Genomic DNA, 54,357 nt, shown 5'->3' on the forward strand with positions numbered 1-54,357 from the left:
GAAGTCTACGTTCTGTCGAAGGAAGAAGGCGGTCGTCACACTCCGTTCTTCAAAGGCTACCGTCCTCAGTTCTACTTCCGTACCACTGACGTGACCGGTAACTGCGAACTGCCGGAAGGCGTTGAAATGGTAATGCCAGGTGACAACATTCAGATGACTGTTACCCTGATCAAGACCATCGCAATGGAAGACGGTCTGCGCTTCGCTATCCGTGAAGGCGGTCGTACCGTCGGCGCCGGCGTCGTAGCCAAAATCATCGAGTAATCACTCGACCGATTGAAAAAACCCCCGCTCAGCGGGGGTTTTTTTTATTGGGTTGACACTAAATGGGGGCGTCTATAGAATCACGCCTCCTTTTAGCGGGCGTAGTGCGTCCGTTGGGAACAGCCTGGAGTCTGAAATCCAATGCAAAATCAGCAAATCCGTATCAGGTTGAAGGCTTTCGACCATCGCCTGATCGACCAATCCACCCAGGAAATCGTGGAAACCGCGAAACGTACTGGTGCACAAGTGCGTGGTCCAATTCCACTGCCTACCCGCAAAGAGCGTTTCACCGTTCTGGTTTCCCCGCACGTCAACAAAGACGCGCGTGACCAGTACGAGATCCGCACTCATAAGCGTGTTCTGGACATCGTCCAGCCAACGGATAAAACCGTTGACGCGCTGATGAAGCTTGATCTGGCGGCAGGTGTGGAAGTACAGATCAGCCTCGGCTAAGACTTCGGTCTAGTCGTGTAACGCTCTGAAATGGGCGGCCATAGCGGGTGAAAGCCCCGTACACTCATGAGGTTTACAACATGACTATTGGTGTAATCGGTCGCAAGTGCGGTATGACCCGCATTTTCACCGAAGAAGGTGTCTCCATTCCGGTCACGGTCATTGAGATCGAGCCGAATCGCGTCACCCAGTTCAAAACTGAAGAAACCGATGGCTACCGTGCAGTGCAAGTCACTGTCGGCGAGCGTCGTGCTTCGCGTGTGACTGCCGCTCAGGCAGGTCACTTCGCCAAGGCCAACGTTGCCGCTGGTCGCGGTGTCTGGGAGTTCCGTCTTGAAGAAGGCGATTTCCAGGCTGGCGATCTGATCAAAGCTGAACTCTTCACTGCAGGCCAGCTGGTAGACGTTACTGGTCAGTCCAAAGGTAAAGGCTTCGCCGGTACCATCAAGCGCTGGAACTTCCGTGGCCAGGACAACACCCACGGTAACTCCGTGTCGCACCGTGTCCCAGGTTCCATCGGCCAGTGCCAGACTCCTGGTCGTGTGTTCAAGGGCAAGAAAATGTCCGGTCACATGGGCGCCGAGCGCGTGACTGTTCAGTCCCTGGAAGTTGTTCGCGTAGACGCTGAACGCAACCTGCTGCTGGTCAAGGGTGCCGTTCCAGGCGCTACTGGCGGCGACGTGGTTGTACGTCCAGCTGTCAAGGCTCGCGGTTAAGGGGAAACTGACATGCAACTCAATGTAAATGACGCTCAGGCGATCGAAGTTTCCGAACTGACTTTCGGTGGCGAATTCAACGAGACGCTGGTACACCAAGCAGTCGTGGCCTACATGGCCGGCGGCCGTCAGGGCACCAAGCAGCAGAAGACCCGTTCCGACGTGGCTGGTGGCGGTAAGCGCCCATGGCGTCAGAAGGGTACTGGCCGTGCTCGTGCTGGTACCACTCGTGGTCCGATCTGGCGTGGCGGTGGTGTAACCTTCGCAGCTCGCCCTCAAGATCACTCGCAGAAGCTCAACAAGAAGATGTACCGCGCAGCCCTGCGCTCCATCCTCGCTGAGCTGGTGCGTAGCGACCGTCTGGTCGTGGTTCAGGACTTCGCTGTTGAAGCGCCGAAAACCAAAGATCTGCTGAACAAGCTGAACGGCATGGGTCTGAACGACGTACTGATCGTTTCCGACGCTGTTGATCAGAACCTGTACCTGGCTGCTCGCAACCTGCCGCACGTCGATGTACGTGACGTACAAGGTTCCGACCCGGTCAGTCTGATCGCATACGAGAAAGTGTTGATCACTGTCTCGGCCGTGAAGAAATTCGAGGAGCTGCTGGGATGAACCAGGAACGCGTATTCAAAGTCCTCCTTGGCCCGCACGTTTCCGAGAAGGCTACCGTTCTGGCTGAGAAAAAAGGCCAGTTCGTATTCAAGGTTGCTACCGATGCAACCAAGCTGGAAATCAAGAAAGCTGTCGAAGGCCTGTTCAACGTAAAAGTTGAAAACGTGTCGACTGTTAACGTTCTGGGTAAAACCAAGCGTACCGCACGTGGTCTGGGCAAGCGTAATGACTGGAAGAAGGCGATCGTCTCCCTTCAGCCAGGCCAAGATCTCGATTTCAGCAGCAGTGCTGAGTAAGGAAGGGGTGCATCATGGCAATCGTTAAATGCAAACCGACTTCCCCTGGCCGCCGTTTCGTGGTCAAGGTGGTCAACAAGGAGCTGCACAAAGGCGCTCCTCACGCACCGCTGATCGAGAAAAAATCGAAGTCTGGTGGTCGTAACAACAATGGCCGCATTACCACTCGTCACGTTGGTGGTGGTCACAAGCAGCATTACCGTCTGGTCGACTTCCGTCGCAACGACAAAGATGGCATTCCAGCCACTGTCGAGCGTATCGAATACGATCCGAACCGTACTGCTCACATCGCCCTGCTGTGCTACGCAGACGGTGAGCGTCGCTACATCATTGCCCCTAAAGGCGTGAGCGCTGGCGACCAGCTGATCGCAGGTGCCCTGGCCCCAATCAAGGCCGGTAACTCCCTGCAGCTGCGCAACATTCCAGTAGGTAGCACCATTCACGGCATCGAATTGAAGCCGGGTAAAGGTGCTCAGATCGCTCGTTCCGCTGGTGCTTCGGCTCAGCTGATCGCTCGCGAAGGTGTCTACGTGACCCTGCGTCTGCGCTCTGGTGAAATGCGTAAAGTCCTGGCTGAGTGCCGTGCGACCCTGGGCGAAGTCTCGAACTCCGAGCACAGCCTGCGTTCGCTGGGTAAAGCTGGTGCCAAACGCTGGCGCGGCGTTCGCCCAACCGTTCGTGGTGTTGCCATGAACCCGGTTGACCACCCACACGGTGGTGGTGAAGGTCGTACCTCCGGTGGTCGTCATCCGGTATCGCCATGGGGCTTCCCAACCAAGGGTGCTAAAACCCGTGGTAATAAGCGTACCGACAACATGATCGTCCGTCGTCGCAAGTAACTAGAGGGATACGACAGTGCCACGTTCTCTGAAAAAAGGTCCTTTTATCGATCTTCACCTGCTGAAGAAGGTCGAAGTGGCGGTGGAGAAGAACGATCGCAAGCCAGTTAAAACCTGGTCGCGCCGTTCGATGATCCTGCCACAAATGGTCGGTCTGACCATCGCGGTACACAACGGTCGTCAACATGTCCCAGTTCTGGTGAACGAAGACATGGTCGGCCACAAACTGGGCGAGTTCGCCGGTACCCGCACCTACCGCGGGCACGTGGCTGACAAGAAAGCCAAGCGTTAAGGGGTAAGGAAATGGAAGTAGCCGCTAAGTTGTCGGGCGCTCGCATCTCCGCCCAGAAAGCCCGCTTGGTCGCCGACCAGATCCGCGGGAAGAAGGTGGGCGAAGCGCTCAACCTGTTGGCCTTCAGCAGCAAAAAAGCCGCTGAAATCATGAAGAAAGTCCTCGAGTCGGCCGTTGCCAACGCCGAACACAACGAAGGCGCAGACGTTGATGACCTGAAGGTCTCCACCGTCTTCGTCAACGAAGGGCGTTCGCTGAAGCGCATCATGCCACGTGCCAAAGGCCGTGCTGATCGCATCGTCAAGCGGTCTTGCCATATCACTGTCAAGGTTGCGGACAAGTAACGGAGTCGATCAGATGGGTCAGAAAGTACATCCCACTGGCATTCGCCTGGGAATCGTCAAGGAGCACACCTCCGTCTGGTACGCAGACGGTGCTACTTACGCAGATTACCTGTTGAAGGATCTGAAAACGCGTGAGTACCTCCAAGACAAACTAAAAAGCGCGTCCGTAAGCCGTATCGATATTCATCGTCCGGCTCAAACTGCACGCATCACCATCCACACCGCTCGTCCCGGTATCGTTATCGGTAAGAAAGGTGAAGATGTCGAGAAGCTGCGTCAGGACCTGACCAAGCAGATGGGTGTGCCTGTGCACATCAACATCGAAGAGATCCGCAAGCCGGAACTCGACGCTATGCTGGTTGCGCAGAGCGTAGCTCAGCAGCTGGAACGCCGCGTAATGTTCCGTCGCGCCATGAAGCGCGCCGTACAGAACGCCATGCGTATTGGTGCCAAGGGCATCAAGATCCAGGTGAGCGGTCGTCTCGGCGGTGCTGAGATTGCTCGTACCGAGTGGTATCGCGAAGGTCGTGTGCCTCTGCACACCCTGCGTGCCGATATCGACTACAACACCTACGAAGCTCACACCACCTACGGTGTGATCGGTGTGAAGGTTTGGATCTTCAAAGGCGAAGTTATTGGTGGTCGCCAAGAAGAACTGAAACCACAAGCACCAGCGCCTCGTAAAAAAGCTGCTAAGTAAGGGGTACGCCAAATGTTGCAACCAAAGCGTACAAAATTCCGCAAGCAGATGACTGGCCACAACCGTGGTCTGGCACTGCGCGGTAGCAAAGTCAGCTTCGGCGAATTCGCCCTGAAAGCTGTTGCTCGCGGTCGCCTCACCGCTCGCCAGATCGAGTCCGCACGTCGTGCGCTGACCCGTCACGTCAAGCGTGGCGGTAAGATCTGGATCCGTGTGTTCCCGGACAAGCCGATCTCCAAGAAGCCTCTCGAGGTTCGTATGGGTAAAGGTAAGGGCTCCGTGGAATACTGGGTTGCCCAGATTCAGCCAGGCAAAGTCCTGTATGAAATCGAAGGTGTTTCTGAAGAGCTGGCGCGCGAAGCTTTCGCCCTGGCTGCTGCAAAGCTGCCTCTCGCCACCTCCTTTGTTAAGCGGACGGTGATGTGATGAAAGCGAATGAACTTCGTGAAAAATCTGCACAGCAACTGAATGAGCAACTGCTCGGCTTGCTGCGCGACCAGTTCAATCTGCGTATGCAGAAAGCAACTGGCCAGTTGGGGCAGTCGCACCTGCTCTCGCAAGTTAAGCGTGACATCGCTCGCGTGAAAACTGTGCTCAACCAGCAGGCAGGTAAGTGATCATGGCTGAAGCTGAAAAAACCGTCCGTACGCTGACTGGCCGTGTCGTCAGCGACAAAATGGACAAGACCATCACCGTTCTGATCGAGCGTCGCGTAAAGCACCCGATCTACGGTAAATACGTTAAGCGTTCGACTAAGCTGCACGCGCACGACGAATCCAACCAGTGCAAGATCGGCGACAAGGTTTCCATCCGTGAAACCCGTCCGCTGGCCAAGACCAAGTCCTGGGCACTGGTTGAAGTCCTCGAACGCGCTGTTGAAGTCTAAGGGCTAGGGGTCGGAGAAATTTTATGATTCAGACTCAATCCATGCTCGATGTGGCCGATAACAGCGGCGCTCGTCGCGTCATGTGCATCAAGGTGCTCGGCGGTTCGCACCGCCGTTACGCCGGCATCGGTGACATCATCAAAGTAACCGTCAAGGAAGCAATTCCGCGCGGCAAGGTCAAGAAAGGCCAGGTGATGACCGCTGTTGTCGTCCGTACCCGTCACGGTGTACGTCGCGCTGACGGTTCCATCATTCGTTTCGACGGCAACGCTGCTGTTCTGCTGAACAACAAGCAAGAGCCGATCGGCACTCGCATCTTCGGGCCAGTGACCCGTGAACTTCGTACCGAGAAGTTCATGAAGATCGTCTCGCTCGCCCCTGAAGTGCTGTAAGGAGATCCGACATGCAAAAGATTCGTCGTGACGACGAGATCATCGTGATCGCCGGCAAAGACAAAGGTAAGCGCGGTAAGGTGCTGAAGGTTCTGGCTGATGACCGTCTGGTCGTTGGTGGTGTGAACCTGGTCAAGCGTCATACCAAGCCTAACCCGATGGCGGGCGTTCAGGGCGGTATCGTCGAGAAAGAAGCGCCTCTGCACGCTTCCAACGTTGCCATCTTCAACGGCGAAACCAACAAGGCTGACCGCGTTGGTTTCAAAGTAGAAGACGGTAAGAAAATTCGTGTCTTCAAGTCGACCCAAAAAGCGGTTGATGCTTGAACACTGCTAGGTAGAAGACCATGGCACGACTGAAAGAGATTTACCGGAACGAAATCGCTCCTAAGCTTAAGGAAGAACTTAAGCTGTCGAACGTGATGGAAGTTCCTCGCGTTACCAAGATCACCCTGAACATGGGTCTGGGCGAAGCGATCGGCGACAAGAAAGTCATCGAGCACGCAGTAGCTGACCTGGAAAAGATCACCGGTCAAAAGCCGGTCGTGACTTTCGCTCGCAAATCCATCGCTGGCTTCAAAGTCCGCGAAGGCTGGCCGATCGGCGTCAAGGTGACCCTGCGTAGCGACAAGATGTACGAATTCCTGGACCGCCTGCTGGCGATCTCCCTGCCTCGGGTTCGCGACTTCCGCGGCCTGAATGCCAAGTCCTTCGATGGCCGTGGCAACTACAGCATGGGCGTGAAAGAGCAGATCATCTTCCCGGAAATCGACTACGACAAGATCGATGCTCTGCGCGGTTTGGACATCACCCTGACCACCACTGCTCGTTCGGACGACGAAGGCCGCGCTCTGCTGCGTGCTTTCAAGTTCCCGTTCCGCAACTGATTGGAGTAGGAAAATGGCCAAGAAGAGCATGAAGAACCGCGAGCTGAAGCGTCAGCTCACGGTAGCCAAGTTCGCTAAGAAGCGTGCTGAGCTGAAAGCGACCATCGTCAACCAGAACGCCTCTCCAGAAGAGCGTTTCGCTGCCGTTGTCGCTCTGCAGAAGCAGCCACGTGACGCTAGCGCCTCGCGCCTGCGCAACCGTTGCCGCCTGACCGGTCGTCCTCACGGTGTATACCGTAAGTTCGGCCTGGGCCGTAACATGCTGCGTCAAGCTGCAATGCGCGGTGACGTACCAGGTCTGGTCAAGGCCTCCTGGTAATCGCTGCAGGCTGGATCCCGGCGGAAGGGGAGCAATCTTCCGACCGCCGGTGACCTCGCCAACAAACAAGCCCCTATATGGGGCTTGTTTCGTTTCTACCTTGTGTCTAGAATGACCGGCTCACCTGAGCCTGGGTTTTTTGCCCTGTCCGCTCAGGTGGTTGTGATAGCCGCAAGGCTAATAATTCTTGTATCAGGAGCATCTAGCCCATGAGTATGCAGGACCCGTTAGCGGACATGCTAACTCGCATCCGTAATGCCCAGATGGCTGAAAAGTCCGTCGTAAGCATGCCTTCCTCCACCCTGAAGGTCGCGGTTGCCAAAGTTCTGAAAGACGAAGGTTACATCGCTGGCTACCAGGTTACTGGTGAGGCCAAGCCTTCCCTGTCGATCGAACTGAAGTACTTCGAAGGCCGTCCGGTCATCGAGGAACTGAAGCGCTCCAGCCGTCCAGGCCTGCGCCAGTACAAGTCCGTCGCAGAACTGCCGAAAGTACGTGGCGGCCTGGGCGTGTCTATCGTCTCCACCAACAAAGGTGTGATGACTGATCGCGCTGCGCGCGCTGCCGGTGTCGGCGGCGAAGTTCTGTGCACAGTGTTCTAAGGGGAGATAGGCATGTCTCGCGTCGCTAAGAACCCCGTTAAGCTGCCAGCAGGCGTCGAAGTCAAATTCGCCGGCCAGCAGCTTTCGGTGAAGGGTGCCAAAGGCACTCTCGAACTGAACGTTCACTCGTCTGTTGAAGTTACCGAAGAATCTGGCGAGCTGCGTTTCGTCGCTCGCAACGGTGACCAGCAAGCTCGCGCCATGGCCGGTACTACCCGTGCTCTGGTGAACAACATGGTCCAGGGCGTAAGCCAAGGCTTCGAGCGCAAGCTCCAGCTGGTCGGTGTTGGTTACAAGGCACAGGCCAAGGGCACCGTCCTGAACCTGGCCCTGGGCTTCTCGCACCCAGTGGACTACGAACTGCCAGCCGGCATCACCGCTGAAACCCCAAGCCAGACCGACATCCTGATCAAGGGTATCGACAAGCAGCTGGTGGGTCAGGTGGCCGCTGAAATCCGCGACTTCCGTCCGCCAGAGCCTTACAAGGGCAAGGGTGTGCGTTACGCGGACGAAGTAGTCCGTCGTAAAGAAGCCAAGAAGAAGTAGGGCCTAGCAAATGACCGACAAAAAAGTTATCCGACTGCGTCGCGCTCGCAAAGCACGCCTCAAGATGCACGAACTCGAAGTCGTGCGCCTGTGCGTGTTCCGCTCCTCGCAGCACATCTATGCCCAGGTCATTTCGGCCGACGGCAGCAAGGTTCTGGCAAGCGCCTCGACCTTGGACAAAGAACTGCGTGATGGCGCCACTGGCAACATCGACGCGGCCACTAAGGTTGGCAAGCTGGTAGCTGAGCGTGCGAAAGCCGCCGGTGTATCTCAAGTTGCCTTTGACCGTTCCGGCTTCAAGTACCATGGCCGCGTCAAAGCGCTGGCTGATGCTGCTCGTGAAGGCGGGCTGGAGTTCTAAGTTATGGCAAATAACGATCAAAAGCGCGACGAAGGCTACATCGAGAAGCTGGTTCAAGTTAACCGCGTTGCCAAAACCGTAAAAGGCGGCCGTATCTTCACCTTCACCGCGCTGACCGTGGTAGGTGATGGTAAAGGTCGTGTTGGCTTCGGCCGTGGCAAGTCGCGCGAAGTACCTGCCGCGATCCAGAAGGCCATGGAAGCTGCTCGCCGCAACATGATCCAGGTTGACCTGAAGGGCACCACCCTGCAGTACGCCACCAAGGCCGCCCACGGCGCCTCGAAGGTTTACATGCAGCCTGCCTCGGAAGGTACCGGTATCATCGCCGGTGGCGCAATGCGTGCTGTCCTGGAAGTTGCTGGTGTTCAGAACGTTCTGGCCAAGTGCTACGGTTCGACCAACCCTGTGAACGTGGTTTACGCCACCTTCAAGGGTCTGAAAGCCATGCAATCTCCTGAATCCATTGCTGCCAAGCGCGGCAAGAGCGTCGAGGAGATCTTCTGATCATGGCAACCGTAAAAGTAACGCTGATCAAGAGCGTCTCGGGCCGTCTGCCTAACCACAAGCTGTGCGTTAAAGGCCTGGGTCTGCGTCGCATCGGTCACACTGTAGAAGTCCAGGATACTCCCGAGAACCGCGGGATGATCAACAAGGCTTACTACATGCTGAAGGTCGAGGGTTAATCGATGAAACTCAATGATCTGAGTCCAGCGCCGGGTTCCCGTCGCGAGAAGCATCGTCCAGGTCGTGGTATCGGTAGCGGTCTGGGCAAGACCGGCGGCCGTGGCCACAAAGGTCAGACTTCCCGTTCGGGTGGTTCGATCGCTCCTGGCTTCGAAGGCGGTCAACAGCCGCTGCACCGTCGTCTGCCGAAGTTCGGCTTCGTTTCCCTGAAAGCCATGGACCGCGCCGAAGTGCGTCTGTCCGAGCTGGCCAAGGTGGAAGGCGACGTGATCTCCGTGCAATCCCTGAAGGATGCCAACGTGATCGGCCAGAACGTACAGCGCGTGAAAATCATGCTGTCTGGCGAAGTCACTCGCGCAGTCACCATCAAGGGTATCGCAGCCACCAAGGGTGCGCGTGCGGCTATCGAAGCAGCTGGCGGCAAGTTCGAGGAATAAATGGCTAAGCAAGGTGCTCTCTCTTCGCTCGGTAAGGGCGGGATGTCGGAACTCTGGGCTCGTCTGCGCTTTCTGTTCATGGCGATCATCGTCTATAGGATAGGTGCGCATATCCCGGTTCCTGGCATCAATCCAGACCGTCTGGCGGATCTGTTTCGGCAGAATGAGGGGACCATTCTTAGCTTGTTCAACATGTTTTCCGGTGGCGCGCTCGAGCGCATGAGCATCTTTGCACTGGGGATCATGCCGTACATCTCGGCATCGATCATCATGCAGCTGATGACGGCGGTCAGCCCGCAACTGGAGCAGTTGAAGAAGGAAGGTGAAGCTGGCCGTCGCAAGATCAGCCAGTACACCCGCTACGGCACCGTTATCCTGGCACTGGTTCAAGCCATTGGCATGTCCATTGGCCTGGCCAACCAGGGCGTGGCGTTTTCTGCAGGGCTGGGCTTCCATGTCGTCGCCGTCTCCACCTTCGTGGCGGGCGCGATGTTCATGATGTGGCTGGGCGAGCAGATCACCGAGCGCGGTGTGGGCAACGGTATCTCGATGTTGATCTTCGCAGGTATCGTTGCCGGTCTTCCGAGAGCAATCGGGCAGTCTTTCGAGTCTGCGCGCACAGGCGATATCAACATTTTCGCCCTGGTCGCTATCGGTTTGCTGGCAGTAGCGATTATCGGTTTCGTGGTGTTCATTGAGCGTGGTCAGCGTCGTATCGCCGTTCACTACGCCAAGCGTCAGCAGGGCCGCAAGGTCTTCGCTGCGCAGACCAGCCACCTGCCGCTTAAAGTGAACATGGCGGGGGTTATCCCGGCCATTTTCGCGAGCAGCATTCTGCTGTTCCCGGCTTCGCTGGGTGCCTGGTTCGGTCAGTCCGAAGGTATGGGCTGGCTGCAGGACATCTCGCAGTCGATCGCTCCTGGTCAGCCGTTGAACATTCTGCTGTTTAGTGCAGGGATCATTTTCTTCTGCTTCTTCTACACAGCGTTGATGTTCAACCCGAAAGACGTAGCGGAAAACCTGAAGAAGTCCGGTGCCTTTATTCCGGGTATCCGTCCTGGTGAGCAGTCGGCGCGCTACATTGATGGCGTTCTGACCCGTCTGACCATGTTCGGTGCTCTTTACATGATGGCCGTCTGCCTTCTGCCCCAGTTCCTGGTGGTGGCAGCAAATGTGCCGTTCTACCTTGGCGGGACCTCGTTGCTGATTGTGGTAGTGGTTGTGATGGACTTCATGTCCCAAGTACAATCGCACCTCGTTTCGCACCAGTACGAATCCCTGATGAAGAAAGCCAACCTGAAAGGCTACGGTGGCAGCGGTCTGCTGCGCTGATACGCCCCTAAGGTTCGAGGAGTCGGTAATGAAAGTTCGTGCATCGGTGAAAAAGCTGTGCCGTAACTGCAAGATCATCCGTCGCGAAGGCGTCGTACGAGTGATCTGCAGCGCGGAACCGCGTCACAAACAGCGCCAAGGCTGAGTGTGATCTGCGCTTCAAACCCAGCAGCTAGTGTGCTGCTGGGTTGATTATTCGTTTCTACAGCGATATTATCTCGCGCCCTATTTCTTGGCTTCCGGGGCGTAGGTAGCTGTCAATTGGAGTCCCACTGAATGGCCCGTATTGCAGGCGTCAACATTCCAGATAACAAGCATGCTGTTATCTCGCTGACCTACATCTATGGTGTCGGTCGCACTACTGCACAGAAGATCTGTGCAGACGCTGGTGTAAACCCAGCCGCTAAGATCAAGGATCTGAGCGACGAGCAAATCGAAACCCTGCGTGGCGAAGTCGCGAAGTTCACCACCGAAGGTGACCTGCGTCGTGACATCAACATGAAGATCAAGCGCTTGATGGACCTGGGTTGCTACCGCGGCCTGCGTCATCGTAAAGGTCTGCCGGTTCGCGGTCAGCGCACCAAGACCAACGCACGCACCCGTAAGGGCCCGCGTAAGCCGATCCGCAAGTAATCGCCCAGGAATATAGACATGGCAAAACCTGCTGCTCGTCCTCGTAAGAAAGTCAAAAAGACAGTGGTTGATGGCATCGCCCACATCCATGCCTCTTTCAACAACACCATCGTGACCATCACCGACCGTCAGGGCAACGCTTTGTCCTGGGCGACCTCCGGTGGTTCGGGTTTCCGTGGTTCGCGCAAATCCACCCCGTTCGCAGCTCAGATCGCTGCTGAGCGTGCTGGTCAAGCTGCGCTGGAATACGGTCTGAAGAACCTCGACGTTAACGTCAAGGGTCCAGGTCCAGGTCGTGAGTCCGCCGTTCGTGCACTGAACAGCTGCGGCTACAAGATCGCCAGCATCACCGACGTGACGCCAATCCCGCATAACGGGTGCCGTCCGCCGAAGAAGCGTCGCGTGTAATCAGGAGACAGATAAATGGCACGTTACATTGGTCCAAAATGCAAACTGTCTCGTCGTGAAGGCACTGACCTGTTCCTGAAGAGCGGCGTTCGCGCTCTGGAATCGAAGTGCAACATCGAAGCAGCCCCAGGTATCCACGGTCAGCGCCGTGGCCGTCAGTCCGACTACGGTACCCAGCTGCGCGAGAAGCAAAAAGTTCGTCGTATCTACGGTGTTCTGGAGCGTCAGTTCCGCGGTTACTACCAGGCTGCAGCCTCGAAAAAAGGCGCAACCGGTGAGAACCTGCTGCAACTGCTCGAGTGCCGTCTGGATAACGTCGTCTACCGTATGGGCTTCGGCTCGACTCGTTCCGAGTCCCGTCAGCTGGTTTCGCACAAAGCGATCAGCGTCAACGGTAAGACTGTAAACATTCCATCCTACCAAGTTCGTCCGGGTGACGTGGTCGCGGTTCGTGAGAAGTCGCTGAACCAGCTGCGCATTGTTCAAGCCCTTGAACTGTGCGCCCAGCGTGGCCGCGTTGAGTGGGTTGACGTGGATGCTGCTAAAAAGTCGGGCGTTTTCAAGAACGTTCCTGCTCGCAGCGACCTGTCTGCCGACATCAACGAGAACCTGATTGTCGAGCTCTACTCCAAGTAAGGGCTAGAAAATAGGTGCATCCATGCAGATTTCGGTAAATGAGTTCCTGACTCCCCGCCACATTGATGTGCAGGTAGTCAGTCCGACCCGCGCCAAGATTACGCTCGAGCCTCTCGAGCGTGGTTTCGGCCATACCCTGGGCAACGCGCTGCGCCGCATCCTGTTGTCCTCCATGCCTGGCTGTGCAGTAGTCGAGGCCGAGATCGACGGCGTACTCCATGAGTACTCCGCGATCGAAGGTGTTCAGGAAGACGTCATTGAAATCCTGTTGAACCTGAAAGGCCTGGCTATCAAACTGCACGGTCGTGACGAAGTTACGCTGACCTTGTCGAAAAAGGGTTCGGGGGTGGTTACCGCTGCCGATATTCAGCTGGATCACGATGTCGAGATCGTCAACCCCGATCACGTAATCGCGAACCTGGCGTCGAACGGCGCCCTGAACATGAAGCTCACCGTAGCTCGTGGTCGTGGTTACGAGCCGGCCGACTCCCGTCAAACCGACGAAGACGAAAGCCGTAGCATTGGCCGTCTGCAGTTGGACGCTTCGTTCAGCCCGGTGCGTCGTATCGCCTATGTGGTCGAAAACGCCCGTGTTGAACAGCGTACCAACCTGGACAAGCTGGTCATTGATCTGGAAACCAACGGCACCCTGGATCCTGAAGAGGCTATCCGCCGCGCTGCGACCATCCTGCAACAGCAGCTGGCCGCGTTCGTCGACCTCAAAGGTGACAGCGAGCCTGTCGTAGTCGAGCAGGAAGACGAGATCGATCCGATCCTGCTGCGTCCGGTTGACGACCTGGAACTGACTGTACGTTCGGCCAACTGCCTGAAGGCGGAGAACATCTACTACATCGGCGACCTGATTCAGCGTACCGAAGTAGAGCTGTTGAAGACTCCTAACCTGGGCAAGAAGTCCCTGACTGAAATCAAGGACGTCCTGGCCTCTCGTGGTCTGTCTCTCGGCATGCGCCTCGACAACTGGCCGCCTGCAAGTCTTAAGAAAGACGACAAGGCGACCGCCTGATCGTCGTAATCACCGAACGTAGTGTTTGGTAAGGAATGAATCATGCGTCATCGTAAAAGTGGACGTCACCTGAGCCGTACCAGCTCTCACCGCAAGGCTATGTTCCAGAACATGGCAGTGTCGCTGATCGAGCACGAGCTGATCAAAACCACCCTGCCGAAAGCCAAGGAACTGCGTCGCGTTGCCGAGCCGCTGATCACCCTGGCCAAGGAAGACAGCGTAGCTAACCGCCGTCTGGCCTTCGATCGTACCCGTTCGAAGTCCGCTGTTGGCAAGCTGTTCAACGACCTGGGCAAGCGTTACGCCACTCGTCAGGGCGGCTACCTGCGCATCCTGAAGTGCGGTTTCCGCGCTGGCGACAACGCCCCTATGGCGTACGTCGAGCTGGTTGATCGTCCGGTCGGCGGTGCTGTAGAAGCTGCTGAGTAAGACGTTCTGTCTGCTACAAAGAACCGGGCCTAGTGCCCGGTTTTTTGTATCTAGGTGTATTGTTTATTTCTATTGATACAAGTCATGTAATGCATTTGTTCTTGTAACCTTGCTCGTCAATACTCTCTCCAGAGCCGATTAGCCGGCGCTTGAAGACCGATAAGGAGAGCCCATGAGCAAGATTCTCACCACCGCCAGCGGTGCACCCGTAGCCGATAACCAGAATTCCCGTTCCGCCGGCCCGCGCGGCCCGCTGCTGCTCGACGACTTCCACCTGATCGAAAAGCTCGCCCATTTCAACCGTGAGAACATTCCTGAGCGCCGCGTACACGCAAAAGGCTCGGGCGCTTACGGCACCTTTACCGTTACCCGCGATATCACCGGTTACACCAGTGCCAAGTTGTTTGAACAGGTTGGCAAGCAGACCGAAACCTTCCTGCGCTTCTCCACCGTTGGTGGCGAGCGTGGCTCCGCTGATACCGAGCGCGATCCTCGTGGTTTTGCCGTCAAGTTCTACACCGAGGAAGGCAACTGGGACATCGTCGGCAACAACACGCCGGTGTTCTTCATCCGCGACCCGCTGAAGTTCCCAGACTTTATCCATACGCAGAAGCGTCATCCGCAATCGAACCTGAAGAACGCCCAGATGATGTGGGACTTCTGGTCGCACTCTCCCGAGGCGCTGCACCAGGTGACCATTCTGTTCTCCGATCGCGGCATCCCGGACGGTTACCGCCACATGCACGGCTTCGGTAGCCATACCTACAGCCTGATCAACGCCGAAGGTGAGCGCACTTGGGTCAAATGGCACTTCAAGACCCAGCAAGGCATCAAGAACCTCGCACCGGCAGAAGCAGCGCGCCTGGCAGGTACTGACCCGGATTACGCCCAGCGTGACCTGTTCGAAGCCATCGAGCGAGGCGATTACCCACGCTGGACCGTATGCATTCAGGTGATGAGCGAGGCCGAGGCTACCAGCCGCGACGAGAACCCGTTTGATGTGACCAAGACCTGGTCGCAGAAGGACTACCCGCTGATCGAAGTGGGCGTGCTGGAACTCAACCGTAACCCGCTCAACTACTTTGCAGAAGTAGAGCAGGCTGCGTTTGGCCCGAGCAACATGGTGCCGGGTGTCGGCCTGTCGCCGGACAGGATGCTGCAAGGGCGGGTATTCGCCTACGCCGACGCGCACCGCTATCGTGTCGGCACCAACCACCAGCAGCTGCCAGTCAACGCGCCACGTTGCCCGGTCAACAGCTATCAGCGTGATGGTTCCATGGCTACCGGCAGTTACGGTAGCGCGCCGAACTATGAGCCCAACAGCTACAGCGATGCACCGAAGCAGTCGCCACGCCATGCCGAGCCTGCACTGGCCCTGCAGGGTTGCGCAGACCGCTACGACCATCGCGAGGACACCGACTACTACAGCCACGCCGGCGCGCTGTTCCGGCTGATGAATGATGAGCAGAAGGCTCTGCTGATAAGCAATATTGCCGGCACCATGGCAGGCGTAAGCGAAGATGTGATTCAGCGTCAGCTGCAATACTTCTTCAAGGCCGATCCGGCTTATGGCGAAGGGGTTGCCAAGGCTTTGGGCATCAATCTCGCCTAAGTCGAAGTGATAAGAAGAACCGCCCTCATTTGGGCGGTTTTTCAATGAATATCACTACTGTTTAACCGTTTTTTTGCTTCTAATTGCGCGGTTCTCAGTGACCGCAGGCAAAAGCTGGTTCACACTATGTGGCATAGACGTTTTCACATGGAGAAGCAGGGCGATGCAAGGTCACCCGGACGTAATCAACTACCTCGTTACGCTGCTGAAGGGCGAACTGGCGGCGCGCGACCAGTACTTCATTCACTCGCGTATGTACGAAGACTGGGGCCTGTCCAAGCTCTACGAGCGCATCAACCATGAAATGGAAGAAGAGACGCAGCATGCCGATGCTCTGATGCGTCGCATCCTCATGCTCGAAGGCACCCCTGACATGCGCGCGGACGACCTGGAAGTGGGCAGCACCGTGCCGGAAATGATCGAGGCCGACCTCAAGCTCGAGTACAAGGTACGCGGCGCGCTGTGCAAAGGCATCGAGTTGTGCGAGCTGCACAAGGACTACATCAGCCGCGACATCTTGCGCGCTCAGTTGGCTGATACTGAAGAAGATCACACGTACTGGCTGGAGAAGCAGCAGGGGCTGATCAAGGCCATTGGCCTGGAAAACTACCTGCAATCGCAGATGTAAAAGCCTGGGGCTGCTTTGCAGCCCTGTCGCGACACAAGGCCGCTCCTACAGGCGATCGCGCTAGCCCAAGGTTGACGCAATCGCCTGTAGGAGCGGCCTTGTGTCGCGATAGGGGCGCAAAGCGCCCCCAGAGTCTCACGCCCGATCCCGCTCCAGCAGCGGTTTCAGGTAATGCCCGGTATAGGATTGCTTCATCTCGCTCAGTTCTTCCGGCGTACCGCAGGCAATGATCTGCCCACCTTTCGAGCCACCCTCCGGCCCCAGATCCACCAGCCAGTCCGCGGTCTTGATCACATCCAGGTTGTGCTCGATCACCACCACCGTGTTGCCGTGATCGCGTAGGCGATGCAGTACGTCCAGCAACTGCTGGATATCGGCAAAGTGCAAGCCCGTGGTCGGTTCGTCGAGGATGTACAAGGTCTTGCCGGTGTCACGTTTGGACAGTTCACGCGACAGTTTCACCCGCTGTGCCTCACCGCCCGACAGGGTGGTCGCCGACTGCCCCAGCTTGATGTAGGACAGCCCCACATCCATCAACGTCTGCAGCTTGCGCGCCAGCGCCGGCACGGCGTCGAAGAACTCGCGGGCATCCTCGATGGTCATCTCCAGCACCTCGTGGATGTTCTTGCCCTTGTACTTGATCTCCAGGGTTTCGCGGTTGTAACGCTTGCTCTTGCACACATCGCACGGCACGTAGATGTCCGGCAGGAAGTGCATCTCCACCTTGATCAGGCCATCGCCCTGGCAGGCTTCGCAACGGCCACCCTTGACGTTGAATGAGAAACGCCCCGGACCATAGCCGCGCGAACGCGATTCCGGCACACCGGAGAACAGTTCACGGATCGGCGTGAAGATGCCGGTGTAGGTCGCCGGGTTCGAGCGAGGGGTACGGCCGATCGGGCTCTGGTCGATATCCACCACCTTGTCCAGGTGCTGCAGGCCATCCATGCTGGCATGCGGCGCCGCTTCCAGGCTGCTTGCACCATTCAGGGCGGTGGCGGCCAGTGGGAACAGGGTGTTGTTGATAAGCGTCGACTTGCCCGAGCCGGATACCCCGGTCACGCAGGTCAACAGGCCGATCGGGACTTCCAGATCGACGTTTTGCAGGTTGTTGCCACGCGCGCCCTTGAGCTTGAGTTGCAGCTTCTTGTTGCGCGGCGTGCGCTTGGCCGGCACGACGATCTTCTTGCGCCCGGACAGGTACTTGCCGGTCAGCGAGTCGGGGTGGTCCATGACCTCCTGCGGCGACCCCTCGGCGACGATCTGCCCGCCATGCACGCCAGCCCCAGGGCCGATGTCCACCACGTAGTCGGCCAGGCGGATGGCGTCCTCGTCGTGTTCTACCACGATCACCGTATTGCCCAGGTCGCGCAGGTGGTTGAGGGTGGCCAGCAGGCGGTCGTTGTCGCGCTGATGAAGGCCGATGGACGGTTCATCGAGGATGTACATCACCCCTACCAGGCCGGCGCCGATCTGGCTGGCCAGGCGGATACGTTGCGCTTCGCCACCGGACAGGGTATCGGCGCTGCGGTCGAGGGTGAGATAGTCGAGACCGACGTTGACCAGAAACTGCAGGCGCTCGCAGATTTCCTTGAGGATCTTCGCCGCAATTTCGCCACGGCGACCGGTCAGGGTCAGCTTGCCGAAGTAGTTGCTGGCTTCACCGATCGGCAGGTTGGTCACTGCCGGCAGCGTTTTTTCGCCCACCCACACATGCCTTGCCTCACGGCGCAGGCGGGTGCCGCGGCAATCCGGGCAGGGCTGGGTGCCGAGGAACTTGGCCAGTTCTTCGCGCACGGTGGCTGACTCGGTCTCGCGGTAACGACGCTCCAGGTTCGGCACGATGCCTTCGAACGGGTGCGAGCGCTTGACGATGTCGCCGCGGTCGTTGAGGTACTTGAAGTCGACGCTCTGCTTGCCGCTGCCCTGCAGGATCACCTTCTGGTGCTCGGCCGACAGTTGGCCGAATGGTTCCTCGAGGCTGAAGCCGTAATGCGCGGCCAGTGAACCGAGCATCTGGAAGTAGTACACGTTGCGCCGGTCCCAGCCGCGGATCGCGCCTTCGGCCAGGGTGAGCTCGGTATTGACCAGGCGTTTGGTGTCGAAGAACTGCTTCACTCCCAGGCCATCGCAGGTCGGGCAGGCGCCGGCGGGGTTGTTGAAGGAGAACAGCTTCGGCTCCAGCTCGCTGATGGCATGACCACAGACCGGGCAGGCAAAACGCGCGGAGAAGATCGTCTCTTCGCCTTGCTCGTCATCCATCGGTGCCACCAGGGCGATGCCGTCGGCCAGCTTGAGCGCGGTCTCGAACGACTCGGCCAGGCGCTGTTGCAAGTCGGCGCGGACCTTGAAACGGTCCACCACCACATCGATGCTGTGCTTCTTCTGCTTGTCCAGCTTGGGCAGTTCGTCGAGCTCGTAGAGCTTGCCGTTGACCCGGGCGCGCACGAAGCCCTGGGCGCGCAGCTCGTCGAACACCGCCAGGTGCTCGCCCTTGCGCTCGCGCACCACCGGTGCCAGCAGCATCAGCTTGCTGCCTTCCGGGCGCTCCAGCACCAGGTCGACCATCTGGCTGATCGTTTGCGCCTCCAGCGGGATATCGTGGTCGGGGCAGCGTGGGGTGCCGACGCGGGCGTACAGCAGGCGCAGGTAGTCGTAGATTTCGGTGATGGTGCCGACCGTGGAGCGGGGGTTGTGCGAGGTCGACTTCTGCTCGATGGAAATGGCTGGCGACAGGCCTTCGATGGTATCGACGTCGGGCTTTTCCATCATCGACAGGAACTGCCGGGCGTAGGCCGAAAGCGATTCCACATAGCGACGCTGGCCTTCGGCGTACAGGGTGTCGAACGCCAGGGACGACTTGCCGGAACCGGACAGGCCGGTGATCACGATCAGCTTGTCCCGGGGCAGGGTCAGGTCGATGTTCTTCAGGTTGTGGGTGCGTGCCCCACGAATCAGGATCTTGTCCACTGCGGCCTCGCTTGGCGGGCATAAACAAAGAATTATACGGCCCCCTGCCAGTACGCGGCAAAGCGTCGCGTAGATGCCGTCAAGCTGTCGGACTGATAGAATCGCCGCCGGTTCACACGAGGTTAATCCATGCACGACACCCACAACGAGCGCATGAGTGGCGGCGAAACCCGCGCCGCTGGCGGCCTGGCCCTGGTCTTTGCCTTTCGTATGCTGGGCATGTTCATGGTCTTGCCGGTGCTGGCCACCTACGGCATGGACCTGGCCGGTGCCACGCCGGCGCTGATCGGCCTGGCCATTGGCGCCTATGGCCTGACCCAGGCCGTATTGCAGATCCCGTTCGGGATGATTTCCGACCGCATCGGTCGCCGGCCGGTGATTTACCTGGGGCTAGTCATCTTTGCCCTGGGCAGCGTACTGGCGGCCCAGGCCGACTCCATCTGGGGGGTGATTGCCGGGCGCATCCTGCAGGGCGCCGGGGCGATTTCCGCTGCGGTCATGGCGCTGCTGTCCGACCTCACTCGCGAGCAGCACCGGACCAAAGCCATGGCCATGATCGGCATGAGCATCGGCCTGTCGTTTGCTGTCGCCATGGTCGTCGGCCCATTGTTGACCGGCGCCTTCGGGTTGTCAGGATTGTTCCTCGCCACGGCAGGACTTGCCCTGGTCGGCATCCTGCTGATCGCCTTTGTCGTGCCCAATGCCCACAGCATTCTGCAGCACCGTGAGTCGGGTGTGGCGCGCCAGGCCATCGGCCCGACCCTGCGCCATCCGGACCTTCTGCGCCTGGATGTGGGTATTTTTATCCTCCACGCCATCCTCATGGCCAGCTTCGTCGCATTGCCACTGGCCTTCGTCGAGCGCGGCGGCCTGCCGAAGGAACAGCACTGGTGGGTGTACCTGACCGCGTTGTTCATCTCATTTTTTGCAATGGTCCCGTTCATCATCTATGGCGAAAAAAAGCGCAAGATGAAACGCGTGCTGGCCGGGGCGGTCAGTGTGTTGCTGCTGGTGGAGGTGTTCTTCTGGCAGTGGGCTGACGGTTTGCGCGGACTGGTGATCGGCACCGTGGTATTCTTTACTGCATTCAACCTGCTGGAGGCATCGCTGCCTTCGCTGGTGAGCAAGGTGTCGCCTGCAGGTGGCAAGGGGACGGCAATGGGGGTCTACTCCACCAGCCAGTTCCTCGGCGCTGCCCTGGGAGGAATCCTCGGTGGCTGGTTGTTCCAGCACGGCGGGCTGAACATGGTGTTCCTCGGTTGTGCGGTACTGTGTGCCATCTGGTTGGTCGTCGCCTTGCGCATGAACGAGCCGCCCTATGTGACCAGCCTGCGCATGCCGCTGACGCCAGAGGCGGTCCGGGAAGCCGGCCTGACCGAGCGCCTGATGGCCGTACCGGGTGTGACCGACGCCGTCGTGGTGGCGGAAGAAGCTGCCATCTATATCAAACTGGATACGAAAATTTTGGACCGTACGACCCTCGAGCGCCTGGTGAACCCGGCCTCTTCGGCGTGCGAAGCCTAGGAGAACGTTATGGCCCGTGGGGTTAACAAAGTCATTCTGGTCGGCACTTGTGGCCAGGATCCCGAAGTCCGCTACCTGCCCAACGGTAACGCCGTGACCAACCTGAGCCTGGCCACCAGCGAGCAGTGGACCGACAAGCAGTCCGGCCAGAAGGTCGAGCGTACCGAGTGGCACCGTGTGTCGCTGTTCGGCAAGGTTGCCGAAATTGCCGGCGAATACCTGCGCAAGGGTTCGCAGTGCTACATCGAAGGCAAGCTGCAGACCCGCGAGTGGGAAAAAGACGGTATCAAGCGCTACACCACCGAAATCATCGTCGACATCAATGGCACCATGCAGCTGCTCGGCGGTCGTCCGCAGGGCCAGCAGCAGGGCGGTGACCCGTACAACCAGGGTGGCGGCAACTACGGTGGCGGCCAGCAGCAACAGTACAACCAGGCTCCGCCACGCCAGCAGGCCCAGCGCCCGCAGCAGGCTCCTCAGCGCCCGGCACCGCAGCAGCCAGCCCCGCAGCCGGCGGCTGACTTCGACAGCTTCGATGACGATATTCCGTTCTGATCAGAGCGGTTGAGCGTCTAGCAGGACCAGAAACCCAGGGCAGCTGCCCTGGGTTTTTTTGTGGGTAAACAGGAGTACTGCTAAGCGGGCTTGCCTGTAAAACGCGTTTGGAAGAAGTTTCCAATTTTATTTGGTTATAGGAAACGCTAACTTCGGATGTCAGATGTTTCTGTAGTTCTAGTGAAGTGCACTTTTGCCTGCCCTGATCGCTTAGTATCAACTTTTCAGGGAGTGGATCATGCAAATCGCCGAGAAGGAATGCCTATCAGGCCAAGTAGATCTTAGGTCAGATGCGCAAAATTATAATGTCTCTGGTTTTTCCGAGATGTATGCAGCTCATCTTGAGGGGCCTGCTGGGGACCCTGTGTTTTACGGCAGGCTACTAATAGTCATTGGTTTCGCAATTTCGGCGCTGGGCGTTGGCATCAAGCTATTTGGACCTGAGGTTATCTATTATGACCTTTTTTCAGGCCCCACCCTAATCCAATACATACAAGCGTATCCCGTTCTCGTTACAGTGGTCGGCGGGTCGATGATGGCGTGGGGAGGGAAGCAGAGGAATGACGGAATTATTTACCAGGAGGAATTTCTTCTGTCTCGTTACAGGTTTGTAACGGAAGAGGGGCGAGATGTTAGCGATCAGGTGTTCGTTCGGCATCTGGGGGGAGATAACTTCAGTGTATCTCTCAATTTGCAGTCGGGCGAGTAAGTTCGAACTTGCTAGGTATCCAATTCATTATTGATTCAAGAGTGTTTCTTACTTAAAGGGCTGTCCTCAGTATCAGCCACCCAAAGGAGTCTAAGCATGGACGTCGTCATGGGTTTGCTAGCCGCTGTGCTTTGGGGGGGCACGGATTTCCTGGTGGGGGTAAACGCCCGAGCTGTTGGAATTCGCCGAGCTGTCTTTTTTGGACAGGTATTAGGTCTGCTACTGATGGGCGTGATCGTCTCCATTTCGGCAAATCAGTTGGAGAAGGTGCTGGTGGCGCCTGCTAGTGCTTTGCTAATCGGTGGCGTTGCAGCGCTTTGTACAGTATTGGGGGCGCTGTCACTTTCCAAGGCTTTTGCTAATGGTAAAACCGCAGTCGTGGCCCCGCTGGTCACCTCGTATGGAATCTTTACGACGTTACTGGCCTGGCTGGGTGGTGATGAATTGTCGCCTTGGCAGATTGTAGGCTTGCTGACCTGTTTCTTTGGTGTGCTGTTGGCCAGTGGTAGCGATAGCAAAGCGGATGAGCGGGGGTACTCGAGGAGCCGTTTACCGGTGGTTTTTGCTTTATTGGCGGCGGTGCTCTACGGCGTCAGTTTCTGGCTTCAGGGGAAATATGCTTTGCCATCGCTCGGCCCTGTGAATATGTTGGCGCTAGGCTACGCAGTGGGAGTGCTCTTCCTGATGCCCGAAGCGATCAGGCTGATTAGAGGTTGGTCGGCAATCAGCCCAAGAACCTGTGCGACATTGTGCGGTGCCAGCCTGTTTAACCTAGGTGGCTTTTCTGCCTTTTCCTGGGGGGCGCTCAATGGTTCGATTTCCATTGTCACGGTGATCAGCACCCTGTCGGGCGGAATCGCTGCGATACTAGGCTTCTTCTTCTATCGGGAGCGGTTGTCGTGTTTTCAGGTGGTGGGCGTAAGCCTGGTTTTGGCGGGTGCCGTTCTGCTGCACCTGTTTGGCTGACCCCGATAAGCTCAGGTGCTGCATTCATCCGAGCCATGGCCTGAATGTACGGGGGGCGCTGTTTTGCAGTAAATCTAAAAGCTGGCACACACGCTGTGGGAGCGGGCAAGCCCGCGAAGCAGGCGACGCGATGGATGGCACCGGCTACGCCGGTGTTCGCGGGCATGCCCGCTCCCACAGGTTGCGTGAGTTTCTGCTATAGCGATGGCGCAATCCTGTGAGGGCGGGTCCAATCAGCCAGCGTTTCAGTAGAACAACCGCGGCTCCGGCGAATCCAGCAAGCTGGCCAACTTGGTCAAGGCAAAACCCAGTTCCTCGCGCTTGGGCGCCATCAAGGCGATGCGCACGCCGCAGGTGGCGTGGCTGCGTTCTGGCAGGAACTGGCTGCCACTGACTACCGTGACGCCGTTGTTGCGTGCCAGGTTGGCGAACTCGTCGCTGGTCCACGGCTCCGGCAACTCCAGCCAGATGTGGAAGCTGTTCGGCTGGCTGCGGATCTTGTACTTGCCAAGAATCTCCCGGGCCATTTGCTGGCGCGCGGCTGCTTCTTCCTGCTGAACCCGCACCAGTTGGTCGGCCATGCCGCTGTTGATCAGGTTGCTGGCCAGTTGCGCCATCAGTGGTGACGGCATCCAGACACTGCTGCGGACCATCGACGACAGGCGCGAGAGGGTTTGCGGTGGGGCGTACAGATAGCCGATGCGCAGCGCCGGCAGCACACTTTTGGACAGGCTGGTGAGGTATACCGAGCGCTCGGGCGCATAAGCGGCCAGTGGCTGGTAATCCGGTGCGGGCTCGAGAAAGCCGTAGATATCGTCATCGACGATGAACAAGTCGAACTCTCGGGCGATCTCGGCGATAGCCTGGCGCCGTGCGTGGGGCATGATTGAATTGGTAGGGTTCTGGTGGGTGGTGACGCACACCAGCAGGGAAGGGCGGTGTTCCACACAGGCCGCACGCAATGCCTCGGGAATCAGGCCGTGCTCGTCCATGGCGACGCCGCGCAGGCGGCGGCCCATGCTGTGCGCCAGGGAGATGATGCCTGGGTAGCAGAACGACTCGCACAGCACCACATCGTCACTTTTCGACAGGCTGCTGATGGCCACCAGCAGGCCGTGCTGGGCACCCGAAGTGAGCACCACCTGCTGCCAGCGCGCCTCGGGCAGCCAGCGCTGGATCCAGGCGGCACCTGCCTGCTTGTGGGTCGCGTGACCGCCCTCGGTGACGTAATCGAGTACCTGCCCCAAGTCTGGCGAGGCGGCCAACTCGTTTATGGCCCCGCGCAGCCAGTCGGTCATGTGGGCATCGTTGGGCTTGATGATCGACAGGTCGATCTGGGCGCTTTCACGCTGCGCGGTTGCAGGCTTCGGCGGTGCGGCCGGCACAGGGGCAGACCCTTGCAACTGCCGTTGCTGCAGCACGAACGTGCCGCGGCCGACTTCACCCACCACCAGGCCGCGCTTGGCGGCTTCGTCATAGGCGCGGCCGATGGTGCCGGGGGTCACGTTCAGGGACTCGGCCAGGTCCTTGAGTGTCGGCAAGCGTTCGCCAGCCACCAGCCGGCCACTGCCAATGTCCTGCTCCAAGGCGTCGGCGATCATCAGGTAGACCGGCTGCGCCAGGTCGCTGTAGTGAGGAACCCACATAGAAATGGCACCAGAATCTGCGAGAACGCGGAAGCCTAGCACGAAAGGTCTGATGGAAGTAATTGTGTTTTTTACGGGTAAATTGCCACGATTGAGTCGTTTTTTGTTTGTCTTGTTCGGTATCAGCTATTCGTCTGCGAAGCGACTGTATCTTCTTAAGAATACGTGTTGCTTGCGAAGGCAAGCAGAAATCTTTTGAAATCAATGAGTTGGTTGATTCGATGCAATCAGGTATTTTTGCACCGCTGGAAATGGATTGAATCGACTCAAGTTTTGTAATTACAATGATTGCGTCGATGCAATGTGCGAATGCCCCAGTGGCTTCCAGCGCTGCCATCGCATAGCTGTGAACGGCTTCAAAAAATACAACGTCTGCCGCCTCTGCCCGGCTTAGCACGACACCGACGGCCTCAAGCCAGCTCAACGGAATATCACTCGAAATGGAAAGCGCACACCTGCAACAAGGGGCCGAGCCTCAGACCTCACTCGAGATCCGCCTGCCCTGGGTCATCTCCAGCGCCTGGCAAACCCTGCTGAACAACACCCCGCTCGATTTCGAGACGAGCAAAGAACTTTATCCACAGCTCAAGGACCAGGCGCAGGAAGTGCTGGGGAAGGCCCTGTGCCAGCGCATCCGTGGCTTCGTTGAAGACCCGCACCTCACCAGTATGATCGTGCGCAACTGCCCCCGTGATCAGGACATCCCACCCACGCCTTATTCAGGTGTACTCAGCCCGCGGAGCACGCCCATTGCCTGCCTGGTCAGCCTGACCATGCAGAGCCTGATGGGCATCAACCCGGTTGTTTATGAAGGTGAGAACGATGGCCGCCTGTTCCGCCATGTGATCCCGTCGCGCAATTCTTCCAGCCACAAGAGTTCCCATGGTTCGCGACTGCGCTTTTCCTACCATGTGGATAACCCGGACCTGCCGCTGTCTTCGGAGCCACTGGGCAGCGCTTCCTGCTGCCCGGAGTACCTGTCGTTCTTCGGCATGCGCTGCGACCCGCGGATCAGCACCACGCTGGTCAACCTCGATGCGGTGGTCGAGGCGCTGCCTGCATCGACCGTGCGTGAACTGTGCCTGCCGCAATTCGAAATTCGCCGCCCGGACTCGTTCACCGGCAAGCGTCGTTGTACCGCAGAGTTGCCGGTTCTGGTGCGTGGCCACGCTGGAGAATGGCTGTGTCGCTTCGACAGCGAGAACACCCACGGCCTGAACCTGCGCGCCGAGCAGGCCCTGGGCAGCCTGCGCAGCGTGCTGGAAACCCGCTGCTTCGATGAGCCGCACCTGCTGCTGCCGGGCGACTTCATGATCTTCAAGAACCAGCGCGTGCTGCATGCCCGCGATGGCTTCGAGCCGCAGAACGATGGCGCCGACCGCTGGCTGTTGCGCCTGTTCGCGGTCAACGACCTGAACCGGGTGCACTTCGCCCGGGCCGACCATCTTTACGAAGTTCTCTCCTGATCCCTTTCACTGACTCGACGGAAGCATTTTTATGGAACTGTTAGGCGCTTTTTGGGCGGAACACTGGCTGCTGGCGATTCTCATGCTGGGCGCGATCGCCTTCGTCGCCGGCTTCGTCGATAGCATCGCCGGGGGCGGCGGGCTGTTCCTGGTGCCGGGCTTCCTGCTGGTCGGCATGCCGCCGCAAGTGGCGCTCGGCCAGGAAAAACTGGTCAGTACCCTTGGCACCCTGGCGGCCATCCGCAACTTCCTGGCCAACAGCAAGATGGTCTGGCAGGTGGCGCTGGTCGGCGTGCCGTTCTCGCTGCTCGGTGCCTACCTGGGCGCACACCTGATCGTGTCGATCTCCCAGGAAACCGTGGGCAAGATCATCCTGGCGCTGATCCCGCTGGGCATCCTCATCTTCCTCACGCCCAAGGATCGCCCGGTCGAGGAGCGCGAACTGTCATCGCGCATGCTGTTCACCGTGGTCCCGCTGACCTGCCTGGCCATCGGCTTCTATGACGGCTTCTTCGGCCCTGGTACCGGCAGCATGTTCATCATCGCCTTCCATTACCTGCTGCGCATGGACCTGGTCTCCAGCTCGGCCAACTCCAAGACCTTCAACTTCGCATCCAACATCGGCGCCCTGGTGGCCTTCATCATGGCCGGCAAGGTCGTCTACCTGCTGGCCTTGCCGCTGGTGGCCTGCAACATTCTCGGCAACCACCTGGGCAGCGCCCTGGCCCTGCGCAAGGGCAACGAAGTGGTACGCAAGGTGCTGGTGTTCTCGATGCTCTGCCTGTTCACCAGCCTGGGCGTGAAGTACCTGGCCTGACCCCATCCATAGGAGAAAACTGATGAAAACCGCATTCGTAACCGGCGCCTCCTCGGGCTTTGGCCGCGCCATCTGCCGTACCCTGATCGGCAAAGGCTACCGCGTGATCGGTGGCGCCAGGCGCATGGACAAACTGCAGGCGCTGGAAGCCGAACTGGGCGTCAACTTCATTCCGCTGGCACTCGATGTGACCGACCCGGTGTCGCTTGAGGCGGCAGTCGGGCAAATTCGCGATGCTTCGCTGCAGATCGACCTGCTGGTCAACAACGCCGGGCTGGCGCTGGGCGTAGACCGTGCCCAGGCCAGCAGCGCAGAAAACTGGCAGCGGATGATCGACACCAACATTACCGGCCTGGCCATGGTCACCCACAAGGTCCTGCCGCATATGGTGGAAGCCGACAGCGGCATGATCATCAACATCGGCTCGATCGCCGGGACCTACCCCTACCCGGGCGGCAACGTGTATGGCGCCAGCAAGGCCTTTGTCCGGCAGTTCAGCCTCAACCTGCGCGCCGACCTGGCAGGCACTCGCGTGCGGGTGAGCAATATCGAGCCGGGGCTGTGCTCGGGCACCGATTTCTCGGTGGTGCGCCTGAACGGTGACCTGGATGCCGTGCAGGCCCTGTACCGGGATGTGCAGGCCATCCTGCCCGAGGACATCGCGGCCACGGTGGCCTGGATTGCCGAGCAGCCGGCGCATGTGAACATCAATACCATCGAGATCATGCCGGTGGCCCAGAGCAGTGCAGCGCTGAACGTGGTGCGCAACCTGCCGCTTTGCTGATCGGCCGGTGGTGAATGGCACCGGCGTTGCCGGTGTTCGCGGACATGCCCGCTCCCACAGGAAAGCGCGACGGCTTGGGCAAGTGCAGTACCTGTGGGAGCGGGTTCACCCGCGAATCAGGCAACACAGCGCCCTCAGCTGACCCATGTCATCGCACCTTCCTGATTCTTGGCTAGTCTTACCTGTTGGCGGCCATCAACCGGCCGTCACCGTGACTACCAAGAGGCGCCGGCCATGTTCCGTGCGTCCACCATCTGATCAGGAGTGCACGATGGACCTGAACCGTCGGCAGTTCTTCAAGGTCGCCGCCGTCGGCCTTGGAGGCTCGAGCCTTGCGGCGTTGGGCATGGCCCCGACACCAGCATTCGCCGAGCAGGTGCGTCACTTCAAGCTGGCGCATACCAAGGAAACCCGTAACACCTGCCCCTACTGCTCGGTCGGCTGCGGCCTGATCATGTACAGCCAGGGCGATGCGGGCAAGAACGTCAAACAGAACATCATCCATATCGAAGGTGACGCCGACCACCCGGTCAACCGCGGCACCCTCTGCCCTAAAGGCGCCGGCCTGCTGGACTTCATCCACAGCCCGAGCCGCCTGCAGTACCCCGAGGTACGCAAGCCGGGCAGCAAGGAGTGGGTGCGGGTCAGCTGGGACGAGGCGCTCGATCGCGTCGCCGACCTGATGAAGCAGGACCGCGACGCCAACTTCATTGAAAAGAACGCCCAGGGGCAAACGGTCAACCGCTGGCTCACCACCGGTTTTCTCGCTGCCTCCGCCGCCTCCAGCGAGGCTGGTTACCTGACCCACAAGGTCGTCCGCGCAACAGGCATGCTGGGGTTCGATAACCAGGCTCGTGTCTGACATGGCCCGACGGTGGCAAGTCTTGCCCCGACGTACGGCCGTGGCGCCATGACCAACCACTGGTCCGATATCGCTAACGCGAATCTGGTCCTGGTGATGGGTGGCAACGCAGCAGAAGCGCATCCTTGCGGCTTCAAGTGGGTGACCGAGGCCAAGGCGCACAACAAGGCGCGGCTGATCGTGGTCGACCCCCGGTTCACCCGTACCGCTTCGGTGGCGGACTACTACGCACCGATCCGTACCGGTACCGACATCGCCTTCATGGGCGGGCTGATCAATTACCTGCTGAGCAACGACAAGATCCAGCACGAGTACGTGCGCAACTACACCGACGTGTCGTTCATCGTCAAAGAGAACTATGGCTTCGAGGATGGCCTGTTCAGCGGTTACGACGAGGCCAAGCGCGTGTATGCCGACAAATCCGGTTGGGGTTACGAGCTGGGTGAGGACGGTTTTGCCAAGGTCGACCCGACCCTGCAGCACCCGCGCTGCGTGTTCCAGCTGATGAAACAGCACTACAGCCGCTATACCCCGGAACTGGCCAGCATGACCTGTGGCATGCCGCAAGACGCCATGCTGAAGATCTGGGAAGAGATCGCCACCTGCTCGATTCCGGGCAAGACCATGACGATCCTCTACGCACTTGGCTGGACCCAGCACTCCATAGGCGCACAGATCATCCGCAGTGCGGCCATGGTCCAGCTGCTGCTGGGTAACGTCGGCATGCCGGGTGGCGGGGTCAACGCCTTGCGTGGGCACTCCAACATCCAGGGCCTGACCGATCTCGGCCTGCTGTCCAACTCGCTGCCGGGTTACCTGACCCTGGCCGGCGATGCCGAGCAGGACTACGCCGCGTACATCGACAAGCGCGCCTCCAAGCCGCTGCGCCCTGGGCAACTGTCGTACTGGCAGAACTACGGCAAGTTCCATGTCAGCCTGATGAAAGCCTGGTACGGCGCCAATGCCACGGCGGAGAACAACTGGGGCTACGACTGGCTGCCCAAGCTCGATGTCCCGGCCTACGATGTGCTGCGCATGTTCGAGATGATGAGCCAGGGCAAGGTCAACGGCTACATGTGCCAAGGCTTCAACCCGATTGCCGCGTTGCCGGACAAGAACCGCGTCACCGCGGCGCTGGCCAAGCTCAAGTGGCTGGTGATCATGGACCCGCTGGCCACCGAGACCTCGGAGTTCTGGCGCAACGCCGGGCCGTTCAACGATGTCGATACGGCCAACATCCAGACCGAAGTGATCCGCCTGCCCACCACCTGCTTCGCTGAAGAGGACGGCTCGCTGGTCAACAGCAGCCGCTGGCTGCAGTGGCACTGGAAAGGTGCCGACGGCCCGGGCGAGACGCGCACCGATGTGCACATCATGAGCGAGCTGTTCCTGCGCCTGCGCCGACGCTACCAGGCCGAGGGCGGCGCCTACCCCGACCCGCTGATGAACATCAGCTGGCCCTACAAGATTGCCGAAGAGCCATCCCCGGAGGAACTGGCCAAGGAAATGAATGGCTGGGCGGTAGCTGACGTCACCGACCCGACCGGGGCCGTGATCAAGGCCGGCCAGCAACTGGCGGGCTTCGGCCAGCTCAAGGATGACGGCAGCACTGCGTCCGGCTGCTGGATCTTCGCCGGCAGCTGGACCGAGCAGGGCAACCAGATGGCTCGCCGTGACAACAGCGACCCGTACGGCATGCACCAGGTGCAGAACTGGGCCTGGGCCTGGCCTGCCAACCGCCGCATCCTCTACAACCGTGCATCCAGCGACCCGCAAGGCAAGCCGTGGGACCCGGAGAAGAAGCGCCTGGTATGGTGGAACGGCAAGGCCTGGACCGGCACTGACGTGCCCGACTTCAAGGTCGACTCGCCGCCTGAGGCGGGGATGAACCCGTTCATCATGAACCCTGAAGGCGTGGCGCGGTTCTTCGCCATCGACAAGATGGCCGAAGGCCCGTTCCCCGAGCACTACGAGCCGTTCGAGACGCCGATCGGCATCAACCCGCTGCATCCGCAGAACAAGAAGGCTACCAGCAACCCGGCCGGCCGGATCTTCGACTCGGTATGGGACACCCTCGGCAAGCACGACGAGTTCCCTTACGCGGCGACCACCTACCGGCTGACCGAGCACTTCCACTTCTGGAGCAAGCATTGCCGGCTCAACGCTATCGCCCAGCCCGAGCAGTTCGTCGAAATCGGCGAGGTGCTGGCCAACGAGAAGGGTATCAAGGCCGGTGACCGGGTGCGTGTGTCGAGCAAACGCGGGCATATCGATGCGGTGGCGGTGGTGACCAAGCGGATTCGCCCGCTCAAGGTCAACAACCAGACCGTGCACCAGATCGGCATTCCGCTGCACTGGGGCTTCACCGGGGCAACACGGCATGGCTACCTGACCAACACCCTGGTGCCTTTCCTGGGTGACGGCAATACCCAGACGCCAGAGTCCAAGTCGTTCCTCGTCAAAGTGGAGAAACTCTGATGGCCAGCCAAGACATCATCGCCCGCTCGGCCACCACCACCGTACCGCCTTCGGTACGCCAGCAGCAGGAAGTCGCCAAGCTGATCGACACCACCAAGTGCATCGGCTGCAAGGCCTGCCAGGTGGCGTGTTCGGAGTGGAACGAACTGCGTGACGAGGTCGGCCACAACCACGGCACCTACGACAACCCCCAGGACCTCACTGCCGAGACCTGGACCCTGATGCGCTTCACCGAGCACGAGCGCGACGACGGCAACCTGGAGTGGCTGATTCGCAAGGACGGCTGCATGCACTGCGCCGAGCCAGGTTGCCTGAAGGCCTGCCCGAGCCCGGGGGCGATCATCAAGCACGCCAACGGCATCGTCGACTTCAACCAGGACCACTGCATCGGTTGCGGTTACTGCATCACCGGTTGCCCGTTCAACATCCCGCGCATCTCGCAGAAGGACCACAAGGCATACAAGTGCACCCTGTGTTCCGACCGCGTGACCGTGGGCCTGGAGCCGGCCTGCGTGAAAACCTGCCCGACCGGGGCAATCGTGTTCGGCACCAAGGACGAGATGAAGGTGCATGCTGCCGAGCGCATCGTCGACCTCAAGTCGCGAGGCTACGACAATGCCGGGCTGTACGACCCGGACGGCGTCGGTGGCACCCACGTGATGTATGTGCTGCACCATGCCGACACGCCGAAGCTGTATGCCGGCCTGCCGGATCAGCCGGTGATCAGCCCGCTGGTCGGGCTGTGGAAGGGCATCACCAAGCCGCTGGCGCTGCTGGCCATGGGCGCGGCGGTGCTGGCCGGGTTCTTCCACTATGTGCGGGTCGGGCCACAGAGGGTGGAGGAGGACGAACACCCGACACCAGTGGATGAAAGCGTGCACCAGGTGGACCCGTCGGTCCATGTCTATGATCCGACCAAGCCCGGTGGGCAGGGGGAGCAGCGACCATGAACGACAACAAACCCATCCTGCGCTACAACGCCAACGAGCGCAGCAACCACTGGGTCGTCGCGATCCTGTTCATCCTGGCTGGCCTGTCGGGACTGGCGCTGTTCCATCCGGCGCTGTTCTGGCTCAGCCACCTGTTCGGCGGTGGGCCGTGGACGCGCATTCTGCATCCGTTCCTGGGTGTGGCGATGTTCGTGTTCTTCCTCGGCCTGGTGCTGCGTTTCTGGCGCGCGAACTTCATCACTGCCAATGATCGGCTATGGCTGCGGCGTATCGATCGGGTCATGCTGAACAGGGAAGACGGCGTGCCACCGATCGGCAAGTACAACGCCGGGCAGAAGCTGCTGTTCTGGACCCTGTTGCTGTGCATGCTGGTGCTGTTGATCAGCGGCGTGGTGATCTGGCGTGCCTGGTTCAGTCATTACTTCGACATCGGCGCCATTCGCCTCGCCACCTTGCTCCACGCCCTGGCGGCATTCGTGCTGATCCTCAGCATCATCGTGCACATCTACGCCGGCATCTGGATCAAGGGCTCGATCGGCGCCATGCTGCATGGCTGGGTCAGCCGCGCCTGGGCGCGCAAGCACCATGAGTTGTGGTACCGGGAAGTGACCGGTGACAAGACGCCGGGCAATCACGGACGAAAAGAAGGATGAGCGCTTGAGCACGATACTCGAACCCGGGCAGATCGAAGCGTCGGCGGTGATGCCGCCGTTTCTGCACCTGCCCCCCGCCAACCTGTTCGAACTGCGCGCTGCGCGCCTGGAGCAGCTGGCCGAGGGCAATGCCCTTGGCCAATACCTGAAGCTGGTGGCTCGTTTGTGCCGTATCCAGCAGCAGCTTGTGGATAACCCGCCCGCTGGCATGCCGGTGGCCGAGGAGCGTCAGCGCCTGTGCATAAGTCATGGTTTGCCGCCGTTGGCCGCGGACAGCCTGGTGCGTGAAGGGCCGTGGCTGGTCTGGTTGCAGGCCTTGCTCGAACGCTTTGAGGGTGAAACTGGCGGTCCGCTAGGTGATGCGTTGCAGGTGCTGCGCGGCAGTGATGGCGAGCAGCGCAAGGGCTGGGGCATCGCCTTGCTCGGCGGCCAGTACGACGCGGTACCCGCAGCGCTGGTGCCGTTCATTGGCGCGGCCTTGCAGGCGGCGTGGTCCAGCTGGCTGTTGGCATTGCCCGCGCCCGAACTCAAGCCTGCTGGCAGCCTTGCCCAGTGCCCGGCCTGCGGTTCGCCGGCGATGGCCGGGGTGGTACGCAACCGCGGCAAGCACAATGGCCTGCGCTACCTGGCCTGTTCGCTGTGCGCCTGCGAATGGCATGTGGTGCGGGTCAAGTGCGTGTATTGCGAGTCGAGCAAGGACCTGCGCTATACCAGCCTTGACGATGACCGCCATGCACTGGGCAAGGCGCCGCTACGGGCGGAGTGCTGCCCGGAGTGCGAGAACTACCTGAAGCAGAACTACCTGGAAAACGATGCGGCGGCCGAGCCGCTGGCCGATGACCTGGCCAGCCTGGCACTGGACATTCGCCTGGACGAGGAGGGCTTCCATCGGTTGGCACCGAACCTGATGTTCGCGCCCGGGTAGTGGAGAGTGTCTACACTGTAAGACCGAGTCGCCTTCTTCGCGGGTAAACCCGCTCCCATAGGGCCCGCGCAGCTTTTTAGGCTTGCGCGGCCCCTGTAGGAGCGGGTTTACCCGCGAAGAGGCCAGTACAGACAACGGAATAGTCCAAGGTAGTACCGCATGTCCTCCAGCCTAGCCAGCGATACCCCACGCCTGCCCTCCATCGATACCCTCTTGCGCCACCCAGCCTGCCTTCCGCTGATCGACCGCCACGGCCGCGAGGCAGTCCTGTCCACCCTGCGCCAACTGCTCGACGACCTGCGAGACCCCGCCCGCCACGGCCAGCTCAGCGCCGCCGAGCTGGCCGCTGATGTCCTGCTGGGCCGCACCGGCGAGCGCCTGGCCACCCAGCAACGCAGCCAGGTCCGCCGTGTGTTCAACCTCACAGGCACTGTGTTGCACACCAACCTCGGCCGCGCCCTGTTGCCAGAGGAGGCCATCGAGGCCATGCAGACCGCCGCCCGTTACCCGCTCAACCTGGAATTCGACCTGGCCACCGGCAAGCGCGGCGACCGTGACGACCTGATCGAAGGCCTGATCCGCGAGCTGACCGGCGCCGAAGCCGTCACCGTGGTCAACAACAACGCCGCCGCGGTGCTGCTGGCGCTCAACAGCCTGGGCGCACGCAAGGAAGGCATCATCTCCCGCGGTGAACTGATCGAGATCGGCGGTGCCTTCCGCATCCCCGACATCATGGCCCGCGCCGGCGTGAAGCTGCACGAAGTCGGCACCACCAACCGCACCCATGCCCGCGACTACGAGGCTGCCATCAACCCACGTACCGGCCTGCTGATGCGGGTGCATTGCAGCAACTACAGCATCCAGGGCTTCACTACCCAGGTGCCCACCGCCGAGCTGGCGCGCATCGCCCACCAACATGACTTGCCGCTGCTTGAAGACCTGGGCAGTGGCAGCCTGCTCGACCTTACCCGCTGGGGCCTGCCCGCCGAGCCGACCGTGCGCCAGGCCCTGGCTGACGGCGCCGATATCGTCACCTTCAGCGGCGACAAGCTGCTGGGCGGGCCGCAAGCCGGGATCATCGTCGGGCGCAAGGAGCTGATCGCCAGGATCAAGAAGAACCCGCTCAAGCGCGCGCTGCGGGTCGACAAGATCACCCTTGCCGCACTCGAAGCGGTGCTGGCGCTGTACCGCAATCCCGACCGCCTGGCCGAGCGCCTGCCCAGCCTGCGCCTGCTGACCCGCAGCCAAGCCGAAATCCAGGCCCAGGCCGAGCGCCTGGCGCCAGAGCTCAAGGCCCGCCTCGGCGAGCAATGGGCAGTCAGCGTGGAACCGGCGTTGGGCATGATCGGCAGCGGCAGCCAACCGGTGGCCCGCCTGCCGAGCGCAGCGTTGTGCCTGCGCCCGCAGGTGTCGAAGAAGCTGCGCGGGCGCAGCCTGCATGTACTGGAGCGGGCCTTGCGTGACTTGCCGGTGCCGGTGCTCGGCCGCATCGCCGACGATGCCTTGTGGCTGGACCTGCGCCAGCTGGATGATGAGGCCCAGTGGCTGGCGCAGTTGCCCGCCCTGCAGCTGGGGCCGGTACAGTGATCGTTGGTACCGCCGGCCACATCGACCATGGCAAGACCGCACTGCTCCAGGCCCTGACCGGCCAGGCCGGTGACCATCGCCAGGAGGAGCGCGCCCGTGGCATGACCATCGACCTTGGCTACCGCTATGCGGCGCTGACCGAGGGGGCAGCGCTGACCGGCTTCATCGACGTACCGGGCCATGAGCGCTTTATCCACAACATGCTGGCCGGCGCCCACGGCATCGACCTGGTGCTGTTGGTGGTGGCGGCCGACGACGGAGTGATGCCACAAACCCGCGAGCACCTGGCGATCATCGAGCTGCTGGGCATCCCACAGGCTCTTGTGGCGATCAGCAAATGCGACCGGGTAGAGCCTGCCCGCCTGGCCGAAGTGCAGGCAGAGGTCAGCGAACTTCTGGCGCCGGGCCCATATGCCGGTGCATGGCAGTTTCCGTTGTCGAGTGTGACCGGCGAAGGTATCGATGCCTTGCGCCAGGCCTTGCTGGCCGCTCAACAGCGCGTGCGTCAGCGCAGTGTGCGCGGCGGTTTCCGCCTGGCCGTCGACCGCGCTTTCGCCGTTACCGGTGCGGGTGTGGTGATCACGGGTACGGCGCTGGCCGGGCGGGTCAGTGCCGGCGACACCTTGTTGCTGGGCAAGGCCGGTAAACCGGTGCGGGTGCGTGGCCTGCATGCGCAGAACCAGGCCGCGCTGGTGGCCGAGGCGGGCCAGCGGGTGGCACTGAACATCGCTGCCGAACGCCTGGCGGTGGAGCAGGTGCGCCGGGGTGACTGGCTGGTGCCCGAGTGGCTGCATGCGCCCAGCGTGCGGGTGGATATCGAGCTGAACCTGTTGCCGGGCGAGACCCGGACCTTCGAACATTTCAGTGCTGTGCACGTGCACCTCGGCACCCAGGACGTAACCGCGCGGGTGGCCTTGCTCGAGGGTGAAACCCTGGCTGCGGGCCAGCGCATGTTCGCCCAGTTGCTGCTCAACGCGCCGTTGCAGGCGGTACACGGCGACCGCGTGGTGCTGCGCGACCAGCGTGCCCAGCGCACCTTGGGTGGCGGCAAAGTGCTCGACCCGTTCGCGCCAAGCCGTCAGCGTCGTAGTGATGAGCGCCTGCGCCAATTGCAGGTGCTGCGTGATGCCGAGGACCTTGAGCAGGCCCTGCCTGCACTGCTCGCCAGCGCACCAGGGGGTATCGACCCGCAGCGCCTGGAGCGACAGTTCAATCGCCTGCGAGAAACCTGGCAGTTGCCGGAAGATGTGCTGGTGGTGGCCACTCGGCAGGGCCAACTGTTGTTTGCCTGCGCCCGGTGGCAGGCGCTCAAGCGCCAGGTGTTGGAGCAGCTGGCGCGGTTCCATGAGCAGGAGCCCGACCAGCTCGGCCCGGACCGCGACCGCCTGCGCCGCTTTGCTGCCTTGCCGCTGGAGCGGCCTGCTTTTGTCAGCCTGCTGGATGAGTTGCTCGGGGACGGCGCAATTGCCAGCAGCGGGCCTTGGCTGCACCTGCCCGATCACAAGGTGCAGTTGAGCGAAGCTGACAGTGTGTTATGGGCGAGCCTGCAACCGAAGTTGCTGGCCGGGCAATACGATCCACCTTGGGTCAGGACGCTGGCCAGTGAGGAAAATTGTGCCGAAGCCGATGTGCGCCTGTTGCTGCGCAAGTTGGCCCGGTTGGGCATGGTGCACCAGGTGGTGCGCGACCTGTTCTACCCTGAGGCGACGCTACAGCGCATGGCAGAGCTGCTGCTCGGGCAGGCCAGTGAAACGCCGATAGTGCAGGTTGCCGCGTTTCGCGATATGTTGGGCATCGGTCGCAAGCGCAGTGTGCAGATTCTGGAATACTTCGACCGCATCGGCCTGACCCGGAGGGTGGCCGACCAGCGTCACATTCGCGCCGACAGCGCCCTGGCCCAGCAGCAGGCCAGGCACTGAGTTCAAGGAAGGCAATCGCGCCCGGTGGCGCGGCCGGGCTTCAAACCCGGTTGGGGACGGCAGCCGTTCCCGGGCAGGTTCGACTCCCGCTGCCTTCCGCCATTTTCTTTTGCCTGTCAGGGCCCTATCGCCGGCAAGCCAGCTACCACAGGTACTCCACCGGCCTCAGGCCTTGTGTTATCCCTGTGGGAGCGGGTTCACCCGCGAAGAGGCCAGAGCAGGCAGCAGTCAGGCCCGCTCCCCACACAGATCCAAAGCAAACCACCGCTCCGCCGTGTCGACATCCAGCCCGGCCCCCAGCAACGCAACCATCTTGGCCAGTGCCGCCTCGCGGGTCATGCCGCCACCGCTGACCAGCCCGGCCCCGCGCAAGCGGTTACCGGCTGCATAGGTATCGAACACCACCGACCCTTCAGGGCACTGGCTGATCGCCGCCAGCATCACGCCGCGCTGGCGTGCCGCGCTCAGCACATCGAGCAATGCCTGGTCATCTGACGGCCCGGTACCACTGCCATAGCACTCCAGCAGCAACCCTTGCACACCGCTACCCAGCAACGCCTGCAAATGGCTGGCCTGCAGGCCCGGGAACACAGGGACCACCGCCAGGTTCACCGGCTGGCGCGGGTGCTTGTAGCCAAGCTCTGCGGGAATCGCCCCGGCCCGCTCGCTGTCACGATGACGCGGCAGCGCGACAAAGGCGTCGAATGCCTCGCTGCGCAGTTTGGTCGCCCGGCTGCCATGCAACAGCTGGCCATGGAAGAACAGCTGCACGCCGTCTTCCAACCCCTGTTCGAACTGGCGCAGGGCCCCGCACAGGTTACCCCAGGCATCGCTGTCCGCGGCGCCTGCCGGCAGCATCGAGCCAGTCAGCAGCACCGGCACCGGCAGGCCCAGCAGCAGGAACGACAATGCCGCCGCGCTGTAGGCCATGCTGTCGGTGCCATGCAGCACCAGCACGCCATCATGGCCAGCCACTTCTACCGCTGCGACGATGGCATCGCGCATCGCCAGCCAGTTGTGCTGCTGCATGTTGGCGCTGTCCAGCAGCGGGTCCAGTTCCTGCAAGGTCCAGCGCAGCTGTGGCGCATCGGTCATGTGGGCGAAGTGTTCACGCATGCGCGCTTCGAAACCACCTGCCGGCGCCAGGCCTTCGGGGGTTTCGAGCATGCCGATGGTGCCCCCGGTATAGAGCACGAGGAGATTCTTTACTGCTCGCATGGGAAGTATCCGTAGCGGTGAGCGGAGAAAGGTAAGCCGCCCACGGACGGGGCGGCTGGCAGGGGAGAATATCAGCGCTGCGTCTGGACTTCGCCGACTGCTTTGTCAGTGGCTGTTTCCGCCTGCGGATTGGCAGGCCAGGCATTGCGGTCCAGGTCCAGGTCGGCGAACTTGCTCGAGTCGAACACCGGCTGGTTGACACCGGCCTTGCGCTGCTCGTCGTAGTCGCGCATCACCCGCAGGCCGACCTTGAACAGCAGGGCCAGGGCAATCAGGTTGACGAAGGCCAGGCAGGTCATGGTGATGTCGGCGAAGGCGAACACGGTCGACAGGTCCTGCATCGAACCCCATACCACCAGTGCCAGCACCAGGCCACGGAACACCATCAGTACCACGCGGTTGCGGCTGAGGAACTGCAGGCTGTTCTCGCCCAGGTAGTAGTTGTAGAGGATGCAGGTGAACACGAACAGCGACAACGCCACGCTGACGAACACACGGCCCCAGTCACCCACTACGGCGGCCAGCGAGTTCTGGGTCAGGACGATGCCGTCACCTTCGAAGCCCGGGGTGTAGAAGCCCGACAGCAGGATCAGCAACGCGGTGCAGGTGCAGATCACGAAGGTGTCGAGGAACACGCTGAAGGCCTGGACCACGCCCTGGGCGCCCGGGTGTTTCACCGCGGCCACGGCAGCGACGTTCGGCGCACTGCCCAGGCCTGCTTCGTTGGCGAACACGCCACGCTTCACGCCCATGACGATGGCGCTGCCGAGCAGGCCCCCGAATGCCGGGTCGAGGCCGAAGGCGCTCTTGAAGATGGTTTCCAGCATGGCTGGCACGTGCTCGATCTGGGTGCCGATCACGTACAGGGTCACGCCGATGTAGGCCAGGGTCTTGACCGGTACCAGCAGGTCGGACACCGCGGCGATGCGCTTGATGCCGCCGATGAAGGTAATGGCCAGCAGCACGGCGAGGACGATGCCGGTGTGCTTGGGGTCGAAGGCAAAGGCGTTCTGCAGCGAGTGGGTCACGGTGTACGACTGCAGGCCGATGAAGGCGAAGCCGTAGGTGACCAGCAGCAGGATCGAGAACACGATGGCCATGCTTTTCAGCTTCAGGCCGTGCTGGATGTAGTAGGCCGGGCCACCACGGTACAGGCCGTCGCCATCGGCGCGCTTGTAGACCTGGGCCAGGGTGCATTCGAAGAAGCTGCTGGACATGCCCACCAGTGCGGTAACCCACATCCAGAACACCGCACCTGGTCCACCCAGGGTCACGGCAATGCCGACACCAGCGATGTTACCGGCGCCCACGCGGCCGGCCAGGCTCAGCATCAGGGCCTGGAAGGAGCTCAGCTGGCCTGCCTGGCCACGCAGCGATTCTTTGAACACACCGAACATGTGGCCAAAATGACGGAACTGGACGAACCGGGAACGGATGGTGAAGTAGCTACCCAGCCCTACGATCAGCACAATGAGAAGTTTCCCCGAGAGGAAATCGTTGAGTACTTCGAGCATTGGAAAATGACCTCGATTCTTATTGTTCGTGTGGAAAGACCAGCGGACGGCAGGCGCACCGCTATTCGTTGGGGCGCATGGTTGGCTATGACAAGAGTGGTTACAATTTCGCGGCTTGCTCTGTTTTGGTGCGACTTGATGCTACACTTGCGCCATTCGCGTCACCTGAGTCCCCTGTCATGAGCGATCATTTCGCTACCAACCTCAAACTGGCCTGCAGCCACTACCGCTCTATCTCCGAAGTTTGCCGCCAGCTTTCGATAAACCGCGCGCAATTCAACAAGTACCTGAGCGGGCAGAGCCGCCCGACGGCTTACAACCTCAAGCGCATCGGTGATTTCTTCGGCGTCGAGGATTACGAACTGAATTTGCCACCCGAGCAGTTCAGCCGCCTGATCGGTGCCCGCGTATCAACCCCGGCCGAGCAGCACGGCGATCCGATCAGCGAACTGTTCCGCCCGTTGCACGACCACGCGGGTAACCTGTCGCGCTATTGCGGTTACTACCTGGAGTACTCCAACTGCATGTCGGTGCCGGGCACGATCCTGGTGTCGCTGGTGCACCTGTGGGAAGAGCGCGGGCGCTTTCTGTTCGAGCGCCAGGAGCGCCAGGAACGCTCCAGCGCCACCGACCCCCATGCCGAGGTGCGTTGCCGCTACCTGGGGGCGGCGTTCCAGTTGCAGGACAGGATGTTTCTGGTCGACTACGAGTCGCTGACCTACAACGAGATGAGCCAGACCATCCTCATCCCTAGTTTCAAAAGCCGCATCACCCGCCTGAACGGCCTGAAGGCCGGCGTATCCAGTGGCGACCGGCGCAACCCTGCCTGCACCCGGGTGGTGTGGGAGTACCTGGGTGAGGAGATCAATCGCATCAATGCCTACCGGCAGGTAAAACTGTACCGGCCGGATGATCCACGCATAGATGACGATGTGCGTGAACGCCTGAGCGTAGGGCCGCTGCGTAACAGTCTGTTCGAGATCGAGTGATGTACCGTCAGAGAACGAGTTGACGTAACCACTCGCCAATCGGGTTGCCTGGGTCGAGCAGCAACTTGGTTGCCATGATGCAGCAAACACAGACCAGTAATGGCTTGATCAGCCGGGGGCCAAAGTGCACTGCGCAGCGTGCGCCCAGTTGAGCCCCCACAAAAGCCGCGAACGCCATTGCCAGCGCCAGTGGCCAGATGATCGCCCCGCTGAGTGAAAAGACTGACAATGCGCCCAGGTTGCAGGCTGCGTTCAAAAGCTTGCTGGTACACACGGCTTGTATCAGGTGCTGGCCCAGCAGGAGCACGCAGGCCAGCATGAAGAACGAGCCGACACCGGGGCCGAAGATGCCGTCATAAAAGCCAATGATCGGCGCTGCCGTCACGCAGAACAGGCTGGTCGATACCTTTGCCTTGCGCGCTTGTTCATTCGGCTTTGGGCTGAAGGCAAAGTAGGCGGCTATCAGAATCAGCAGAGGGGGGACGCACGCCTGCAGAACGCTTTTGGGCACGTAGGTGATCGACAAGGCACCCAACGCCCCTCCGATAAACGACATCACAGCCATTGGGCTGCCTCGCCGCCAGTCGATCATGCCTTTGCGGGCGAAGGCGCACGTGGCCGAAACCGTAGCCGAAGCCGCCTGGAACTTGTTGGTGGCAATTGCCGCCAAGGGTTCGATACCGGCAATGAACAACACCGGAAGTGTGATCAGGCCCCCACCCCCGGCGATAGCATCGAAAAAGCCGGCCATCAGTGCTACCAGCGCAAGCGTCAGAACAAGCGTCAAGTCAAATTCGATCATTAAGCGTTTTCCTGTGATCAGCCACGCACCAGCAGCGGGTCTTCAGCGAGCACCAACGGTACTGCGAAGGGGGAGTATCCGAATTGACGGATGAGCAGGCGCCGGTTGTCCTGGACCATGTCGCGGCCGTGCAAGGCTCGGCTGTTGTTTATCAACAGTGCGCTGTCAGGCCGCAGGCTACGCCTTTGGCCTCCGGTCCACCCAAGTCAGCAATGGCTTGGCTTGCAAAGGTTATGGCCTTGCTTTGCTCCGGGCTGAAATCCAGGTATGCAACTTCCGAGTGAAGCATTGAACGTTCCCTGTACTTGTTTTTGTGAAGTCCCCGGCTGGCAAGTGGGGGAATCGACTATTCAATGCGGTTGTGCTGCTGCGCGGAAGTCGGCTCGTTCCTGGTATGTCGTAGGAGATTTCTGCCTGTGGTGGTGTTGAAATGTGGAACTTTGGAATCACTACCGCCTGTGGCATCGAAAGGGTCCGGTGTTGGACTTCCCCGCCCGGAAACCGCAAAATGGCCACTTTCCTTCAATCAACCTCTCCGGATCTGCTGACTCTATGCGTATGCGCCTAATGCTGTTGGGTGGTGGCAATGCCCTCGGGCAAGCGCTGATTCGTCTTGGGGCCGAAGAGGACATCGCATTTCTGGCGCCGCGCCCGCCCGAGAACGGCTGGACGCCAGCCAGCCTCACCCAGTTGCTCGACGATCATCGTCCCGATGCCCTGGTCAACCTGGCCTATTACTTCGACTGGTTCCAGGCCGAGTCGGTCAGCGAGCAGCGCCTGGCCCAGCAGGAGCGGGCTGTGGAGCGGTTGGCGGAACTGTGCCAGCACCACCAGATCACCTTGGTGCAGCCTTCCAGCTACCGGGTGTTCGATGGTTCGCGGGCCACGGCCTACAGCGAAAAGGACGAGCCGGTACCGCTGGGCCTGCGTGGCCAGGCGCTGTGGCGCATCGAGCAGAGCGTGCGCGCGGCTTGCCCGCAACACGTGCTGTTGCGCTTTGGTTGGCTGCTCGACGAAAGCATCGACGGGGCGCTGGGCCGCTTCCTGACCCGCGCCGAGCAACCTCAGGAGCTGCTGCTGGCCGATGACCGGCGTGGCAACCCGACGCCGGTCGACGACGCCGCCAGGGTGATCCTGTCGGTGCTCAAGCAACTCGATTGCAGTGCGCCGCTGTGGGGCACCTACCATTACGCCGGCAACGAGGCGACCACACCGTTGGCGCTGGGCCAGGCGATCCTTGCTGAAGCAGGCCAGTACCGCCAGCTGGCCGTGCAGGCGCCGACGCCGCAGGCCCATGCCGCGCGGCCGGATGCCAGCGAAGAGCCGCAGCACGCGGTACTGGCCTGCAAGAAAATCCTTCATACCTTCGGCATCAAGCCGCGTGCCTGGCGCGCCGGCTTGCCGCCTCTACTGGACCGTTTCTACCGCCATGGCTGACGCCCCCATCCTGATCACCGGCGGTGCCGGCTTCATTGGCTCCCACCTGTGCGATGCGTTGTTGGACAAAGGCTACGCCGTACGCATTCTCGACGACTTCTCCACTGGGAAGCGGGGCAACCTGCAGGTCGGCCACCCACGGCTGGAGCTGGTTGAAGGCGATGTCGCCGATACCGAGCTGGTCACGCAGGTTGCGGCTGGTTGCAGTGCCGTGGTGCACCTTGCAGCGGTGGCTTCGGTGCAGGCCTCGGTGGATGACCCGGTGCGGACCCACCAGAGCAATTTCATCGGTACCCTCAACGTGTGCGAAGCCATGCGCGTGCATGGCCTGCGCCGGGTGCTGTTCGCCTCCAGTGCGGCGGTGTATGGCAACAATGGCGAAGGCGAGTCGATCGCCGAAGACACCCCCAAGGCGCCGCTGACCCCTTATGCGGTGGACAAGCTGGCCAGTGAGCAGTACCTGGACTTCTACCGTCGCCAGCATGGCCTGGAGCCGGTGGTGTTCCGCTTCTTCAATATTTTCGGGCCGCGCCAGGACCCGTCCTCGCCGTATTCCGGGGTGATCAGCATCTTCTCCGAGCGCGCCGTGAAGGGCTTGCCGATCACGGTGTTCGGTGATGGCGAACAGACCCGGGACTTTCTCTACGTGGGCGACCTGGTGCAGGTGATGGTGCAGGCGCTGGAGCAACCGCAGGTCGAGGAGGGGGCGGTGAATATTGGCCTCGACCAGGCCACATCGCTGAACCAGTTGCTGGCGGCGCTGGAGAAGGTGGTGGGTAGCTTGCCGGCGGTCAGCTATGTGGCGGCACGTTCGGGTGACATTCGCCATTCACGGGCGGACAACCAGCGTTTGCTGGCGCGGTTCGAGTTTCCGCAGGCGACGCCGATTGTCGAAGGGCTGGCGCGGCTGTTGGGCAAGGGCTGAAATCCCTTGGGGCGCTTTGCGCCCCTATCGCCCGCAAGCCAGCTCCCACAAGAGCGAGTACGCGGTCCCTGTGGGAGCTGGCTTGCCGGCGATTGGGCTGCACAGCAGCCCCAGAATCACGAATGCCGCACCACTTTCCGCAGGCAATCCCCTGCCGCCAGCACCCGCCCATCCCGGGCCCGCACCTGCAATGTTTCCAGCGCCTGCCCCGTATCACCGTCCACCAACTCCGAACGCAACTCACCCGCCTCGAACAGAAACCGCTCCCCCCATTGCCTCAAGCCAACCACCACCGGAAACACCGATCGCCCTTTCTCGGTCAGCACATACTCCTTGTAAGCACTGCCATCCGACGCCGGCTGTAGCGTCAGCAGCCCGCTCTCCACCAGCCACTTCAGCCGTGAGGCGAGGATATTCTTCGCCAGCCCCAGGTTCTTCTGGAACTCACTGAAGCGCCGCAAGCCATCAAAGGCGTCACGCAGGATCATTAGCGCCCAACGGTCTCCCAGTACCTCCAGGGCCCTGGCTACAGGGCATTGCGCATTGTTTTCATTGAGCATGTGCAGAGCCTTCTGTGATCACCTGGTTGCAGATTAAAACCACATTTGCTAAATAGCCAGTATGTGGTTTCAATTCGAAACCAGATTGACGAGGCCAGCCCGATGAACCCTACACTGACACGCTGGATAACCCTGTTGCTGGCCATCACCAGCGCCATGGCCGTGGCGACAGTGTATTTCGCCCAGCCTCTGCTCGAGTCGATGGCCACTGACCTGGGCGTGGCACAGCAGCAGATCGGTTGGGTAGTTGGCGCGACCCAGGCGGGCTATGCCCTGGGGTTGTTGCTGATAGTGCCGCTGGGGGACCTGATCGACCGCAAGCGCCTGTTGCTCGGGCAGTTGCTGTTCTCGGCCGTGGCGCTGGTTGGTGTAGGCATCGCACCCAACTGGGCACTATTGCTGCTGGCCCTGGCCATCACCGGGCTGATGGCGGTCATGGTGCAGGTAATGGTGGCGCATGCAGCAAGCCTCGCCACTCCCGGCCAGCAGGGGCAGGCCGTGGGTACCGTCACCAGCGGCATAGTGCTGGGCATTCTGCTGGCACGGCTGGTCTCGGGTGGCCTTGCCGACCTGGCTGGCTGGCGCAGCGTGTACCTGATCGCCGCAGGGCTGTTGATATTGCTGGCCCTGGTGCTGTGGCGCAGCCTGCCCACAGGGCAACCAGTGGCGCTGCGGTCTGGCTACCGGGCGCTGATCGTTGCCCAGTTCAGGCTGTACCGGAACGACCGGTTGCTGCGTCAGCGCGGGCTGTTCGGCGTGTTGATCTTCGCTGCGTTCAGCGTGCTCTGGAGTGCCATGGTCATGCCCCTGAGTGCTGCGCCACTGGCGCTGAGCCATACCGAGATCGGCCTGTTCGGCCTGGCGGGTGTTGCCGGCACCTTGGCGGCAGCGCGCGCCGGTCGCCTGGCCGACCAGGGGCTGGGGGAACGGACCACCGGGGTGGCGTTGGCTCTGCTGGTGTTGTCATGGCTGCCTACGGCCTTCGTCGGGCATTCACTGGTGGCGTTCGGGTTGGGTGTGCTGATGCTGGACTTTGCCGTGCAGGCGGTGCATGTCACCAACCAGAGCATGCTGCTGGCCGGGCGTGGCGCAATGGCCAGCCGGTTGATCGGCGCCTACATGTGTTGTTATTCGCTTGGAAGTGGAGCGGGGGCGGTGCTGGCGAGTTGGGTGTATGCCCATTGGGGTTGGGCAGCGGTGTGTGGGCTTGGGATGGGCATCAGCGCGGTCGCACTGGGGTACTGGCTATGGCTGCAACGCACGAGGGCGGCCGAAGCCGCCCTGCAGTGTTCAGGTCAGAACTTGTAGCCAAGGCCGACCATGTACACCCATGGGTCGACCTCGACGTCGACCTTGGTCTTGCTGTAGCCCAGTGCGGACGGGCCGTTGACGCTGGCCTTGGTGTCGATGTCGACGTACCAGACCGAGGCGTTGACCAGCAGGTTGTCGGTGATCATGTAGTCCATGCCCAGCTGACCGGCGATGCCGACCGAGTCCTGCAGCTTCAGGTTGCTGAAACCCTGCTGCTTGCGTGCACTGCTGAGGTCTTCATCGAAGAACAGGGTGTAGTTGATGCCGACACCGGCATACGGTTGGAACTTGGAAGTCGGCTCCATCGGGTAGTACTGCAGCGACAGGGTCGGTGGCAGTTGCTTGATGTCGGCCAGCTTGCCGTCCAGGCCGCCGCCCAGGCCTTTGACGCCGACGGTGTGCTTGAACGGGGTGGCTGCCAGCAGCTCCAGGCCGATGTGGTCGGTGAGCATGTAGGCGAAGGTCAGGCCCAGCTGGGTGTCGCTGTCCAGGGTCGCCTTGGTGCCCGAGACTTTGTTGCCGTCGAACTTCAGGTCGCCGCTGCTTTCGTTGGGAGCGGTGGTAATGGCACCGGCACGGACGATGACATCGCCTGCCTGGTGGGCTTGGGCGACAGGGGCAGCGAGCGCCAGGGCCGCGAGGGCGGCGCTGAGCAAGGACTTGTTCATGGAAGCTCCCAAAGGACGTGAGTAATCGAGTAGTCCAATGGTACGGATGCGGTTAAACAGAAAGTTTGACCCAGCTCAAAGAAGCGTCGTCACGAATTCGAAACAGTTCTCATCTCAGCTCATAAGCGTATATTTTTTCGGCTTCCATCTGGTAGCCGGCATCGGCCAGTTCGCTGCTGGAGGCTCTGACCTGCAGCTTTCCCTCGATCCAGTAGGGCTGGTAGAGGTCTTCTACGCGCACGCCCATTTCACTGAAAATATGCACGATCTGGTTCGAAGGTGGTGGTGGCACGTGGATGCACGCGCCGTAGTAGGGGACCAGCAGGAACTCGGTGGTGCGGCCTTCTTCGCTCACTTCCAGCGGCACGATGTAGCCGGGCAGTTTGATCTGCTGGCCGTCGAGGCTTTTTACCACCGGGGCATCGGGAGCCTGCTGGCGCGCCGCTGGGGCGGACTCGGCGGACAGCGCGTTGCTGAGTTGCGACATGTCGTGCAGTGGGGCGAGTTGGGGCTGGATGAGCGGGGCGCCTTCGGGGATGAGGGCGGGCCAGTCCAGTTCGCGGGGCTCCGCGGCCCACAGAGGCATCGCTACTGTCAGCAGCAGGATCAGCAGCGTATGCAGTGCTGGCCTCTTCGCGGGCATGCCCGCTCCCACAGGGTTCACCACAGGCTTCGAACCTTGTGAAAGGCCTGTGGGAGCGGGCGTGCCCGCGAAGAAGGCGGTGAGGTTTCTGATCATTGCACGCCCTCAGAGGTGAATGGACAAGCCATCGGCCAGCGACTGCCGATAGGCCCGCCATGCCGGCACGCTGCCCATCAGCAGCGCGGCTCCCAGGATGATAGCCAGCAAGGTCCATTCATGAGCGCTCGGCATGGCCAGCGGCAAATACAAACCATAGTTGGCCTGCACATACCCCTGTGCCAAGGCGATACCCGCATACAGCAAACCAAGCCCGGCGGCGATCCCGACCGCCGCCAGCGACAGCGCCTCCAGCACCAGCAGCCCCGCGATATGCCACGGCCTGGCGCCAACCGAGCGTAATATCGCCATCTCCCTGCGGCGTTCATTGAGGCTGGTGAGAATTGCCGTAAGCATGCCGATCAGGCCGGTCAGTACCACGAACAGCGACACCACGAACAATGCCTGCTCCGCAGTGCCCATCAGGCTCCACAACTCCTGCAGGGCTACCCCTGGCAGGATCGCCAGCAACGGCTCGTTGCGGTATTCATTGATTTCCCGCTGCAGGCTGAAGGTCGCGATCTTGCTGTTCAGGCCGAGCATGAACGCAGTGATGGCGGCAGGTTGCAAGTCCATGGTCCTTGCCTGCTCGGCGCTGATACGCCCGGCGCCACGAGCCGGCACGCCGTTGTGCCAGTCGATGTGGATGGCCTCCATGCCGCCCAGGCTGATATGCAGCGTGCGGTCTACCGGCGTGCCGGTGCGCTTGAGCACACCGACCACGGTGAACGGCTTGTCGTCGTGCTTGACCAGGCTGATAGCTGCGACACCATGCGCCAGCACCAGTTTGTCGCCCAACTTGTAGTGCAATGCCTCGGCCACTTCGGCACCGAGCACCACCTCGAACGGATCATCGGCAAACGCGCGACCCTGGCTCAATTCCAGGTGCTGACGGCGGCCGTACTGGTAATGGCTGAAGTAGTCGCCAGTAGTGCCCATTACCCGATAACCACGGTGCGAGTCGCCCAGCGAGATGGGGATAGCCCATTTCACCCGCGGATCTTTGGCGTAGTGCTCATAGCTGTCCCAGCGGATGTTGTTGGTGGCGTTACCGATGCGGAACACCGAGTACAGCAGCAGGTTCACCGAGCCGGAGCGGGCGCCGACGATCAGGTCAGTACCGCTGATGGTGCTGGCGAAGCTGGCCCGGGCTTCGGTACGGACCCGCTCCACGGCCAGCAGCAGGCACACCGACAGGGCGATGGCGAAGGCGGTGAGGAACGCAGTGAAGCGGCGGTTGGCCAGGCTGGCCAAGGCAAGGCGGAGCAGGTACATCAGGCCTCCCGGGGCTTGGCGGCACGGTTGAGTTCGGCCAGCGACAGGTGGCGGTCGAACAATGGCGCCAGGCTCTGGTCGTGGCTGACGAACAGCAGGCTGGCACCGGCGGCGCGGCATTCATCGAACAGCAGGCGGATGAACGCTTCGCGGGTGTCGGCATCCAGAGCCGAGGTCGGTTCATCGGCGATCACCAGTTCGGGTTGGCCGATCAGTGCGCGGGCGGCGGCAACCCGTTGCTGCTGGCCGATCGACAGGCTGTCGGCGCGCCGGGCCAGCAGGGCGGGGTCGTCCAGGCCCAGGTGGGCCAGCAGCGTGCTGGCTGCCTGGTCGACACTGCCGTGGCGCTGCTCGGCGCGGGCCTTGCGACTGCGCGAGAAGCGGCAGGGCAGCTCGACATTTTCGCGTACCGAGAGGAACGGCAGCAGGTTGAACTGCTGGAAGATATAACCGGTGTGGTCGACCCGGAAGCGGTCACGGGCGCCTTGGCCCAGGCTGCCGAGGTCCTGGCCGAGCAGCTGGATGCGGCCCTGGCCCGGCACGTTCACCCCGCCCAGCAGGCCCAGCAATGTGGTTTTGCCACTGCCGCTGGGGCCCTTGAGAAACAGGGCCTCGCCAGCCTCAAGGCGGAATGCCGGAATATCCAGCAGCGCCGGCTGGCCGGGCCAGGCGAACACCAGCTCATGCAGTTCGATCAACGGCTGGCGCATTCAGAACGCGACCGCGGCCTTGGCCGGCGTGGTTTCTACGCCTTTCTGGCCATTGGGGCCAATCAGTTGAACGTTGATCTTCTGCGTGGCCGGGAAGGCCTTGAACAGCGGAGCGAGGTCCAGCTGCGCCAGATTGTCGGGGTTGGCGCAAGTCAGCTGGTAATGGGCGCCGATGTCGCTGTGCTGGTGGCCATGCTCGTGTTCGTCACCCTCGTCGTCGGCTTTCGGGGCATCACCGAACAGTGGGCTTTCCAGTTCCTGCTGGTCTTCCTTGCAGCCGGCGGCAGCGGGCAGGCCGAACAGCTTCAGTGGCTGCTCCAGTTGCTGGCGCACCGCCGCGACCTTGGCCTTGTCGGCGTCGCTGCTCGCAGCATGTTCGAAGCCGACCAGGTTCATTGCCGGGCTGTCCAGCTCCAGCTCAAGGGTGTTGCCGTCGAGCACGGCATTGAGCTTGGCCACGCCATGCTCGTGGGCGCCAAGGGTGCCGTGGGCGTGGTCGTGATCATGGTCATCATCGTGGGCATGGGCCACGGCCAGGGGCAGCAAGGCGAAGGGCAGGGCGAGCAACAGGCGACGCATGGACGACTCCGGAGCGGGCGGGAAGATTGAGTTATGTTATAACAACTTTTCTGCATGCTGCCAGCCTGCGTGGCGCAGGTTTCATGTTGGGGTAGGATGGTGGCATTGATTTGGCTTCAGGGAATGCAGCATGAGAATTCGTGGACAGATTGGTGACTGGCCTGTGGATCTGACCATCGAGTTGGCGCCTGAAGAGTGGGCGCAACTGGGGCGGCAGGTCGAATTGCCCGCGGTGGCGCAGGCCGCAGCAACGGAAACCGTAGCGACAACTCGCCAGGATGACGGGCAATGGATTGCGGCACGTGAGGTGTTGCGCCTGGCAGGGCAGATGAGCGGGCCGGAATTGCTGGATCGGTTGGAGGGGCTGGCCGGGAGTACGGCGGCGGGTAAACGGCTGCTGGTGCGCTTGCGGCACAGCAGTGAGGTGAAGGTGGAAAGTGGCGTGGACGCGCCGGTGTATCACTGGGTGGGGTGAAGTTGCCTGTGCTGGCCCTATCGCCGGCAAGCCAGCTCCCACAGGGACTGCACATGGCTTGAAACCGATGCAGTCGAGGTGGCAGCAACCGTCTTGGATATCTCTTCAAGCCAGCACTGGCTCTTGTAGGAGCGGCCTTGTGTCGCGATGGGCCGCGCAGCGGCCCGGCAATCTTTGCTGCGAAGCTGAAAACCTGGGGCCGCTTCGCGCCCCATCGCGACACAAGGCCGCTCCTACAGGTATTTGCACATGGCTTGAGGCCGGTGTGGTCGTGGTGGGAGCTGGCTTGCCGGCGATAGGGCCGGTACAGGTCAGAACATCGCCGCCGACAACTTGCGACGATATACGCCGACCAGCGGGTGGTCCCCACCCAGCAGCTCGAATACCTGCAGCATCGCCTTCTGCGGCAACCCGTTCTCATAGCCACGGTTACGCTGGAACAGTTTCAACAACCCTTCCAGCGCCGCTTCATACTGCTGGCGCGCCAGCTGCTGAATGCTCAGCTGATAAGCCGCTTCGTCATCCTGCGGGTTCTGTGCCAAGCGACTTTTCAGGTCGGCCACTTCCGGCAGGCTGGCGGCCTGGCGCAGGAAGGTCAGCTGGGCCTTGGCGCCGGCCAGCGCAGCCTTGTGCTCGTCGGTTTTGACCGCATCCAGCACCACCTGGGCTTCACCCAGCTCCCCGCGCTCGGCCAGACAACGGGCATACAGGATCAGCGCCTCGGCATTGCTGTTGTCCTCACCCAGCAAGGCCTGCAACAGTGCTTCGGCCTCGGCAAAACGGCTTTCGGCAAACAGCTCCTTGGCCTGCTCCAGCGGCGATGCGCTCGGGGCGGCGGGCAGTTGCACGTGCGGCTCGAGCATGGCGCGGATCGCCGATTCCGGCTGCGCACCGGCAAAGCCGTCCACCGGCTGGCCGTCCTTGAACAGCACCACGGTCGGCAGGCTGCGTATGCCGAACTGGGCAACCACCTGTTGCTCCACGTCACAGTTGATCTTGGCCAGCAGCAGTTCGCCCTGGTACCCCTCGGTGATCTTCGCCAGCAGCGGCATCAATGCCTTGCACGGCGCGCACCACTCGGCCCAGAAGTCCACCAGCACCGGTTTGTGGAAGGAGTTCTCGATAACCAGTTGCTGGAAGGTGGCATCGGTAGCGTCGAAAATGTAGGGCGTGTCTTGGGTCATCGCGACTCTCGCAAACTCGTGAATGACACCACTATAAGGTGTCCCGGCTGGCGTGGTACAGGCTGACCCGGCGGAATTCGTGCGGCTCGGCCAGGTCCGGCAGGGTCAGCGCTTCCAGCACGCCCAGCTGCTGGTACAGCGGGTGGCTGAAGTCGCGCACCCGCGAGTCGGCCACCAGCGCCTGGCGCCCGCGGCCGAGGAAGGCATCCAGCAGCGGCAGGTTGGCGCGGTCGTAAAGCACGTCGGCAACCAGGATCAGATCGAAGCGATCTTCCTCGGCGAAGAAATCGCTGCTGTAACCCAGTTCCACCCCGTTCAGCGCGGCATTAGCGCGGCAGGCATCGAGTGCCAGCGTGTCGAGGTCGCAGGCCACCACTTCCAGCGCACCGGCGCGGGCGGCGGCAATACCGGCAATACCGGAGCCGGCGCCAAAATCCAGCACGCGCTTGCCGGCTACCCATTCCGGGTGCTCGGCCAGGTAACGGGCCATGGCCAGGCCGCTGGCCCAGCAGAAGCTCCAGTAGGGCGGTTCTTCAAGAATGCGCCGGGTCTCTTCGCTGCTGAAGGCACGGTCCATGTTCTGGTCGTCGATCAGCCACAGCTTGAGGTCGCAGCCGGGCAGCTCGCTGACGACAAGACGCGCTTCGCCGATCAGGCCGCTGAGGGCCTGTTGCAGGGGCTGTTGTAGGGAGACTGGCGCCACTTACGGCGCCTTCTCGAAACGCAGCGGGCCGATAGCCTGGGTCTGGGCCTGGGTAATGCGCACCGGCGGCAGGTGCATGATCAGTTGGCCAGAGCTGCTGGCGCGGCCGCGCAACTCGACCCGGGCACCGGCGGGGAAGGCCTCGGGGTTGAAGCGCAGCTGGTAGGGCAGGGCCTGACCGGTGCCTGTGAGATTGCTGCTGGCCAGCAGGCGCTGCGGGCGGTCGCGCTCGTCTATGACCAGCAAGGCCAGCTCCACGTCGGCACCGGCCGGGATTTCCAGCAAGGTGCCGCTCAGCTCGCGCTGGTAGGCCGGCAGCGGGCCCAGTACTGCGGCCGGCTTGGCCGTGCGGGCTGGCGTGGGTGCCGGAGGGGTGTCGGGCTTCGGCCTGTCGCTGCCGCAGGCGGCGAGCAGGGCGGCGCAGCACAGCACGACGAGCGCTCGGTAGTGCATGGGGTAGTCCTTCACGGGCAGATTTCCCATGGATGTTAACCCCTTTGGCTTGTCTTGCCAGTGGGATGCGCTACCATGGCCCTCCCTTTTTTTGTTGCCTGCCACCATGCACTGTCCCTTTTGCGGTGCCAACGACACCAAGGTCATCGATTCTCGCCTCGTCGCCGAGGGCGAGCAGGTGCGCCGCCGCCGCGAATGCGTCGCCTGCGGCGAGCGCTTCACCACCTTCGAAACCGCCGAGCTGGTGCTGCCCCGGCTGATCAAGCAGGACGGCACGCGCCAACCCTTCGACGAAGAAAAACTGCGTGCCGGCATGCAGCGGGCTCTTGAAAAGCGCCCGGTCAGCGTCGAACGCCTGGAAGCTGCGCTGGCGCATATCAAGAGCCGCCTGCGTGCCACCGGCGAGCGTGAAGTCAAATCGCTGGTGGTGGGTGAGATGGTCATGGCCGAGCTGCGCAAGCTGGACGAAGTGGCCTATATCCGTTTTGCCTCGGTTTACCGTCGCTTCCAGGACCTCGACGAGTTCCGCGAAGAAATCGACCGCCTGGCCCGCGAGCCAGCTAAAGAGTGACCATGCCCAGCCAAGCTGCCATCCTCGACGCCCACTACATGGCCCGCGCGCTGGAGCTGGCGCGCAAGGGCCTGTACACCACCCACCCTAACCCGCGCGTTGGCTGCTTGATCGTGCGCGATGGCGAGGTGGTCGGCGAAGGCTGGCATGTGCGTGCCGGCGAGCCGCATGCAGAAGTGCATGCCCTGCGCCAGGCCGGTGAGCGTGCCCGTGGCGCCTGTGCCTATGTCACTCTCGAGCCGTGCAGCCACCATGGCCGCACGCCGCCGTGCGCCGAAGCGCTGGTCAATGCCGGCGTGGCACGGGTGGTGGCCGCCATGCAGGACCCCAACCCGCAAGTGGCGGGGCAGGGCCTGCGGCGCCTGGCCGAGGCCGGGATCGAAGTGGCCAGCGGCGTGCTCGAAGCCGAGGCCCGCGCACTCAACCCCGGTTTCCTCAAGCGCATGGAGCACGGCCTGCCGTTCGTTCGCGCCAAACTGGCCATGAGCCTGGATGGCCGCACCGCCATGGCCAGTGGCGAAAGCCAGTGGATCACTGGCCCGGCCGCCCGCTCGGCGGTGCAGCGCCTGCGTGCCCGCTCCAGCGTGGTGCTGACCAGCGCCGCCAGCGTGTTGGCCGATAACGCGCGGATGACCGTGCGCGGCACAGAGCTGGGCCTGGATGCCGAAACCACCGCTCTGGCACTCAGCCGCACACCGCTGCGCGTGCTGGTCGATGGCCGCCTGCGCCTGCCGCTGGATGCCCCGTTCTTCCAGGCTGGCCCGGCGCTGGTGGTGACTGCTGTCGCAGATGACCCGCGCTATGCCGCTGCCGGCCACGAACTGCTCAGCCTGCCGGGTGACAATGACCAGGTAGACCTGCCGGCGCTGTTGCAGGCCCTGGCGACCCGTGGCGTCAACGAAATCCTGCTGGAAGCCGGTGCCGGCCTGGTCGGCGCCTTCGCCCGGCAAGGCCTGATCGACGAGTATCTGTTGTTCGTCGCCGGCACCTTCCTCGGTTCCCAGGCCCGCCCGCTGCTGGACTGGCCACTGGACAAGATGAGCGAAGCGCCGCGGCTGAAAATTACCGAAATGCGTGCAGTGGGCGATGACTGGCGGGT

Annotated in this window: 65 protein-coding genes and 1 tRNA gene (1 of these 66 only partly in view); 52 read left to right on the plus strand and 14 right to left on the minus strand. The window is 61.3% G+C overall.

The window, feature by feature from the left end:
* The 31 genes from JV551A3_RS03730 to bfr form a co-directional block, all read left to right on the plus strand.
* The coding region (locus tag JV551A3_RS03730; protein WP_459565067.1) for an EF-Tu C-terminal domain-related protein at positions 1–264 on the plus strand (264 nt) is incomplete at its 5' end.
* A 141-nt stretch (positions 265–405) separates the two neighbouring features.
* Positions 406–717: a 30S ribosomal protein S10 gene (gene rpsJ, locus JV551A3_RS03735; protein ID WP_003186070.1), complete on the plus strand. Its 312-nt coding sequence runs from the start codon at positions 406–408 to the stop codon at positions 715–717.
* A gap of 80 nt (positions 718–797) precedes the next feature.
* A complete protein-coding gene (gene rplC, locus JV551A3_RS03740) occupies positions 798–1,433 on the plus strand; it encodes a 50S ribosomal protein L3 (protein ID WP_003257089.1) in 636 nt (211 codons plus the stop codon).
* 12 nt (positions 1,434–1,445) lie between these two features.
* On the plus strand, positions 1,446–2,048 hold the full coding sequence (gene rplD, locus JV551A3_RS03745; RefSeq protein ID WP_008089819.1) for a 50S ribosomal protein L4: 603 nt from the start codon (positions 1,446–1,448) through the stop codon (positions 2,046–2,048).
* The gene (rplW, locus tag JV551A3_RS03750) at positions 2,045–2,344 is read left to right on the plus strand and encodes a 50S ribosomal protein L23 (protein ID WP_003255484.1); all 300 of its coding nucleotides are present in this window, start codon (positions 2,045–2,047) and stop codon (positions 2,342–2,344) included. The genes rplD and rplW overlap by 4 nt, the downstream gene beginning before the upstream one ends.
* Positions 2,345–2,358: 14 nt before the next feature.
* The gene (gene rplB, locus JV551A3_RS03755; protein ID WP_003255483.1) at positions 2,359–3,183 is read left to right on the plus strand and encodes a 50S ribosomal protein L2; all 825 of its coding nucleotides are present in this window, start codon (positions 2,359–2,361) and stop codon (positions 3,181–3,183) included.
* A 16-nt stretch (positions 3,184–3,199) separates the two neighbouring features.
* A complete protein-coding gene (rpsS, locus tag JV551A3_RS03760) occupies positions 3,200–3,475 on the plus strand; it encodes a 30S ribosomal protein S19 (RefSeq protein ID WP_003255482.1) in 276 nt (91 codons plus the stop codon).
* A gap of 11 nt (positions 3,476–3,486) precedes the next feature.
* On the plus strand, positions 3,487–3,819 hold the full coding sequence (rplV, locus tag JV551A3_RS03765) for a 50S ribosomal protein L22 (RefSeq protein WP_003103908.1): 333 nt from the start codon (positions 3,487–3,489) through the stop codon (positions 3,817–3,819).
* Positions 3,820–3,832: 13 nt separating this feature from the next.
* Entirely contained in the window at positions 3,833–4,519 is a 687-nt protein-coding gene (rpsC, locus tag JV551A3_RS03770; protein ID WP_003255481.1) for a 30S ribosomal protein S3, read from the plus strand.
* Between the two features lie 12 nt (positions 4,520–4,531).
* Positions 4,532–4,945: a 50S ribosomal protein L16 gene (gene rplP, locus JV551A3_RS03775; protein WP_003255479.1), complete on the plus strand. Its 414-nt coding sequence runs from the start codon at positions 4,532–4,534 to the stop codon at positions 4,943–4,945.
* Positions 4,945–5,136, plus strand: coding sequence for a 50S ribosomal protein L29 (gene rpmC, locus JV551A3_RS03780; RefSeq protein WP_002555481.1), 192 nt, complete (start codon positions 4,945–4,947; stop codon positions 5,134–5,136). The genes rplP and rpmC overlap by 1 nt, the downstream gene beginning before the upstream one ends.
* A 2-nt stretch (positions 5,137–5,138) precedes the next feature.
* Positions 5,139–5,405 carry a 30S ribosomal protein S17 gene (rpsQ, locus tag JV551A3_RS03785; protein ID WP_008089812.1) on the plus strand — a complete coding sequence of 89 codons (267 nt, stop codon included), beginning with the start codon at positions 5,139–5,141 and terminating at the stop codon, positions 5,403–5,405.
* Positions 5,406–5,428: 23 nt separating this feature from the next.
* Positions 5,429–5,797, plus strand: a complete 369-nt coding sequence (gene rplN, locus JV551A3_RS03790; RefSeq protein ID WP_002555479.1) for a 50S ribosomal protein L14 — start codon at positions 5,429–5,431, stop codon at positions 5,795–5,797.
* Between the two features lie 11 nt (positions 5,798–5,808).
* On the plus strand, positions 5,809–6,123 hold the full coding sequence (rplX, locus tag JV551A3_RS03795; protein WP_016715319.1) for a 50S ribosomal protein L24: 315 nt from the start codon (positions 5,809–5,811) through the stop codon (positions 6,121–6,123).
* A 20-nt stretch (positions 6,124–6,143) separates the two neighbouring features.
* The gene (gene rplE, locus JV551A3_RS03800; protein ID WP_003255474.1) at positions 6,144–6,683 is read left to right on the plus strand and encodes a 50S ribosomal protein L5; all 540 of its coding nucleotides are present in this window, start codon (positions 6,144–6,146) and stop codon (positions 6,681–6,683) included.
* A gap of 13 nt (positions 6,684–6,696) precedes the next feature.
* Positions 6,697–7,002, plus strand: a complete 306-nt coding sequence (gene rpsN / locus JV551A3_RS03805) for a 30S ribosomal protein S14 (protein ID WP_110637824.1) — start codon at positions 6,697–6,699, stop codon at positions 7,000–7,002.
* 209 nt (positions 7,003–7,211) lie between these two features.
* Positions 7,212–7,604 carry a 30S ribosomal protein S8 gene (gene rpsH / locus JV551A3_RS03810; RefSeq protein WP_009681971.1) on the plus strand — a complete coding sequence of 131 codons (393 nt, stop codon included), beginning with the start codon at positions 7,212–7,214 and terminating at the stop codon, positions 7,602–7,604.
* A gap of 12 nt (positions 7,605–7,616) precedes the next feature.
* On the plus strand, positions 7,617–8,150 hold the full coding sequence (gene rplF / locus JV551A3_RS03815; RefSeq protein ID WP_009681972.1) for a 50S ribosomal protein L6: 534 nt from the start codon (positions 7,617–7,619) through the stop codon (positions 8,148–8,150).
* Between the two features lie 10 nt (positions 8,151–8,160).
* On the plus strand, positions 8,161–8,511 hold the full coding sequence (gene rplR / locus JV551A3_RS03820) for a 50S ribosomal protein L18 (RefSeq protein WP_009681973.1): 351 nt from the start codon (positions 8,161–8,163) through the stop codon (positions 8,509–8,511).
* A 3-nt stretch (positions 8,512–8,514) separates the two neighbouring features.
* Positions 8,515–9,015 (plus strand): 30S ribosomal protein S5, encoded by a 501-nt coding sequence (gene rpsE, locus JV551A3_RS03825; RefSeq protein ID WP_003255465.1) that lies wholly within the window; start codon positions 8,515–8,517, stop codon positions 9,013–9,015.
* 2 nt (positions 9,016–9,017) lie between these two features.
* Positions 9,018–9,194 carry a 50S ribosomal protein L30 gene (rpmD, locus tag JV551A3_RS03830; protein WP_003255463.1) on the plus strand — a complete coding sequence of 59 codons (177 nt, stop codon included), beginning with the start codon at positions 9,018–9,020 and terminating at the stop codon, positions 9,192–9,194.
* A 3-nt stretch (positions 9,195–9,197) separates the two neighbouring features.
* On the plus strand, positions 9,198–9,632 hold the full coding sequence (gene rplO, locus JV551A3_RS03835; RefSeq protein WP_003257107.1) for a 50S ribosomal protein L15: 435 nt from the start codon (positions 9,198–9,200) through the stop codon (positions 9,630–9,632).
* A complete protein-coding gene (gene secY, locus JV551A3_RS03840) occupies positions 9,633–10,964 on the plus strand; it encodes a preprotein translocase subunit SecY (protein ID WP_003255459.1) in 1,332 nt (443 codons plus the stop codon).
* A gap of 28 nt (positions 10,965–10,992) precedes the next feature.
* On the plus strand, positions 10,993–11,109 hold the full coding sequence (gene rpmJ / locus JV551A3_RS03845) for a 50S ribosomal protein L36 (protein WP_002555468.1): 117 nt from the start codon (positions 10,993–10,995) through the stop codon (positions 11,107–11,109).
* A gap of 131 nt (positions 11,110–11,240) precedes the next feature.
* Positions 11,241–11,597, plus strand: coding sequence for a 30S ribosomal protein S13 (gene rpsM, locus JV551A3_RS03850; RefSeq protein WP_003257112.1), 357 nt, complete (start codon positions 11,241–11,243; stop codon positions 11,595–11,597).
* Positions 11,598–11,615: 18 nt separating this feature from the next.
* Positions 11,616–12,005, plus strand: coding sequence for a 30S ribosomal protein S11 (rpsK, locus tag JV551A3_RS03855; RefSeq protein ID WP_003255454.1), 390 nt, complete (start codon positions 11,616–11,618; stop codon positions 12,003–12,005).
* Positions 12,006–12,020: 15 nt separating this feature from the next.
* Complete coding sequence (gene rpsD / locus JV551A3_RS03860; RefSeq protein ID WP_003257114.1) at positions 12,021–12,641, plus strand: 30S ribosomal protein S4; 621 nt, start codon at positions 12,021–12,023, stop codon at positions 12,639–12,641.
* Between the two features lie 22 nt (positions 12,642–12,663).
* A complete protein-coding gene (locus JV551A3_RS03865; RefSeq protein ID WP_003255452.1) occupies positions 12,664–13,665 on the plus strand; it encodes a DNA-directed RNA polymerase subunit alpha in 1,002 nt (333 codons plus the stop codon).
* Between the two features lie 42 nt (positions 13,666–13,707).
* On the plus strand, positions 13,708–14,094 hold the full coding sequence (gene rplQ, locus JV551A3_RS03870; RefSeq protein ID WP_003255451.1) for a 50S ribosomal protein L17: 387 nt from the start codon (positions 13,708–13,710) through the stop codon (positions 14,092–14,094).
* Positions 14,095–14,266: 172 nt separating this feature from the next.
* Complete coding sequence (locus tag JV551A3_RS03875; RefSeq protein WP_133970122.1) at positions 14,267–15,706, plus strand: catalase; 1,440 nt, start codon at positions 14,267–14,269, stop codon at positions 15,704–15,706.
* A gap of 163 nt (positions 15,707–15,869) precedes the next feature.
* Positions 15,870–16,334 (plus strand): bacterioferritin, encoded by a 465-nt coding sequence (gene bfr, locus JV551A3_RS03880; RefSeq protein WP_003257116.1) that lies wholly within the window; start codon positions 15,870–15,872, stop codon positions 16,332–16,334.
* A gap of 135 nt (positions 16,335–16,469) precedes the next feature.
* Here the strand turns inward: bfr and uvrA are convergent, their stop codons facing one another.
* A complete protein-coding gene (gene uvrA, locus JV551A3_RS03885; protein WP_166674209.1) occupies positions 16,470–19,304 on the minus strand; it encodes an excinuclease ABC subunit UvrA in 2,835 nt (944 codons plus the stop codon).
* Positions 19,305–19,433: 129 nt separating this feature from the next.
* On the opposite strand from uvrA, the gene JV551A3_RS03890 reads away from it, so the two are divergent.
* The 4 genes from JV551A3_RS03890 (at position 19,434) to JV551A3_RS03905 (ending at position 23,058) form a co-directional block, all read left to right on the plus strand.
* Positions 19,434–20,828: an MFS transporter gene (locus JV551A3_RS03890; protein WP_133970123.1), complete on the plus strand. Its 1,395-nt coding sequence runs from the start codon at positions 19,434–19,436 to the stop codon at positions 20,826–20,828.
* A 9-nt stretch (positions 20,829–20,837) separates the two neighbouring features.
* The gene (locus JV551A3_RS03895; RefSeq protein WP_003255446.1) at positions 20,838–21,383 is read left to right on the plus strand and encodes a single-stranded DNA-binding protein; all 546 of its coding nucleotides are present in this window, start codon (positions 20,838–20,840) and stop codon (positions 21,381–21,383) included.
* Positions 21,384–21,621: 238 nt separating this feature from the next.
* Positions 21,622–22,092 (plus strand): hypothetical protein, encoded by a 471-nt coding sequence (locus tag JV551A3_RS03900; protein ID WP_133970124.1) that lies wholly within the window; start codon positions 21,622–21,624, stop codon positions 22,090–22,092.
* A gap of 96 nt (positions 22,093–22,188) precedes the next feature.
* On the plus strand, positions 22,189–23,058 hold the full coding sequence (locus tag JV551A3_RS03905; RefSeq protein WP_133970125.1) for a DMT family transporter: 870 nt from the start codon (positions 22,189–22,191) through the stop codon (positions 23,056–23,058).
* A gap of 245 nt (positions 23,059–23,303) precedes the next feature.
* Here the strand turns inward: JV551A3_RS03905 and JV551A3_RS03910 are convergent, their stop codons facing one another.
* Complete coding sequence (locus JV551A3_RS03910; RefSeq protein ID WP_133970126.1) at positions 23,304–24,704, minus strand: aminotransferase-like domain-containing protein; 1,401 nt, start codon at positions 24,702–24,704, stop codon at positions 23,304–23,306.
* 440 nt (positions 24,705–25,144) lie between these two features.
* Here JV551A3_RS03910 and JV551A3_RS03915 point away from each other — a divergent pair, with 440 nt between their 5' ends.
* The 10 genes from JV551A3_RS03915 (at position 25,145) to JV551A3_RS03965 (ending at position 37,247) form a co-directional block, all read left to right on the plus strand.
* Positions 25,145–26,170, plus strand: a complete 1,026-nt coding sequence (locus JV551A3_RS03915; protein WP_133970128.1) for a TauD/TfdA family dioxygenase — start codon at positions 25,145–25,147, stop codon at positions 26,168–26,170.
* 31 nt (positions 26,171–26,201) lie between these two features.
* Entirely contained in the window at positions 26,202–26,987 is a 786-nt protein-coding gene (locus JV551A3_RS03920) for a sulfite exporter TauE/SafE family protein (RefSeq protein ID WP_114167936.1), read from the plus strand.
* A gap of 22 nt (positions 26,988–27,009) precedes the next feature.
* The gene (locus JV551A3_RS03925) at positions 27,010–27,771 is read left to right on the plus strand and encodes an SDR family NAD(P)-dependent oxidoreductase (protein WP_133970129.1); all 762 of its coding nucleotides are present in this window, start codon (positions 27,010–27,012) and stop codon (positions 27,769–27,771) included.
* A 271-nt stretch (positions 27,772–28,042) separates the two neighbouring features.
* Complete coding sequence (fdnG, locus tag JV551A3_RS03935; RefSeq protein ID WP_137010654.1) at positions 28,043–31,111, plus strand: formate dehydrogenase-N subunit alpha; 3,069 nt, start codon at positions 28,043–28,045, stop codon at positions 31,109–31,111.
* Positions 31,111–32,061 (plus strand): formate dehydrogenase subunit beta, encoded by a 951-nt coding sequence (fdxH, locus tag JV551A3_RS03940; RefSeq protein WP_133970131.1) that lies wholly within the window; start codon positions 31,111–31,113, stop codon positions 32,059–32,061. The genes fdnG and fdxH overlap by 1 nt, the downstream gene beginning before the upstream one ends.
* The gene (locus JV551A3_RS03945; protein ID WP_112254074.1) at positions 32,058–32,714 is read left to right on the plus strand and encodes a formate dehydrogenase subunit gamma; all 657 of its coding nucleotides are present in this window, start codon (positions 32,058–32,060) and stop codon (positions 32,712–32,714) included. Before fdxH ends, JV551A3_RS03945 begins: the two co-directional genes overlap by 4 nt.
* A gap of 4 nt (positions 32,715–32,718) precedes the next feature.
* Positions 32,719–33,639: a formate dehydrogenase accessory protein FdhE gene (gene fdhE, locus JV551A3_RS03950; protein WP_133970132.1), complete on the plus strand. Its 921-nt coding sequence runs from the start codon at positions 32,719–32,721 to the stop codon at positions 33,637–33,639.
* Between the two features lie 159 nt (positions 33,640–33,798).
* Positions 33,799–35,226: an L-seryl-tRNA(Sec) selenium transferase gene (selA, locus tag JV551A3_RS03955; RefSeq protein ID WP_133970133.1), complete on the plus strand. Its 1,428-nt coding sequence runs from the start codon at positions 33,799–33,801 to the stop codon at positions 35,224–35,226.
* Positions 35,223–37,145 carry a selenocysteine-specific translation elongation factor gene (gene selB / locus JV551A3_RS03960; protein WP_133970134.1) on the plus strand — a complete coding sequence of 641 codons (1,923 nt, stop codon included), beginning with the start codon at positions 35,223–35,225 and terminating at the stop codon, positions 37,143–37,145. Before selA ends, selB begins: the two co-directional genes overlap by 4 nt.
* Before the next feature lie 6 nt (positions 37,146–37,151).
* Positions 37,152–37,247, plus strand: a tRNA-Sec gene (locus JV551A3_RS03965).
* A 126-nt stretch (positions 37,248–37,373) separates the two neighbouring features.
* Here the strand turns inward: JV551A3_RS03965 and JV551A3_RS03970 are convergent.
* Both JV551A3_RS03970 and JV551A3_RS03975 read right to left on the minus strand, forming a co-directional pair.
* On the minus strand, positions 37,374–38,363 hold the full coding sequence (locus JV551A3_RS03970) for an asparaginase (protein ID WP_133978350.1): 990 nt from the start codon (positions 38,361–38,363) through the stop codon (positions 37,374–37,376).
* A 71-nt stretch (positions 38,364–38,434) separates the two neighbouring features.
* Entirely contained in the window at positions 38,435–39,877 is a 1,443-nt protein-coding gene (locus JV551A3_RS03975) for an alanine/glycine:cation symporter family protein (RefSeq protein WP_133970136.1), read from the minus strand.
* 179 nt (positions 39,878–40,056) lie between these two features.
* Here JV551A3_RS03975 and JV551A3_RS03980 point away from each other — a divergent pair, with 179 nt between their 5' ends.
* Entirely contained in the window at positions 40,057–40,866 is an 810-nt protein-coding gene (locus JV551A3_RS03980; RefSeq protein WP_112254080.1) for a helix-turn-helix domain-containing protein, read from the plus strand.
* A 7-nt stretch (positions 40,867–40,873) separates the two neighbouring features.
* Here the strand turns inward: JV551A3_RS03980 and JV551A3_RS03985 are convergent, their stop codons facing one another.
* A complete protein-coding gene (locus JV551A3_RS03985; protein WP_133970137.1) occupies positions 40,874–41,668 on the minus strand; it encodes a TSUP family transporter in 795 nt (264 codons plus the stop codon).
* Between the two features lie 552 nt (positions 41,669–42,220).
* On the opposite strand from JV551A3_RS03985, the gene JV551A3_RS03990 reads away from it, so the two are divergent.
* Together JV551A3_RS03990 and JV551A3_RS03995 are read left to right on the plus strand one after the other, a co-directional pair.
* On the plus strand, positions 42,221–43,105 hold the full coding sequence (locus tag JV551A3_RS03990; protein ID WP_024086179.1) for a sugar nucleotide-binding protein: 885 nt from the start codon (positions 42,221–42,223) through the stop codon (positions 43,103–43,105).
* A complete protein-coding gene (locus JV551A3_RS03995) occupies positions 43,098–44,030 on the plus strand; it encodes an NAD-dependent epimerase/dehydratase family protein (RefSeq protein WP_133970138.1) in 933 nt (310 codons plus the stop codon). Before JV551A3_RS03990 ends, JV551A3_RS03995 begins: the two co-directional genes overlap by 8 nt.
* Before the next feature lie 116 nt (positions 44,031–44,146).
* Here JV551A3_RS03995 and JV551A3_RS04000 read toward each other — a convergent pair whose 3' ends face one another.
* The gene (locus JV551A3_RS04000; protein ID WP_133970139.1) at positions 44,147–44,590 is read right to left on the minus strand and encodes a winged helix-turn-helix transcriptional regulator; all 444 of its coding nucleotides are present in this window, start codon (positions 44,588–44,590) and stop codon (positions 44,147–44,149) included.
* A 102-nt stretch (positions 44,591–44,692) separates the two neighbouring features.
* Between JV551A3_RS04000 and JV551A3_RS04005 the strand changes: the two genes are divergently transcribed.
* Positions 44,693–45,898: an MFS transporter gene (locus tag JV551A3_RS04005; RefSeq protein WP_133970140.1), complete on the plus strand. Its 1,206-nt coding sequence runs from the start codon at positions 44,693–44,695 to the stop codon at positions 45,896–45,898.
* Here JV551A3_RS04005 and JV551A3_RS04010 read toward each other — a convergent pair.
* From JV551A3_RS04010 to JV551A3_RS04030, 5 genes are all read right to left on the minus strand, one after another.
* Complete coding sequence (locus JV551A3_RS04010) at positions 45,886–46,569, minus strand: OmpW/AlkL family protein (protein ID WP_133970141.1); 684 nt, start codon at positions 46,567–46,569, stop codon at positions 45,886–45,888. The two genes, JV551A3_RS04005 and JV551A3_RS04010, sit on opposite strands and share 13 nt — an antisense overlap.
* Before the next feature lie 109 nt (positions 46,570–46,678).
* Positions 46,679–47,191, minus strand: coding sequence for a DUF3299 domain-containing protein (locus JV551A3_RS04015; RefSeq protein ID WP_133970142.1), 513 nt, complete (start codon positions 47,189–47,191; stop codon positions 46,679–46,681).
* 126 nt (positions 47,192–47,317) lie between these two features.
* Complete coding sequence (locus JV551A3_RS04020) at positions 47,318–48,583, minus strand: ABC transporter permease (protein WP_112254086.1); 1,266 nt, start codon at positions 48,581–48,583, stop codon at positions 47,318–47,320.
* On the minus strand, positions 48,583–49,293 hold the full coding sequence (locus JV551A3_RS04025) for an ABC transporter ATP-binding protein (RefSeq protein WP_133970143.1): 711 nt from the start codon (positions 49,291–49,293) through the stop codon (positions 48,583–48,585). The genes JV551A3_RS04020 and JV551A3_RS04025 overlap by 1 nt, the downstream gene beginning before the upstream one ends.
* The gene (locus tag JV551A3_RS04030; protein ID WP_133970144.1) at positions 49,294–49,872 is read right to left on the minus strand and encodes a DUF2796 domain-containing protein; all 579 of its coding nucleotides are present in this window, start codon (positions 49,870–49,872) and stop codon (positions 49,294–49,296) included.
* Between the two features lie 130 nt (positions 49,873–50,002).
* Here JV551A3_RS04030 and JV551A3_RS04035 point away from each other — a divergent pair, with 130 nt between their 5' ends.
* A complete protein-coding gene (locus JV551A3_RS04035; protein ID WP_133970145.1) occupies positions 50,003–50,347 on the plus strand; it encodes a hypothetical protein in 345 nt (114 codons plus the stop codon).
* Between the two features lie 311 nt (positions 50,348–50,658).
* Here the strand turns inward: JV551A3_RS04035 and trxA are convergent, their stop codons facing one another.
* Genes trxA through JV551A3_RS04050 form a run of 3 tightly spaced genes read right to left on the minus strand, consistent with a single transcriptional unit; the run spans position 50,659 to position 52,687 of the window.
* Complete coding sequence (gene trxA, locus JV551A3_RS04040; protein WP_133970058.1) at positions 50,659–51,531, minus strand: thioredoxin; 873 nt, start codon at positions 51,529–51,531, stop codon at positions 50,659–50,661.
* Positions 51,532–51,562: 31 nt separating this feature from the next.
* The gene (locus JV551A3_RS04045; protein WP_133970059.1) at positions 51,563–52,234 is read right to left on the minus strand and encodes a class I SAM-dependent methyltransferase; all 672 of its coding nucleotides are present in this window, start codon (positions 52,232–52,234) and stop codon (positions 51,563–51,565) included.
* Positions 52,235–52,687 carry a YbaY family lipoprotein gene (locus JV551A3_RS04050; RefSeq protein ID WP_024086181.1) on the minus strand — a complete coding sequence of 151 codons (453 nt, stop codon included), beginning with the start codon at positions 52,685–52,687 and terminating at the stop codon, positions 52,235–52,237.
* Between the two features lie 106 nt (positions 52,688–52,793).
* Here JV551A3_RS04050 and nrdR point away from each other — a divergent pair, with 106 nt between their 5' ends.
* Positions 52,794–53,258: a transcriptional regulator NrdR gene (gene nrdR, locus JV551A3_RS04055; protein WP_003255402.1), complete on the plus strand. Its 465-nt coding sequence runs from the start codon at positions 52,794–52,796 to the stop codon at positions 53,256–53,258.
* A 2-nt stretch (positions 53,259–53,260) separates the two neighbouring features.
* Positions 53,261–54,357, plus strand: partial view of a bifunctional diaminohydroxyphosphoribosylaminopyrimidine deaminase/5-amino-6-(5-phosphoribosylamino)uracil reductase RibD gene (gene ribD, locus JV551A3_RS04060; RefSeq protein ID WP_133970060.1) — the 5' portion only. 34 nt of this gene lie beyond the right edge of the window; only the first 1,097 of its 1,131 coding nucleotides appear in the window; its start codon is at positions 53,261–53,263; its stop codon lies off the right edge, out of view.

The sequence above is a fragment of the Pseudomonas inefficax genome (genome assembly GCF_900277125.1).
In the GTDB taxonomy this organism is placed as follows: Bacteria; Pseudomonadota; Gammaproteobacteria; order Pseudomonadales; family Pseudomonadaceae; genus Aquipseudomonas; species Aquipseudomonas inefficax.

Coding starts and splice junctions, on each gene's coding strand:
- rpsJ (WP_003186070.1), top strand. CDS start 406: ATGCAAAATCAGCAAATCCGTATCAGGTTGAAGGCTTTCGACCATCGC.
- rplC (WP_003257089.1), top strand. CDS start 798: ATGACTATTGGTGTAATCGGTCGCAAGTGCGGTATGACCCGCATTTTC.
- rplD (WP_008089819.1), top strand. CDS start 1,446: ATGCAACTCAATGTAAATGACGCTCAGGCGATCGAAGTTTCCGAACTG.
- rplW (WP_003255484.1), top strand. CDS start 2,045: ATGAACCAGGAACGCGTATTCAAAGTCCTCCTTGGCCCGCACGTTTCC.
- rplB (WP_003255483.1), top strand. CDS start 2,359: ATGGCAATCGTTAAATGCAAACCGACTTCCCCTGGCCGCCGTTTCGTG.
- rplV (WP_003103908.1), top strand. CDS start 3,487: ATGGAAGTAGCCGCTAAGTTGTCGGGCGCTCGCATCTCCGCCCAGAAA.
- rpsC (WP_003255481.1), top strand. CDS start 3,833: ATGGGTCAGAAAGTACATCCCACTGGCATTCGCCTGGGAATCGTCAAG.
- rplP (WP_003255479.1), top strand. CDS start 4,532: ATGTTGCAACCAAAGCGTACAAAATTCCGCAAGCAGATGACTGGCCAC.
- rpmC (WP_002555481.1), top strand. CDS start 4,945: ATGAAAGCGAATGAACTTCGTGAAAAATCTGCACAGCAACTGAATGAG.
- rpsQ (WP_008089812.1), top strand. CDS start 5,139: ATGGCTGAAGCTGAAAAAACCGTCCGTACGCTGACTGGCCGTGTCGTC.
- rplN (WP_002555479.1), top strand. CDS start 5,429: ATGATTCAGACTCAATCCATGCTCGATGTGGCCGATAACAGCGGCGCT.
- rplX (WP_016715319.1), top strand. CDS start 5,809: ATGCAAAAGATTCGTCGTGACGACGAGATCATCGTGATCGCCGGCAAA.
- rplE (WP_003255474.1), top strand. CDS start 6,144: ATGGCACGACTGAAAGAGATTTACCGGAACGAAATCGCTCCTAAGCTT.
- rpsN (WP_110637824.1), top strand. CDS start 6,697: ATGGCCAAGAAGAGCATGAAGAACCGCGAGCTGAAGCGTCAGCTCACG.
- rpsH (WP_009681971.1), top strand. CDS start 7,212: ATGAGTATGCAGGACCCGTTAGCGGACATGCTAACTCGCATCCGTAAT.
- rplF (WP_009681972.1), top strand. CDS start 7,617: ATGTCTCGCGTCGCTAAGAACCCCGTTAAGCTGCCAGCAGGCGTCGAA.
- rplR (WP_009681973.1), top strand. CDS start 8,161: ATGACCGACAAAAAAGTTATCCGACTGCGTCGCGCTCGCAAAGCACGC.
- rpsE (WP_003255465.1), top strand. CDS start 8,515: ATGGCAAATAACGATCAAAAGCGCGACGAAGGCTACATCGAGAAGCTG.
- rpmD (WP_003255463.1), top strand. CDS start 9,018: ATGGCAACCGTAAAAGTAACGCTGATCAAGAGCGTCTCGGGCCGTCTG.
- rplO (WP_003257107.1), top strand. CDS start 9,198: ATGAAACTCAATGATCTGAGTCCAGCGCCGGGTTCCCGTCGCGAGAAG.
- secY (WP_003255459.1), top strand. CDS start 9,633: ATGGCTAAGCAAGGTGCTCTCTCTTCGCTCGGTAAGGGCGGGATGTCG.
- rpmJ (WP_002555468.1), top strand. CDS start 10,993: ATGAAAGTTCGTGCATCGGTGAAAAAGCTGTGCCGTAACTGCAAGATC.
- rpsM (WP_003257112.1), top strand. CDS start 11,241: ATGGCCCGTATTGCAGGCGTCAACATTCCAGATAACAAGCATGCTGTT.
- rpsK (WP_003255454.1), top strand. CDS start 11,616: ATGGCAAAACCTGCTGCTCGTCCTCGTAAGAAAGTCAAAAAGACAGTG.
- rpsD (WP_003257114.1), top strand. CDS start 12,021: ATGGCACGTTACATTGGTCCAAAATGCAAACTGTCTCGTCGTGAAGGC.
- JV551A3_RS03865 (WP_003255452.1), top strand. CDS start 12,664: ATGCAGATTTCGGTAAATGAGTTCCTGACTCCCCGCCACATTGATGTG.
- rplQ (WP_003255451.1), top strand. CDS start 13,708: ATGCGTCATCGTAAAAGTGGACGTCACCTGAGCCGTACCAGCTCTCAC.
- JV551A3_RS03875 (WP_133970122.1), top strand. CDS start 14,267: ATGAGCAAGATTCTCACCACCGCCAGCGGTGCACCCGTAGCCGATAAC.
- bfr (WP_003257116.1), top strand. CDS start 15,870: ATGCAAGGTCACCCGGACGTAATCAACTACCTCGTTACGCTGCTGAAG.
- JV551A3_RS03890 (WP_133970123.1), top strand. CDS start 19,434: ATGCACGACACCCACAACGAGCGCATGAGTGGCGGCGAAACCCGCGCC.
- JV551A3_RS03895 (WP_003255446.1), top strand. CDS start 20,838: ATGGCCCGTGGGGTTAACAAAGTCATTCTGGTCGGCACTTGTGGCCAG.
- JV551A3_RS03900 (WP_133970124.1), top strand. CDS start 21,622: ATGCAAATCGCCGAGAAGGAATGCCTATCAGGCCAAGTAGATCTTAGG.
- JV551A3_RS03905 (WP_133970125.1), top strand. CDS start 22,189: ATGGACGTCGTCATGGGTTTGCTAGCCGCTGTGCTTTGGGGGGGCACG.
- JV551A3_RS03910 (WP_133970126.1), bottom strand. CDS start 24,704: ATGTGGGTTCCTCACTACAGCGACCTGGCGCAGCCGGTCTACCTGATG.
- JV551A3_RS03915 (WP_133970128.1), top strand. CDS start 25,145: ATGGAAAGCGCACACCTGCAACAAGGGGCCGAGCCTCAGACCTCACTC.
- JV551A3_RS03920 (WP_114167936.1), top strand. CDS start 26,202: ATGGAACTGTTAGGCGCTTTTTGGGCGGAACACTGGCTGCTGGCGATT.
- JV551A3_RS03925 (WP_133970129.1), top strand. CDS start 27,010: ATGAAAACCGCATTCGTAACCGGCGCCTCCTCGGGCTTTGGCCGCGCC.
- fdxH (WP_133970131.1), top strand. CDS start 31,111: ATGGCCAGCCAAGACATCATCGCCCGCTCGGCCACCACCACCGTACCG.
- JV551A3_RS03945 (WP_112254074.1), top strand. CDS start 32,058: ATGAACGACAACAAACCCATCCTGCGCTACAACGCCAACGAGCGCAGC.
- selA (WP_133970133.1), top strand. CDS start 33,799: ATGTCCTCCAGCCTAGCCAGCGATACCCCACGCCTGCCCTCCATCGAT.
- JV551A3_RS03970 (WP_133978350.1), bottom strand. CDS start 38,363: ATGCGAGCAGTAAAGAATCTCCTCGTGCTCTATACCGGGGGCACCATC.
- JV551A3_RS03975 (WP_133970136.1), bottom strand. CDS start 39,877: ATGCTCGAAGTACTCAACGATTTCCTCTCGGGGAAACTTCTCATTGTG.
- JV551A3_RS03980 (WP_112254080.1), top strand. CDS start 40,057: ATGAGCGATCATTTCGCTACCAACCTCAAACTGGCCTGCAGCCACTAC.
- JV551A3_RS03985 (WP_133970137.1), bottom strand. CDS start 41,668: ATGATCGAATTTGACTTGACGCTTGTTCTGACGCTTGCGCTGGTAGCA.
- JV551A3_RS03990 (WP_024086179.1), top strand. CDS start 42,221: ATGCGTATGCGCCTAATGCTGTTGGGTGGTGGCAATGCCCTCGGGCAA.
- JV551A3_RS03995 (WP_133970138.1), top strand. CDS start 43,098: ATGGCTGACGCCCCCATCCTGATCACCGGCGGTGCCGGCTTCATTGGC.
- JV551A3_RS04000 (WP_133970139.1), bottom strand. CDS start 44,590: ATGCTCAATGAAAACAATGCGCAATGCCCTGTAGCCAGGGCCCTGGAG.
- JV551A3_RS04005 (WP_133970140.1), top strand. CDS start 44,693: ATGAACCCTACACTGACACGCTGGATAACCCTGTTGCTGGCCATCACC.
- JV551A3_RS04010 (WP_133970141.1), bottom strand. CDS start 46,569: ATGAACAAGTCCTTGCTCAGCGCCGCCCTCGCGGCCCTGGCGCTCGCT.
- JV551A3_RS04020 (WP_112254086.1), bottom strand. CDS start 48,583: ATGTACCTGCTCCGCCTTGCCTTGGCCAGCCTGGCCAACCGCCGCTTC.
- JV551A3_RS04025 (WP_133970143.1), bottom strand. CDS start 49,293: ATGCGCCAGCCGTTGATCGAACTGCATGAGCTGGTGTTCGCCTGGCCC.
- JV551A3_RS04030 (WP_133970144.1), bottom strand. CDS start 49,872: ATGCGTCGCCTGTTGCTCGCCCTGCCCTTCGCCTTGCTGCCCCTGGCC.
- JV551A3_RS04035 (WP_133970145.1), top strand. CDS start 50,003: ATGAGAATTCGTGGACAGATTGGTGACTGGCCTGTGGATCTGACCATC.
- trxA (WP_133970058.1), bottom strand. CDS start 51,531: ATGACCCAAGACACGCCCTACATTTTCGACGCTACCGATGCCACCTTC.
- JV551A3_RS04050 (WP_024086181.1), bottom strand. CDS start 52,687: ATGCACTACCGAGCGCTCGTCGTGCTGTGCTGCGCCGCCCTGCTCGCC.
- nrdR (WP_003255402.1), top strand. CDS start 52,794: ATGCACTGTCCCTTTTGCGGTGCCAACGACACCAAGGTCATCGATTCT.